Raw genomic sequence first — 57671 nt, forward strand, 5'->3', positions numbered from 1 at the left:
AGCCGTGCATCCTGATCGGCACGCAGATGCTCGCCAAAGGGCACCACTTTCCACGGGTGACGCTGGTGTCGATCCTGGATGCCGACGGCGGCCTGTTCTCCGGCGACTTCCGCGCCAGCGAGCGCATGGCGCAACTGATCGTGCAGGTCGCGGGCCGTGCGGGCCGCGCTGAAGAGCCCGGTAGAGTGATTATCCAGACCCACCTGGCCGACCACCCGCTGCTGATCCAGCTGACAGAACAAGGCTACTTTGCCTTCGCCGAGCAGGCGCTGAGCGAACGCCGCTCCGCCGGCCTGCCACCGTTTTCCCACTTGGCCCTGCTGCGCGCCGAAGCGCATAAACCGGGGCAGGCCGAAGGGTTCCTCGACGAAGCGTGCAGCGCCGCCGAACGTTTGCTTGGCGAACTGGGTCTGACCGGCATCGAATTGCTCGGCCCGGTGCCTGCGCCCATGGAGCGCCGCGCCGGGCGTTATCGCGCTCAGCTACTCTTGCAGGCAACGTCCCGCGCGCCCCTGCATCGGCTGTTAAGTAGCCTGTTGCTTGCCCTGGAGCAAATGCCCAGCGGCCGGCAGGTGCGATGGTCGATGGATGTGGACCCCGTGGATTTGTATTGATCCACTCCATAGTTTGAATTGTGAACCCCTTTAAATGTGGGAGCGGGCTTGCCCGCGATGAGGCCCGCAGGTCCGCCAACCCGTCTGAACGGTTGGCAAGCCCGCCCTCCCCACGGATAATGCCCAGTTTTTCCACCCGCGCATCGCGCGCTGTCGCTTGCGGCACAAAGAGAACACCATGAAAGACACCATTCGCCAGCTGATCCAACAAGCCCTCACCCAACTCGTCAACGAAGGTGTGTTGCCTGAAGGCCTGACGCCGGCGATCCAGGTGGAAAACACCCGCGACAAGACCCACGGCGACTTCGCCAGCAACATCGCGATGATGCTCTCCAAGCCAGCAGGCATGAAGCCCCGCGACCTCGCGGAAAAAATCATCGCCGCCCTGCCGGCCGACGAGAGCGTGACCAAGGCCGAAATCGCCGGCCCGGGCTTTATCAACTTCTTCCAGAACACCCAGGCCCTGGCCTCACGCCTGGACGCGGCCCTGGCCGACGCCAAGATCGGCGTGCGCAAGGCTGGCCCGCTGCAACGCGTGGCCATCGACCTGTCGGCACCGAACCTGGCCAAAGAGATGCACGTGGGCCACCTGCGCTCCACCATCATCGGTGACGGCGTGGCACGGGTGCTGGAGTTCCTCGGCGACACCGTGATCCGCCAGAACCACGTGGGCGACTGGGGCACCCAGTTCGGCATGCTGATGGCGTACCTGCAAGAAAACCCGATCACCAGCAACGAGCTGTCGGACCTGGAAAACTTCTACCGCGCCGCGAAGAAGCGCTTCGACGAATCCGAAGAGTTCGCCGACCGCGCCCGTGGCCTGGTGGTCAAGCTGCAAGCCGGCGACCCGGAATGCCTGGAACTGTGGGGCCGCTTCCGGGAGATTTCCCTGTCCCACTGCCAGGAAATCTACGAGCTGCTCAACGTCAAACTGACCATGGCCGACGTGATGGGCGAAAGCGCCTACAACGACGACCTGATCAACGTGGTCAACGACCTCAAGGCCAAGGGCCTGCTGGTGGAAAGCAACGGCGCGCAGTGCGTGTTCCTTGAAGAATTCAAGACCGCCGAAGGCGAGCCGCTGCCGGTGATCATCGTCAAGGCCGACGGCGGCTACCTGTACGCCACCACTGACCTGGCGGCCGTGCGCTACCGCAGCGGTGTGCTCAAGGCCGATCGCGCGCTGTACTTCGTGGACCAGCGCCAGGCCCTGCACTTCCAGCAAGTGTTCGAAGTGGCGCGTCGCGCAGGCTTCGTGACGCACCCGATGCACATGGAACACATGGGTTTTGGCACCATGAACGGCGCCGACGGCCGCCCGTTCAAGACCCGCGACGGCGGCACCGTGAAGCTGATCGACCTGCTCAACGAAGCCCAGGAACGTGCCTACAACCTGGTGAAGGAAAAGAACCCGGAGCTGGCCGAGGCCGACCTGCGCAACATCGCCCGCGTGGTGGGCATTGGCGCGGTGAAATACGCCGACCTGTCCAAGCACCGCACCAGCGACTACAGCTTCAACTTCGAGCTGATGCTCAACTTCGAAGGCAACACCGCGCCGTACCTGCTGTACGCCTACACCCGCGTTGCCGGCGTGTTCCGCAAGCTGGGCAAGGATTTCAGCGAAGTTGAAGGCCAGATCGTGCTGGATGCCCCGCACGAACAGGAGCTGGCGGCCAAGCTGGCACAATTCGGCGAAGTGCTGAACAGCGTCGGCGAGAAAGGCACGCCGCACATCCTCTGCACCTATTTGTACGAAGTCGCCGGCCTGTTCTCCAGCTTCTACGAGAACTGCCCGATCCTCAGCGCCGACGACGAAGCCCAGAAGCAAAGCCGCCTGCGCCTCGCCGCCCTGGCAGGACGCACCCTCAAGCAAGGCCTGGAGCTGTTGGGCCTGGAAACCCTGGAGCGCATGTAAGTTGGCTGCCAAGAAAAAACCTGCACCCAAGCGCGGCGCCAGCCGCTACCAGGCCCCGGCGAAGAAGCCGATTCCGGGCTGGTTGTGGATGGCCATCGGTCTTACGGTGGGCGCGTTTATCGTGTTCCTGATGAAACTGGACCCGGGCAAGGGCGATGACGTCAAACGGGTCAAGCAGGAACAGCAGAAGGCCACGAAAATGGCCGAAGCCAACAAGACTGCGCCGAGCCCTACGGCACCGGTGAAGCCGAAGTACGACTTCTACACGCTGCTGCCGGAATCGGAAGTGATCGTGCCGCCTGACGCCGTGCCGGAGAAAACCCTGCCGACACCACAAGTGCCGACCACCCCGGTGACGCCAGCGGAAGCGGCGAAGATCGACACGGCGCGTGCACAGGCCGCCTTGGCCGGGATCACCCCGCCGCCAGCGCCACCGGTTGCCGAGACCAAGGCGGCGCCGGTGACCAAGTTCTTCCTGCAAGCGGGCTCGTTCCCCAAGCAGGCGGATGCGGATCGCGTACGAGCGCAGATCATTCTGCTGGGCCAGTCGGTGACGGTGGAATCCGGCACGGTGAAAGATGCGACCTGGTATCGCGTGTTGGTGGGGCCGTTCAGCAACCGTGAACAGCTGACCGTGGCACAGAAGCAACTGGCCGGTGCGGGGTTTAGCAACCTGTTGTTACAACAACGCCAGAGCCGCTAAACCGAAGAACACAGCAGGCCCCATGTGGGAGCGGGCTTGCTCGCGAATGCGGTAGATCAGTCAGTATTTTCGGCGACTGACACACCGCTTTCGCGAGCAAGCCCGCTCCCACATTTGATCGATAGCGTTCTCAAGAGTGTGTCAGACCAATAGGCACCACTCGTCCGCACACCGCCCCCACGGTTGAAATCCCCCCCACCATCCCCATATCAGTTTTCACCAGGGCATTTTCGCCCCGCTGCGTGGAGACTCTCCCCTTGACCACCATCGTTTCAGTACGTCGCCACGGCAAAGTCGTCATGGGCGGCGACGGCCAGGTTTCCCTCGGCAATACCGTGATGAAAGGCAACGCCAAGAAAGTGCGCCGCCTGTACCACGGCCAAGTGCTCGCCGGTTTTGCCGGTGCCACCGCCGACGCCTTCACCCTGTTCGAACGTTTCGAAGGCCAACTGGAAAAACACCAGGGCCACCTCGTGCGCGCTGCGGTCGAACTCGCCAAAGAATGGCGCACCGACCGCTCCCTCAGCCGCCTGGAAGCCATGCTGGCCGTGGCCAACAAAGACGCATCGCTGATCATCACCGGCAACGGTGACGTGGTCGAGCCAGAAAACGGCTTGATCGCCATGGGCTCCGGTGGCGGCTACGCCCAGGCTGCGGCCAGCGCACTGTTGAAGAAAACCGACCTGTCGGCCCGTGAAATCGTCGAGACCGCCTTGGGCATCGCCGGCGATATCTGCGTGTTCACCAACCACAACCTGACCATTGAGGAGCAGGACCTCGCCGAATAAGCCGTAGGCTTATTTCCGCTTGAGGCCGCCAAACACTATGTCCATGACTCCCCGCGAAATCGTCCACGAACTCAACCGCCATATCATCGGCCAGGACGATGCCAAGCGCGCCGTTGCCATCGCGCTGCGTAACCGCTGGCGCCGGATGCAACTGCCCGAAGAACTGCGCGTTGAAGTGACGCCAAAGAACATCCTGATGATCGGTCCTACCGGCGTCGGTAAAACCGAGATCGCCCGGCGTCTGGCCAAGCTGGCCAACGCGCCGTTCATCAAGGTCGAAGCCACCAAGTTCACCGAAGTGGGCTACGTGGGCCGCGACGTCGAGTCGATCATTCGCGACCTGGCCGACGCCGCGCTGAAGCTGCTGCGCGAACAGGAAATGACCAAGGTCAGCCACCGCGCCGAAGACGCCGCTGAAGAGCGCATCCTCGACGCCCTGCTGCCGCCGGCACGCATGGGTTTCAACGAAGACCCGGCACCGAGCTCGGATTCCAACACCCGCCAACTGTTCCGCAAGCGCCTGCGTGAAGGCCAGTTGGACGACAAGGAAATCGAGATCGAAGTCGCCGAAGTCTCCGGCGTCGATATCTCTGCGCCGCCTGGCATGGAAGAAATGACCAGCCAGTTGCAGAACCTGTTCGCCAACATGGGCAAGGGCAAGAAGAAAAGCCGCAAGCTCAAGGTGAAAGAAGCGCTGAAACTGGTGCGCGACGAAGAAGCCGGGCGCCTGGTGAATGAGGAAGAGCTCAAGGCCAAGGCCCTGGAAGCCGTCGAGCAGCACGGTATCGTGTTTATCGATGAGATCGACAAGGTGGCCAAGCGCGGCAACTCCGGTGGCGTCGATGTCTCCCGCGAAGGCGTACAGCGCGACCTGCTGCCGCTGATCGAAGGCTGCACCGTGAACACCAAGCTGGGCATGGTCAAGACCGACCACATCCTGTTTATCGCCTCCGGTGCGTTCCACCTGAGCAAGCCAAGCGACCTGGTGCCGGAGCTGCAAGGCCGCCTGCCGATTCGCGTGGAACTCAAGGCGCTGACCCCGGGCGACTTCGAACGCATCCTCAGCGAGCCCCATGCGTCGCTTACCGAGCAATACCGTGAGCTGCTGAAAACCGAAGGCCTGGGCATCGAGTTCCAGCCGGACGGCATCAAGCGCCTGGCGGAGATCGCCTGGCAGGTCAACGAGAAGACCGAGAACATCGGTGCGCGTCGTTTGCACACCTTGCTGGAGCGTTTGCTGGAAGAAGTGTCCTTCAGCGCTGGCGACCTGGCCGGGGCGCAGAATGGCGAAGTGATCAAGATCGACGCTGATTACGTCAACAGCCACTTGGGCGAATTGGCGCAGAACGAGGACTTGTCTCGTTATATCCTGTAAGTCATCTGCCTGTGACAGCGGGCTCTTGTGGCGAGGGAGCTTGCTCCCGCTGGAGTGCGAAGCGCTCCCAAGATTTTGGGGCCGCTGCGCAGCCCAGCGGGAGCAAGCTCCCTCGCCACATATAACAGCCATACTGGACGACTTGCGCCATGACCAAATTTCCTACTGCCGTAAACCTGCACAAAACCTCCAACACCCTCGGCCTCACCTACGGCCCCGACGAGGTGTACCAACTCCCCGCCGAGCTGCTGCGCACCCACTCGCCTTCTGCCGAGGTCCAGGGCCACGGCAAACCGATCCTGCAATTCGGCAAACTCAACGTTCGGTTGATCAAGATCGAACCGGCCGGTCAGTACGCACTGAAATTGACCTTCGACGATGGCCATGACAGCGGACTGTTCACCTGGGACTACCTCTACCAACTGGCCGTGCGCCAGGACGCGCTGTGGGCTGATTATTTGGCCGAACTCAAAGCTGCCGGAAAAACCCGCGACCCGAGCCAGTCGGTTGTGCGGCTGATGCTCTAGCCCAGGGGTCTTGCTCTTTAGAGGGCATTTTCTAATTTCATCTGCTTGAATGCCCTGTCGCGTGGCCAACGAATGGCCCGCTTGCGAAAAAAATTAAACTCGGGTAACCAATGGAACTGGCAAGTTCCCTGCATTTGACGATGCGGTATCAACGGTCACCCGAGTCGCAGTACCTGGCTTGTGTCGTGTATCGAAACTTGGTGCACAGAGCGGTAGCCGGTACTCGTCTTTCGGACAATGGAGCGTCGTAGATGAGTAACAAGAACAACGATGACTTGAAACGCCAGGCCTCGGAAAACACCCTGGGGCTCAACCCGATCATCGCGTTACGGAAAAAGGATTTACTCGCCTCGGCGAAGATGGTGCTGACCCAAGCCATCAAGCAACCGTTGCACAGCGTCAAGCACGTCGCCCACTTCGGCGTCGAATTGAAGAACGTGATGTTCGGCAAATCCGAGCTGGTGCCGGAAAGCGATGACCGTCGCTTCCACGACCCGGCCTGGAGCCAGAACCCGCTCTACAAGCGCTACCTGCAAACCTACCTGGCGTGGCGCAAGGAACTGCACGACTGGATCGGCGACAGCAACCTGTCGGAACAGGACATCAGCCGCGGCCACTTCGTGATCAACCTGATGACCGAAGCCATGGCGCCCACCAACAGTGCGGCGAACCCGGCGGCGGTCAAACGCTTCTTTGAAACCGGTGGCAAGAGCCTGCTGGACGGTTTGTCCCACCTGGCCAAAGACATGGTGCACAACGGCGGCATGCCGAGCCAGGTCAACATGGGCGCCTTTGAAGTGGGCAAGAGCCTGGGCACCAGCGAAGGCGCCGTGGTGTTTCGCAACGACGTGCTGGAGCTGATCCAGTACAAGCCGATCACCGAACAGGTGCACGAGCGCCCGCTGTTGGTCGTGCCGCCGCAGATCAACAAATTCTATGTATTCGACCTGAGCCCGGATAAGAGCCTGGCGCGATTCTGCCTGCGCAACGGCCAGCAGACCTTTATCGTCAGCTGGCGCAACCCGACCAAGGCCCAGCGCGAGTGGGGCCTGTCGACCTATATCGAGGCGCTGAAGGAAGCGGTGGATGTGGTCACCGCGATCACCGGCAGCAAAGACATCAACATGCTCGGTGCCTGCTCCGGGGGCATCACCTGCACCGCCTTGCTCGGCCATTACGCGGCGCTGGGCGAGAAGAAGGTCAACGCCCTGACCCTGCTGGTCAGCGTGCTGGACACCACCCTGGACACCCAAGTGGCGCTGTTCGTCGATGAGCAGACCCTGGAAGCGGCCAAGCGCCATTCCTACCAGGCCGGCGTGCTAGAAGGCCGCGACATGGCCAAGGTGTTCGCCTGGATGCGCCCCAACGACCTGATCTGGAACTATTGGGTCAACAACTACCTGCTGGGCAACGAGCCACCGGTGTTCGACATCCTGTTCTGGAACAACGACACCACGCGCTTGCCAGCGGCCTTCCACGGCGACCTGATCGAGCTGTTCAAAAACAACCCGCTGGTACGCGCCAATGCCCTGGAAGTGTGCGGCACGCCCATCGACCTCAAGCAGGTCACCGCGGATATCTACTCTCTGGCCGGCACCAACGACCACATCACACCGTGGCAGTCCTGCTACAAATCGGCGCAGCTGTTTGGCGGCAAGGTCGAGTTCGTGCTGTCCAGCAGCGGGCATATCCAGAGCATCCTCAACCCACCGGGCAACCCCAAGGCGCGTTACCAGACCAGTGACAGCCTGACGGCGAAGCCGCTGGACTGGCAGGAAAATGCCACCAAGCACACCGATTCCTGGTGGTTGCATTGGCAGGCGTGGCAGGCGGAGCGGGCCGGGAAGCTGAAGAAGGCCCCTACGAGTTTGGGCAACAAGACTTACGCCGCAGCGGAAGCGGCGCCGGGCACCTACGTACACGAACGATAAGCAGATGTATGGCTGAAATGCAGTCAGTGTGGGAGCTGGCTTGCCTGCGATAGCGGTGGGTCAGTGAGCTGATGGGCTGGCTGGAGGAATGCCATCGCAGGCAAGCCAGCTTTCACATGGACCGAGTTCCTACAGATAAACAGCACCACTTCACAGGGCTTGAGCATGCCGCAACCGTTCATCTTCCGCACCATCGACCTGGATGGCCAGACCATCCGCACGGCGGTGCGCCCGGGCAAGCCTCACTTGACGCCGCTGCTGATCTTCAATGGCATCGGCGCCAACCTTGAGTTGGTGTTTCCGTTCGTCCAGGCCCTGGACCCTGACCTGGAAGTGATCGCCTTCGACGTTCCCGGCGTCGGCGGTTCGTCGACGCCCAAACGGCCGTACCGGTTTCCCGGCCTGGCCAAGCTCACCGCGCGCATGCTCGACTACCTCGACTACGGCCAGGTGAGCGTGGTGGGCGTGTCGTGGGGCGGCGCGCTGGCGCAGCAATTTGCCTACGACTACCCGGAGCGCTGCAAAAAGCTGATCCTCGCGGCCACGGCAGCGGGCGCGGTGATGGTGCCGGGCAAGCCGAAGGTGCTGTGGCTGATGGCCAGCCCGCGCCGTTATATCCAACCGTCCCACGTGGTGCGCATCGCGCCGATGATTTACGGCGGCTCGTTCCGTCGTGATTCGAAACTCGCCGCCGAACACGCCAGCAAAGTGCGTTCGGCCGGCAAGCTCGGTTACTACTGGCAACTGTTCGCTGGGCTGGGCTGGACCAGCATCCACTGGCTGCACAAGATCCGCCAGCCGACCCTGGTACTGGCGGGGGACGACGACCCGCTGATCCCGCTGATCAACATGCGCATGCTCGCCTGGCGTATTCCCAACGCACAGCTGCACATCATCGATGACGGCCACCTGTTCCTGATCACACGGGCCGAAGCCGTGGCGCCGATCATCATGAAATTTCTCGAAGAGGAGCGCATGCGTGCGGTGATTCATCCGCGACCGGCCGTGTAAGGACCACACCGCCGCGCAACTTGCCAGGAACCGACTATGGTTCTGAATTGGCGTGCCTGTTGATGGCTTGACGAAGGAGTGTTGGCTCATGCGAGAAAGACCCGTGACGAACCCGGCGCCCACCCCGGCCGCGTTCATCAATGCGCAAAATGCGATCACCGGCCTGCGCGGTCGGGACCTGCTCTCGACCCTGCGCAGCGTGGCCGCCCACGGCTTGCGCAACCCGGTGCACACAGCCCGCCATGCCTGGGCGTTGAGTGGTCAACTGGGCCGCATCTTGCTGGGCGAAACCGTGCACGAGCCCAACCCCAACGACAGCCGCTTCGTCGACCCCACCTGGAAGCTCAACCCGCTGTACCGGCGCAGCTTGCAGGCCTACCTGAGCTGGCAAAAACAGACGCGCCACTGGATCGACGACAGCACCCTGAGCGCCGACGACCGCGCCCGTGCGCACTTCGCCTTTTCCCTGCTCAACGATGCCGTCTCCCCTTCCAACACCCTGCTCAACCCACTGGCCATCAAGGAGTTGCTCAACTCCGGCGGCAACAGCGTGGTGCGCGGCGTGACCCACCTGGTCGAAGACCTGCTGCACAACAACGGCCTGCCACGCCAGGTCAGCAAACATGCCTTTGAAGTCGGCAAGACGGTGGCGACGACACCGGGTTCGGTGGTGTTTCGCAATGAACTGCTGGAGCTGATCCAGTACAAGCCCATGAGCGAAAAACAGTACGCCAAGCCGTTGCTGGTCGTACCGCCGCAAATCAACAAGTACTACATCTTCGACCTGAGCCCGGCCAACAGCTTTGTGCAGTACGCGCTGAAAAACGGCCTGCAGACGTTTATGGTCAGCTGGCGCAACCCGGATGTACGCCATCGCGAATGGGGCTTGTCCACCTACGTCGCGGCGCTGGAAGAAGCGCTCAACGTGTGCCGCGCAATCACCGGCGCGCGCGAGGTCAACCTGATGGGCGCCTGCGCTGGCGGCCTGACCATCGCCGCACTGCAAGGCCACCTGCAAGCCAAGCGCCAGTTGCGGCGCATCTCCAGTGCCAGCTATCTGGTGAGTCTGCTGGACAGCCAGATCGACAGCCCCGCTACCCTGTTCGTTGATGAGCAAACCCTGGAAGCCGCCAAGCGCCGCTCCTACCAACAAGGCGTGCTGGATGGTCGCGACATGGCCAAGGTGTTCGCCTGGATGCGCCCCAACGACCTGATCTGGAACTACTGGATCAACAACTACCTGCTGGGCAAGGAGCCACCGGCCTTCGACATCCTGTACTGGAACAACGACAACACGCGCCTGCCTGCTGCGCTGCACGGCGACCTGCTGGACTTCTTCAAGCACAACCCGCTGAGCCATCCCGGCGGCCTGGAGGTGTGCGGTACGCCCATCGACTTGCAGAAGGTCACGGTGGACAGCTTCAGCGTGGCCGGGATCAACGACCACATCACCCCGTGGGACGCGGTGTATCGCTCCACCCAACTGCTGGGTGGCGACAAGCGCTTCGTGCTGTCCAACAGCGGGCATATCCAGAGCATTCTCAACCCACCGGGCAACCCCAAGGCCAACTACGTCGAGAACCCCAAGCTGAGCAGCGACCCGCGCGCCTGGTATTACGACGCCAACCACGTCGAAGGCAGTTGGTGGCCGCAGTGGCTGGAGTGGATCCAGCAACGCTCGGGCGTGCAGCGCGAAACCCTCACCGCCCTGGGCAACCAGAATTACCCACCGATGGAAGCGGCGCCAGGCACATACGTGCGGGTGCGCTGAGCTCAACGATCAGATTAAGAAGACTGGATGAAGACGCGCGACCGGATCCTTGAATGTGCCCTGCAGTTGTTCAACCAGAAGGGCGAACCGAACGTATCCACCATGGAGGTGGCCAATGAAATGGGGATCAGCCCCGGCAACCTCTACTACCACTTCCATGGCAAGGAGCCGCTGGTGCTCGGGCTGTTCGAGCGCTTTCAAAACGAGCTGGCACCGCTGCTCGACCCGCCGGCGGACGCGCAACTGGAGCCTCAGGATTACTGGCTGTTCCTGCACCTGATCGTCGAGCGCATGGCCCATTACCGCTTCCTGTTCCAGGACCTGTCGAACCTGGCGGGGCGCCTGCCAAAGCTGGCCAAGGGCATTCGCAACCTGCTCACCGCACTCAAGCGCACCCTGGCCTCATTGCTCGCACGGTTAAAGGCTGCCGGGCAGTTGGTCAGTGGCACCCAGGCGCTGGGACAACTGGTGGAGCAGATCACCATGACCCTGCTGTTTTCCCTGGACTACCAACGGATTCTCGACCGTGAGGGTGAGGTACAGGTCGTGGTCTACCAGATCATGATGCTGGTGGCGCCACACCTGTTGTCGCCAGCGCGGCAAGCGACCGAACAGCTCGCCCTGCGTTACCTGGATAATCCAATCTGATGTTTTGCGGGAATCGATTACGCCCAGCGCAACGGCCTTATCCCAACTTTCCAAACTGCTGAGTAAACTTAAATAGCTCGCTGTCGGTCTTGATACCCAATTTCCGATAAGCCGATTGTTTCTGCGTACTGATGGTACTCGCGCTGCGCGAAAATTTCGCCGCAATGGAGCTCACGGACATACCATCAAGAAAACAACGCAATACTTCCTGTTCTTTGGGTGTGAGACAGGCATTCAACCGTTGGGGCGCCGAAAGCTCAATTTTCGATCTTATAGTTGCCCGATCAACAATGGCTTGCACATCTTGAAGGCCCGGCAACATACACGGCTGCAAGTAGATCCGGCCTTGGGCAACCGTTCGAATTGCCGTGATCAATTCAGTGAGATTTTGCGTCTTGCCCAACACCCCCCAACTTCCCGCCCTCAACGCCAGCGATACGGTCGCGGGTGTGTAGTGCGAAGACACAATGAGCAACCTGCACTGCTTGAATCGTCGATTCAGGGATTGGATCAAGCTGAGGCCATCGAGCTCCGAGGGCCCCAGCGTAAAGTCCATGACCACCACATCCGCTGACGTTCGGACAAGCGCGTCAAACAAATCCCTGGCGGTGCCAAAGGAGCCTATTACTTCGAGATCGGCCTCCTTATCCAAGCCTAACTCGATCCCTTGCCGAACCATCTCATGATCATCCAGCAACATGACGGTGTACATCTTGGACATTGAAGTAGGCATAGCAAACCACTCAAGTGAGTACAACTCAGTACAAACAATTCCCTTTATGCGAGCACGGTATATCTCAGCTACACGCAGGGATCAACACAGAAAAATAATAAGGCTTACTCTTTCAGACCCATCTTACAGCAGCCCCTTACAGCGCACTGTCAATACAACTTATTTGAATCGAAATCGAACATTTCGAACAATCACTACCTCAATATCGTTACTTCTCTATAGGCAAATTTAGTGTTCCCGGAGACATTACGTTGTCCGCCACTTATGCACCTGAAAGTTCCGCATTTACAAAAGCGGTGGAAGAAAACCGACAATTTACGATTGGAAATATTATGAAATTCAACGCTCTCTCCAGCATTGCCGCTGCCATTGCCTTGGCCGCTGCCGTCTCGCAAACCGCCCATGCCGCCAATGACGGCACCATCAACTTCGCCGGACTGGTCAACGACACGACCTGCACCATTGAGGGTTCGGCACCGGGTACAGGGGCTGTGGTCAAGGACGTCAACCTGGGTGGTGTCTCGGCTGCACGCCTGGCGAAACCTGGCGACCGCGCCAACCTCACTGGCTTCACCATCCGCATCGGCGCACCCGGCGAAGGCAGCTGCACCAACGGCCGCACCGCAATGGTGGCATTCGACCCCACCAGCCCGGCGATTGACGTGGCAACCGGCCGCTTGAACATCGACGGCTACGACAACCCTGACGACACCGCCAACGCCAAGAACGTACAGGTTGAAGTCACTAACCGTAACGGCTCCCCGATCAACGTCTACACCGAAAAATCCGAAGGCGTGGTGATCGCAGACAACCAGGCCGTTATCCCATTGGCCGCACAGATGTACGCCACAGCACCGGCGACCGAAGGTACGGTCAAGACGCGCGTCGGCTTTATGGTCGTGTACGCCGACTAAGGGGCGCTTTGGCCTGCATCGGCAGGCCTTGCACCTAACGGGCCTGCCGCCGTTGCGCAGGCCCCACCCCGGATTCGAAGAGACCTGCGACCTTATGAAAAAAATGGCTCGCCTTGCGCTGGCCACCCTTGCCGTCGGGGTGTTGTCGCTACACGCGATTAGCGCCCATGCAGGGGTGATTATTTATGGTACCCGGGTGATCTTCCCGGCCGAGCAACAAGAGGTAGTCGTGCGCCTGGAAAACAAAGGTGAGCGCCCGGCGCTGGTGCAAACCTGGCTGGATACGGGTGACGTGCGTTCGACACCAGCGACCGCACAAACACCGTTTACCCTGTCACCGCCGATCTTTCGCATCGAGCCTTATCAGCAGCAGGCGTTGCGCCTGCGCTACTCGGGCGACCCGTCCCCCACAGATCGCGAAAGCCTGTACTGGTTGAACGTGCTGGAAGTCCCCCCGGTGAGCGCAGGGGCCGAACAAAACAACCAGATCGAACTGGCGTTCCGTACCCGCTTGCGTGTGTTCCTGCGCCCCAAGGCATTGCCCTATCCAGTGGGCAGCGCCCCGGCGAAGCTGCAATGGAAACTGGTGGCCCAGGAGCAAGGCTATGCGCTGCAGGCAACCAACCCGACGCCCTACCATATTTCCCTCACGGCGGTTGACCTGCTGAGCGAAGGAAAACGGTTCAGCAAAGCCCCCAACAAAGAGCCCAACGATGGCCTGCTGATGCCTGCCGGCGACGTGAAATTGTTTGCACTGCCGCAATTGCGCGACCGCCCCAGTGGCATACCCAAAGTCGAATTCACCACCGTCAGCGACTACGGCGCACGTGTGCGCCACTCGGCCAGCCTTTCTCCTTCAATTGCAAGATGACCTATTGCATGAACGCCACGCTCGTTTCACACCTGACAACCAGGCTCGGCGCCTTGGCACTCGCGCTGTTCAGCACAGTTGCCGCCCATGCCAGCGTCGTCATCAACAACACGCGGATTATCTACCCGCAGAACGACAAGGAAGTCACGGTACGGCTTGAAAGCAAGAACCAGGCCCCCGTCCTGGTCCAGGCTTGGCTGGACAACGGCGACGAACACTCAACGCCAGACGCGACCGGAATCCCGTTTATCGCCACACCGCCGATCTTCCGTATGGAGCCAGGCAAGCAGCAGGTCGTGCGACTTGCCTTTACGGGCGAGGACTTGCCATCGAAACAGGAGAGCCTGTTCTGGTTCAACCTGCTGGAGATTCCCGCTCAGGCGCAGGACGCCCAGCAGAGCAATCAATTGCAATTGGCCTTCCGCTCCCGGATCAAGTTGTTTTTCCGCCCGGCAGCCTTGCCCTATGGGGTCGAAGCCGCACCGGGAAAACTGCAGTGGCGTCACGAGTCGAGCGCGCAAGGCCAGGTGTTGGAAGTCTTTAACCCCACCCCCTACCACGTGACGTTCGATCAGATCGAAGTGCTGGAGGCGCAACAGCGTCATGCACGCAAGGCTGCCACCTCAGGCGCCGAGAACATGGTTGCCCCTGGCGGCCGCAACCGTTTTGAGTTGCCAAGTCTCAAGGCGCCGCCAGGCAAAGCGGCGACTGTCGAGTTCCAGACACTCGATGACTTTGGGGTAACCATCTCCCACAGCACCAAGGTTTCGACATGACCGATGAGACCCGACTGACACCGTAGCTTGCCAACTACGTAACCCACGTCATGCACACGTTCGGCTGATGCCCATTTTTCAGGGCAGGGCCCCCTGTTGCCCAGATTTACACAGTACCTATTTTTTGGAAGTGGTAAACATGAGTTTGAACACGCTCGCCAGCTCAAGACGCTGGCCTCCGACACGTTATCGTTTCGCACTTGCCGCACGCAGCCTGTTACTGCTCAGCGGTACCTGTGCCATAGGCGCCCACGCTGTCGAGAATGTCGAGTTCAACCCGGCCTTCTTTCCTGATGGTGCAGGCGGCCAGCACGTCGATATTTCGAAGTTCAGCCAGGGCAACGTTGTCTTGCCCGGCAGTTACCGCTCCGACGTCTACCTCAACGGCCAGTGGATAGGGCGCGAGACCTTGTCCTTCGTCGCGGTCGAAGGCAAGAACTCGGCACAAATGTGCCTGGAGCGGGATGCGCTGATCAGGTTCGGCATCGACCTGGACGCCCCGCAAAACCAGCCCGTCGAACCTGGCCGCGCGCCCGTCCCGGCGTTTGCCAGCTGCGAGGAGATGTCCACCTACCTGCCAGGCAGCACCGCTCAGTTCGATTCAGGTGAGAACCGCCTGAGCCTGCAGGTTCCACAAATCTACCTGACACGCAAAGCCCGCGGTTACGTCGACCCCAAGCATTGGGACGGCGGGGTCGATGCCGCGTTCGTGCGCTACAACGCCAACACCTTTGCCACTCGCACGAACGGCCGCTCGATCAACTCCCACTACCTGGGCCTGAACACCGGCCTCAACCTGGGTGACTGGCACTGGCGCCACAACGGCAGCTTCAGCCGGACAGTCACCGGCTCGGGCTATCAAAGCAGCAGCACCTACGTACAGCGCGAACTGAGCCCGCTGCGCTCACAATTGATGCTGGGCGAAATCTACACCCCGGGCGAACTGTTCGACAGCGTGCGCCTGCGCGGCGCCAGCCTGTTCAGCGATGACCGGATGCTGCCCGATTCCCTGACCGGTTTTGCTCCCGTGGTGCGCGGCATCGCCGAGACCAATGCACGAGTCACCGTGCGCCAGCGCGGCGTACTGTTGGATGAAGTCTCTGTGGCACCCGGCCCATTCGTGCTCAACGACCTGTTTCCGACCGGCTACGGTGGCGACTTGACCGTCACGGTGACTGAAGCCGATGGCCGCCAGCGCGAATTCATCGTGCCGTTCGCCGCCAACGCCAACCTGCTGCGTGCGGGCTACAGCCGGTACTCATTGAGTGTCGGCGTGCTGGATGAAATTGGTCTGCGCCATCCCCCTACCCTGGCGCAGGCGACTTACCAGCACGGCCTGAACAACCTGCTGACCGCCTACACCGGTGCAGTCATCGGGGAAGACTATCTGTCTCAATTGCTGGGTGCGGCGTTCAACACCCCGGTGGGGGCGCTTTCGCTTGACCTGACCACCTCAAGGGCGGCCATTCCAGGGCACGGATCGCGGAACGGGCAAAGCCTGCAATTGCGTTACAGCAAGAACTTCACCGACACCGGCACCCACTTTGCCCTGGGTGCCTACCGTTATTCCACGGAAGGCTTCCTGAGCATCGCCGACGCAGCACGGGTTCGCGACCTCGCCATCGACGGACGCAACCTGGACAACCTGTCACGCCTGCGCGACCGGATGGACATCAGCCTCAACCAAAGCCTGGGCAACGGTTCGGTGTACCTGACCGGCTCATCGCAAAACTACTGGAACCGCGCAAGCGGCAACCTGACCTTCACCGCGGGTTACACCAGCAGCTGGAAAGGTGTGCACTACACCCTCAGCGCCCAGCGCACCAAGGACTTGCTGAGCGACAGGATCGACAAGCAAGTGGAGCTGACCCTGAGCTTGCCACTGGGCAGCGATGCTCGCTCGCCGACCCTGACCACCACGGCCTTTCGCGGCAATCAAAGCAACGGCGAACGCCTGAACCTCGGCGGCACGATGGGCGAGCGCAGCGAATTCACCTACGGGGTTGGGGGCAGCCGGACCCAGGGCAGTGGTAACTCGGTAAGCGCCGACGTGAAATACCAGGCGAGCCATGGCGTGCTATCCGCAGGTTATGGCCAGAGCAACACCTACCGCGCGACATCAATGGGCATGACCGGTGGCATCGTCGCCCATGCGGGGGGCGTGACCTTCGCCCCGGAACTGGGCGACACGATCGGCATCGTCCAGGCCCCTGACGCACAAGGCGCACGGATCAACGGCAACCACGGCGCCCAAGTCGGCAAGAGCGGTTACGCCGTGGTGCCCCACCTCACGCCGTACCGCCAAAACGTAGTGGAACTGGACCCCAAGGACTTGTCCGTGGATGTGGAGCTCAAAACCGCCGCACAAAACGTCGCGCCGCGCGCCGGGTCGGTGGTGAAGTTGCAGTTCGATACGGTCAGCGGCCAGGCGCTCTTGATCACTGCACAGCGTGAAGATGGCAGCCCGCTGCCGTTCGGTTCGGATGTGTTCGATGAGGATGGCGCCAGCGTGGGCATTGTTGGCCAGGGCGGCAAGGCGTTTGTGCGCGTTGCGAAGGATCAGGGGCTGCTGACCGTCAAGTGGGGCAGTAATGACGACGCATCTTGCCGCCTGCAATACGGCCTGCAGCAAGACCCGGGGGGAGATGCTGCACCGCATTTACGCCATCTGGATGCTGGAACGTGCTCTGCCACCGACGGCTCCCAACAACCTCTTTCTGACTACAGGACATGAAGATGAAGTACCCCATCCTGCTCGCGTCGACACTACTTGCACTGGGCATGCCGATCGCTGCCCAAGCGAGGTGCGACAGGTTTCAAAATGACACGTTCACGCTGAACCTGCCCGCGACCATCACGGTCCCGGACAGCCTTCCCGTCGGGAGTGTCATCACTCGCCAAGCCTTCAGTGGTACGGCTCCCGCCTACTTTGCAAATTGCACCGTTGCCACCCACAGCGGAGTGTTTGGAAGATATTCCCGCCTGGTAGACCCGGCTACGGGGGCCTACCACACCGAGGTTCCAGGCATAGGCTTGACCATTACGATGATGTGGGCCGGCGGAGGACCAGCCTCCTTCGCACTTTACAACCAAGGTTACCAACAGGTTTACGGAAAAATCCCCAGCTTCACGTCAGCAGAGGCCACCTTCTACAAAATCGGCCCTGTGACCACCGGGACAGTACCGAGCGGCATGTTCTGGGAAAAGAACTGGGTTATCGCGCCAGAGCGTTTCCGCCTACAACTCGGCAGTCCTGTACGTTTTGTCAGGCCCGCAGCCACCTGCGACCTGGCAGCCGGTGACGTCAATCGCACCATCACGCTCCCGGACATACAGGTCAACGCCTTGAAGGACCAGGTTTACGCAGGCGTACAAAACTTCGACCTGACCGCCAATTGCACCAATGCCGCCAACGTCACCTTCCGCGTTACGGGGACGCCTGCACCAGGAAACACAGTGCTCTTCGCCAATGCAGGCAGCGCTGGCGGAGTAGCACTGTGGCTCTACTCACGCATCAATGGCGTACCCCAGACCATCAGTAACAACGGCTCGCGCACCTTGGCCGTTTCGGGCAATCGCGCAGTAGTCCCGCTCAGTGCGGCTTATCACAAAAACGGTACGGTCAGCCAAGGCACGCTCGCCAGTACCGTCACCGTCAATATCACTTACAACTAAACCCCTTGAGGAGTATCAATGAACGCCCGAGTCATTACCCTGCTGGCGGCAATCACTGCAAGCTTGGCCGCCAACGCTGTACAGGCCGCAACTACCGGAACCTTGAACTTTAAAGGCCAGGTCAACGCAGGGACCTGCAACCTGGCTGCTGGAGATGTGAACCGCACAATCACTCTGCCGACTGTCAAGATTTCCGACTTTGACTCGGCTGTCTATGCGGGGGAGTACGATTTCGACATTTCCGCTGACTGCGAATCAGACATTAAAAATGTGATTTTCAAATTCGCGGGTACCGCCGACACAGGCAATGCGCTGCTGTTTAAAAATACGGGGACGTCAGGTGGCACTGCCGTATGGCTGAGATCAGGAGCAACTATCCCAGCCAACGGCAGCGATGCACAACGCAGTCGTACAGTTGCCACGACTAACAAAAAGGCGGTTGTGCCACTCAAGGCGGCCTATCACAAAACCGGGGCAGCGATCACCCAAGGCACATTGGTCAGCGCCGTTACGGTGTCCATTACCTACAACTGATCAACCACTTGGTCTGCACGCAAAAAAAACCCGACCTCTACAGGTCGGGCATTTTTTGTGTCCCGTGAAAATCAGGACTGACTGGATGGCGTCGGGGTTACCGGCGATGCAGCCGGGGCAGCAGCGGGCGTCGGCGCAGACACCGAGTTGGCGGTCGAAACGCTCGGCGCAGCGGCAGGCTTGGCTACAACAGCGGGCTTAGGCGCTGCTGGTTTTTTCGCGACTGCCGGTTTTTTCGCCGCAGGCTTGACTGCTGGCTTGGCCACTGCGGGTTTAGCGGCGGGTTTAGCCGCTGCCGGCTTGGTAGCAGGTTTGGCAGCCGCCGTTTTCGCCGCAGGTTTGGCAGCCGCTTTGACAGCAGGTTTAGCCGCTGGCTTGGCCGCCGCTTTCGCAGCTACCGGTTTAGCGGCAGGCTTGGCGACCGATTTGGCGGCCGGTTTGGCTGCGGCCGTTTTTGCCACTGGCTTGGCCGCAGGTTTAGCTGCGGCTTTTGCCGGCGCCTTGGCCGCAGGTTTTGCAGCTGGCTTGGCAGCGGCTTTCACCAAGGGCTTGGCGGCGGTTTTAGCAGCCGGTTTGGCAGCCGCCGTTTTAGCGGCAGGCTTGGCGGCGGCGGTTTTCACTGGAGCCACTTTGGCGCCGGTGAGTTTTTCGATTTGCTTGGTCAGGGTATCGACCTTGCTGTGCAGCGCCTTGACTTCAGCTTTGCTCGGCACGCCCAGGCGCGAAATGGCGCTGTTAAGACGCTTGTCCAGAGCCCCTTCGAGCTCACCCCAAGTACCCAGCACTTGTTTCTTCGCATCACTGATGCGCGAACCAGCGGTGGCTTTGGCAGCCGTGACTTTTTTACCCACTGCGCTATTGGCTACTTTCTCGGCCTTCTCGCCGTCTTTAACCAAGGTCTCGAAGAGTTTGCTGCCGTCACTGTCGATCTTCGAGTAAACGCCTAAACCAGCCAGCCAGATCTTGCGGGAATATTCTTCAACTTTCCCGACCCACGAGCTGCCTTCTTTCTGAGGTTTCTTTTGAACAGCCATCCCGATGTCTCCTTAGTGTTTACGCGCGACACGTTCGAGCAATGCCGTCAGCTCTTCGAGCTTAGCAGAGAGTGTCTCCACGTCATGTTTAGACGCAATGCCGATTCGATTCAAGGCACTTGCAACACGAGTATCAAAAGCTTTTTCAACTTTATCCAGCTGAACTTCTACCAGACCTTTGACGGAGGAGACATTGCTCTTTACTTGGTCAATCTGACTGTTGGCGGCCTCAAGTTGTTCAACTGCAACTTTTTTGCCTTTACTTTCAACATGTTGACCTGCCTTAACGAGTTCCTTGAAGTACTCGCTGCCCTCGCTTCCGACCTTGGCATAGGCACCAAGACCTGCCAGCCAGATCTTGCGGGCGTAGGTTTTAACGTCGCTCAGGGCAGTGGTCTGGGTGTCGACTTTTTTCTTCAAGATAACTTTGGCCATGGTGCACCTCACGCAGAATAGGGTGGAGGAACGGCCCGCAGGAGTTGAGGGCTTGCGCACAAAGTAGGAGGAAAAATTAGAATCGGCACCCTAGAACACGCCAATCAAGCCAGCGCTTTATCCAACGCTTTCTCGATTTCGGACTTGATAGTGCCACTCATGGCCGACATCAACAGGCCCAGCTCCACATCAATACGCAGCGAATCATCCGCCACTAGTACCGTGCCTTTAACCCCCGAGCGCTTGAGGTTCAAGGTATCGCCAGACCACGATGGCTCCAGGCCATATTGCTCCTTGAGTTTATGCGCCAACTTCTCGGCCTTTGCCCGCGCGGCTTCTTTACCCAGGGAATGTGCACGCTCAACAGTAATACGGGCCATTGCAATGACTCCTCTTTATAGCGGTTTGGATACCTTCGATGCGGCAAAAGGTCTCGGTGACCACCCATCTTACCTTCAGCCTTGCCAAGACAAAGTAGGCCTTGGGGATTATCATGTGCCGCATTCTCTTTTGGTGACAGCGATATGACTGATCAGCGCAAAGGCAGCGATGCCGAACCCACCACTCACTTCGGCTTCAAGAACGTCCCGGAAAGCCAAAAGGCGGAAAAAGTCGCTGAGGTGTTCCACTCCGTTGCGGCCAAGTACGACCTGATGAACGACGTGCTCTCCGGCGGCATGCACCGCCTGTGGAAGCGCTTCACCATCGAGCTATCGGGCGTGCGCACCGGCAACCGCGTGCTGGACATCGCCGGCGGCACGGGCGACCTGGCGGCCAAGTTCTCCAAGCTCGTCGGCCCCACCGGCCAGGTGGTACTGGCAGACATCAACGGTTCGATGCTCAAGGTCGGTCGTGACCGCCTGCTCGACAAGGGTGTGGCCGGCAATATCGAATTCGTCCAGGCCGACGCTGAAAAGCTGCCGTTCCCCGACAACCATTTCGACTGCGTGACCATCGCCTTCGGCCTGCGCAACGTGACCCATAAAGAGGACGCGATCCGCTCGATGCTGCGTGTGCTCAAGCCGGGCGGCCGCCTGTTGGTGCTGGAGTTCTCCAAGCCGACCAACGCGATCATGTCCAAGGTCTACGACACCTATTCCTTCGCCTTCATGCCGTTGATGGGCAAGCTGATCACCAATGACGCCGAAAGCTACCGCTACCTGGCCGAATCGATCCGCATGCACCCCGACCAGGAGACCCTGAAGTCGATGATGGTAGAGGCCGGTTTCGACCGCGTGACCTACCACAACATGACCTCCGGCATCGTTGCCCTGCACCGCGGCATCAAGCCCTGATGCTCTTCCAGGGCCTTCTCGCCAGCGTCGAACACGGCCTCAACCGTGTCCTGCGCCTGGACAGCACCGCCCTGGCGCGGCTTGCGCACTTGACTGGCAAGGTGATTGCCGTCGATTGCCGCAGCCCCGCCTTGCAGCTGTTTATCCTGCCCAGCGATGAAGGCCTGCTGCTCGCCAGCACCTGGGCTGCCGAGGCCGACTGCACCCTGCGTGCGCCGGCGTCGAGCCTGTTGCACCTGGCCTTGAGCCGCAACAAGACGGCGATCCTGCACAGCGCCGAAGTGGAGCTGGAAGGCGACAGTTCAGTGCTGATGGACCTGGCCGCTGTACTGCAAGACCTGGAACTGGACTGGGAATATGAGCTGTCACGCTGGATCGGCCCCGTGGCCACCCAGTTGATCAGCGGGCACCTGCGCAGCCGTTCGCGCTGGTACCAGCAAGGGTTCGCCAGCCTCAACCAGAACCTTGCCGAATACCTGAGCGAAGAATCGCGCACCCTGGTCGGAGAACGGGAAGCGCAAGCGCGCTTTCGTGAACTCGACAAGGCCAAAATCGACCTGGAACGCCTTGAGGCGCGCTTCGAGCGCCTGAGCCGTTCCCTTGATCCAAGCGATAACGCATGAAGCTGCTCGCCGTCCGCCGTTTGTTTCGTATCCAGCGCGTCGTAATCCGCTACCAACTCGATGACCTGCTGTTCGCCCTACCACTGCCGTGGTTCCTGCTGGCCGTGCGCTATGTGCTGCCGTGGCGCTGGTTCCCGCGCAAAAAGCTGGAGTTGAGCCGTGGTGCGCGCCTGCGCCTGGCGTTGCAGGACCTGGGGCCGATCTTTATCAAGTTCGGGCAGATCCTCTCGACCCGCCGCGACCTGCTGCCCGAAGACATCGCCGACGAGCTGATGCTGCTGCAAGACCGCGTGCCGCCGTTCGACTCCCAGCAGTCGATGAAGCTGATCGAAGAACAGCTGGGCCAGAAGATCAGCGAGGTGTTCAGCCGCTTCGACGTCGAGCCACTGGCGTCGGCCTCCGTGGCGCAAGTACACGCGGCGCAGCTCAAGAGCGGCGAAGAAGTGGTGGTAAAGGTCATTCGCCCGGGCCTCAAGCCGATCATCGGCCAGGACCTGGCGTGGCTGTTCATCCTCGCCCGCGCCGCAGAGCGTTTCAGCGCCGATGCACGCTTGCTGCACCCGGTGGACGTGGTCGCCGACTACGAAAAAACCATCTACGACGAACTCGACCTGCTGCGCGAAGCGGCCAACGCCAGCCAGCTCAGGCGCAACTTCGAAGGCTCAGAGCTGCTGTACGTGCCGCAAGTGTATTGGGACTGGTGCCGCCCGAAAGTGCTGGTGATGGAGCGCATCTACGGCGTACAGGTCACCGACCTCGCGACCCTGGCCGACCAACGCACCGACATGAAGATGCTCGCCGAGCGTGGCGTGGAGATCTTCTTCACCCAGGTGTTCCGCGACAGCTTCTTCCACGCCGACATGCACCCGGGCAACATCTTCGTCAGCACCGTCAACCCGTGGAGCCCGCAATACATCGCGATCGACTGCGGCATCGTCGGCAGCCTCACGCCGCAGGACCAGGACTACCTGGCGCGCAACCTGTTCGCCTTCTTCAAGCGCGACTACCGCCGCGTGGCGCAGTTGCACATCGATTCCGGCTGGGTGCCGGCCGAGACCAAGCTGAATGAATTCGAAGCGGCGATCCGCACGGTGTGCGAGCCGATCTTCGAAAAACCGTTAAAAGATATTTCCTTCGGCCAGGTGCTGATGCGCCTGTTCCAGACCGCGCGGCGCTTCAATATGGAAGTGCAGCCGCAGTTGGTGCTGCTGCAAAAGACCCTGCTGAACATCGAAGGCCTGGGCCGCCAGCTGTACCCGGACCTCGACCTGTGGAACACCGCCCAGCCGTTCCTCGAACGCTGGATGCGCGAGCGGGTCAGCCCGAAAACCCTGCTGGGCAACCTGCACAGCCAGGTCGAGCAACTGCCGCACCTGGCCAACATGACCCGCGACCTGCTGGAGCGCATGTCCCAGCCCCACGCCAAAGACCCCGCGCCGCCGTGGCACACACGCAAGGACGACTGGTTCCTGCGCCTGCTCGGCGCCGCGCACCTGACCGGCGGTATCGTGCTCGCCCTCGGTGGGCCGTTGAATGCGCTGGGCTACTGGCCGGCTGGCATCATGGTCGCCGTGGGTGTTTATCTGATCGTGCGTCGATAGCCGATCCGGTTATACACTGTCGCAAATTGCCGGAGCCGAACATGAAAGACTGGCTGGACGAGATCAAGTGGGACAGTGACGGCCTGGTGCCGGCCATTGCCCAGGACTACAAGACCGGGCGCGTGCTGATGATGGCCTGGATGAACCGCGAGGCCCTGAGCCTCACTGCCACTGAGCAGCGCGCCATTTACTGGTCACGTTCGCGTGGCAAACTGTGGCGCAAGGGCGAAGAGTCCGGGCACGTGCAGACCCTGCACGAGATGCGCATCGACTGCGACGCCGACGTGGTGATCCTCAAGGTCGAGCAGATCGGCGATATCGCCTGCCACACCGGCCGTCACAGCTGCTTCTACCGCGTGTTCGAGAACGGCGAGTGGAAGGTTGTCGAACCGGTGCTCAAAGACCCGCACGCCATCTATTCCGCAGGACACTAGACATGAGCGATACCCTGAACCGCGTGGCCCAGGTGCTGGAAGACCGCAAAGGCGCGGACGCCGACAGCTCCTATGTCGCCAGCCTGTACCACAAGGGCCTGAACAAGATTCTGGAAAAACTCGGCGAAGAGTCCATCGAGACGATCATCGCCGCCAAGGACGCGCAGCTCAGCGGCGATTACAGCGATGTCATCTACGAGACCGCCGACCTGTGGTTCCATAGCCTGGTCATGCTCGCCCAACTGGGGCAGCACCCACAGGCCGTGCTGGATGAACTGGACCGTCGCTTCGGCTTGTCCGGGCATGCCGAAAAGGCATCGCGCCCGTCCGCCTGAATAACTTTTACTGAGGATTTGCAGCATGGGTATTTTTGACTGGAAACACTGGATCGTCATTCTGGTGGTGGTGGTATTGGTATTCGGCACCAAGAAACTCAAGAACCTCGGTACTGACGTCGGCGAATCGATCAAGGGCTTTCGCAAAGCCATGAACGACGACGAAAAACCTGCCGACCCGGCCGCCAACCCAGTGCCACCGGCGCAGCCTGTACACCCGCAGGCCGCCCAGCCGATCACCGAGCGTCGTACCTTCGACGTGCAGGCTGAGAAAGTCGAAGAGCCGACCCGCAAAGACTCGTGAGCACTGACTAATGTTTGGTATCAGCTTCTCTGAACTGCTGCTCGTCGGCCTCGTGGCCCTGCTGGTACTGGGGCCGGAACGCCTGCCCGGTGCCGCACGCACGGCCGGCCTGTGGATCGGGCGCCTGAAACGCAGTTTCAACGCGATCAAACAGGAAGTTGAACGGGAAATCGGCGCCGACGAGATCCGCCGGCAACTGCACAACGAACACATCCTGTCGCTGGAGCAAGAGGCCCGCAAGATCCTCTCGCCGGTCCAGGAGCCGGCCAAGCCGGTCGAGCCTGTGGCCGAACACAGCATCGCGCCTGCACCCGCCGCACCCGCTGCCGAAGCCACGCCCGTTGCGCCCACCGAGCCAGCACCGGCGCCCGTCGCGGCGCCTGCTCCCCATGACCCTACATTGCCGCCGCGAGCCCCATGAGCGCTGATAAACCGGAAAACGACCAGCATATGCCGCTGGTCTCGCACCTCACCGAGCTGCGTACCCGCCTGCTGCGTTGCGTAGCGGCGATCTTCATCATCTTTGCCGGGTTGTTCGCCTTTACCCAGCAGATCTACACCTTCGTCTCCACGCCACTGCGCCAGTACCTGCCGGCCGGCGCGACGATGATCGCCACCGACGTGTCGTCGCCGTTCCTCACGCCGTTGAAACTGACGATGATGGTCTCGCTGTTCCTCGCGATCCCGGTGATCCTGCATCAGATCTGGGGCTTTATCGCACCGGGCCTGTACAAGCATGAGAAGCGCATCGCGGTGCCGTTGCTGGTGTCGAGCATCTGCCTGTTCTACACCGGCATGGCGTTCGCCTACTTCCTGGTGTTCCCGCTGATCTTCAAATTCTTCGCCGCCGCCACCCCGGCCGGTGTGGAAATGATGACTGACATCACCAGCTACCTCGACTTCGTGATGACGCTGTTCTTCGCCTTTGGCGTGGCCTTCGAAATCCCCGTGGCCGTGGTGCTGCTGGTGTGGATCGGCGTGGTCAACGTGGCGTACCTGAAGAAGATCCGCCCGTACGTGATCATCGGCTGCTTTGTAGTCGGCATGATCCTCACGCCGCCGGATATCTTCTCCCAGACCCTGCTGGCCGTGCCGATGTGGATGCTGTTCGAGATCGGCATCCTGTTCAGCGGCTTGATCAGCAAGCGTGGCGAACACCCGGATGACCAGCCTGCCGACGACGACCAGCCGCCAGCGACCCAGCCGTGAACCTGCTGCTGCTTGAGGAGGCCGACTTCATCGCGGCCGACCGTGTGGTGCTGCGCGACCGGCGCCTGGTGCACATGCAGGAAGTCCACCGCGCCGCTGTAGGCGACAGCCTGCGCGTCGGCCGTATCGGCGGGCTGATGGGCAATGCCCAATTGCTGCGCCTGGAGGCCAGCGAAGCAGAGTTGCAAGTCAGCTTCGACCTGCCGCCCCCGGCAAAACTACCGCTGACTTTGCTGCTGGCCCTGCCCCGCCCGAAAATGCTGCGCCGAGTCCTGCAAACCGTGGCGGCCATGGGCGTGCCCAAGGTCGTGCTGCTCAACAGTTATCGCGTGGAAAAAAGCTTCTGGCAGACGCCGTTCCTGGAGCCCGAGGCGATTCGCGAGCAACTGATCCTCGGCCTGGAACAGGCGCGGGACACGGTGCTGCCCGAGATCATTATCGAGAAGCGCTTCAAGCCGTTCGTCGAAGACCGCCTGCCGGCCATGGCTGAAGGCACCCTGGGCCTGATCGGCCATCCCGGTGATTACCCGTCGTGCCCGCGCGGGCTGGATGAGCCGGTGACCCTGGCCATTGGCCCGGAAGGTGGCTGGATTCCCTACGAGGTGGACCTGCTGGCCAAGGCTGGCCTGCAACCGGTGCAGTTGGGCGCGCGCATCCTGCGGGTTGAAACCGCCGTTACTGCCCTGCTCGCCCGCCTGTTCTAACCCAACCCCAAACAACACCGCAGTCTCCATGTGGGAACTGGCTTGTGTGGGAGCTGGCTTGCCTGCGATAGCGGTCGGTCAGCTTGCACACTTACTGCTGATACTCCGCCATCGCAGGCAAGCCAGCTCCCACATTTTTGATCTGTGCCAAGTCGGGAAACTGAGTACATCACCCCAACATTTGACCTAGATCCTACAGATCAGCCCTACGCTGCCGATAAGCTCTGAATAAGTCCAAGCCTTGTTCCAGGGGAGTTCGCAGCATGTATCGTTGGTTAGCCGAAAAGCTGGGGAATGTCAGCGTCAAATCCAAGCTGGGTGTAGGTTTTGGCCTGGTATTACTGCTCACACTCATGATCACCTTCACCGGCTGGAGCGGCCTGAGCGGCGTGATCAGCCGAGGTGACAAGCTGGGCTTTATCTCCAGCGTCAATGAGCTGACCAAGGACCTGCGCCTGGCGCGCCTGGACTACGAAATGCGCCGTGGCGAACAAGGCCCCGCAGCCGTCAACGCGCTGTTGGTGCAACTGGAAGCTGGCCTGAAAACCGCTGACAGCCTGATCGATCAGCCCGCCGACAACCTCCTGGTGGACGACCAACTGGTCGCCGTCGATCAATACCGCCGCGCCTTCGAGGCCATGGTCCAGGCCGCTGCCAACCGTGAAAACGCGCGCAGCAAGCTGGGCGACACCGCCGACAACGCGGTGGCCAAGGTCGGCGAGATCGAGAAAGCCCTGCTGCAAGGCGACAGCGTCAGCCAGTTCAACAGCGTGGTGGACCTGAGCAAGCTGATTCAACAGGCGCGCTTCCAGGTGCGCGGCTACACCTACAGCGGCAAGGTCGAAGCCGAGCAGCCTGCACTGGATGCCATCGACAACGCCCTGAAGAAAATCACCAGCCTGAACGGGCAAATCCCTGATCAATATTCGACCAACCTGCAACAGGCCAGCGTTTCGCTGCAAGCCTACCGCGCGGCTGTCAGCCAGTACCGCGACTCCCAGGTGGCCACCGCCGCGGCGATGAAAATCATGGCCGAGCAGGGCGACATCCTGCTCGACCGCAGCAAAAAACTCACTGTGTCGCAAACCGTGGTGCGTGACACCGATGCCGCACAAGCCAAGCAACTGTTGGCGCTGGCCACTGTGCTCGCGCTGGTCTTCGGCCTGATCGCCGCGTGGGCCATCACCCGCCAGATCATCATCCCGTTGAACCAGACCCTCAAAGTCGCCGAGCGCGTGGCCTCCGGCGACCTGAGTCACAACCTCGACTCCGCACGCCAGGACGAACTGGGCCAACTACAACGTGCCATGCAAAGCATGACCGTGGGCCTGCGTGAGTTGATCGGCGGCATCAGCGACGGCGTCACTCAGATCGCCAGCGCCGCCGAGCAACTGTCGGCCGTGACCGAACAAACCAGCGCCGGGGTCAACAGCCAGAAAGTCGAGACCGACCAGGTCGCCACCGCCATGAATGAAATGGCCGCCACCGTGCAGGAAGTGGCGCGCAACGCCGAGGAAGCTTCCGAAGCCGCCGTCGCTGCGGACCAGCAAGCGCGCGAAGGCGACAAGGTGGTCGGTGAAGCCATCGCCCAGATCGAACGCCTGGCCACCGAAGTCGGTAACTCCACCCTGGCCATGGGCGATCTGAAACGCGAAAGCGACAAGATCGGCAGCGTCCTCGATGTGATCAAGTCCGTGGCCCAGCAAACCAACCTGCTGGCCCTCAACGCCGCGATCGAAGCCGCCCGCGCCGGTGAGGCCGGCCGTGGCTTCGCGGTGGTGGCCGATGAAGTGCGCAGCCTGGCCCAGCGCACGCAGAAGTCCACCGAAGAAATCGAAGAACTGATCGTCGGCCTGCAAAACGGCACCCAACAAGTGGCGACCATCATGGACAACAGCCGCGGCCTCACCGACAGCAGTGTCGAGCTGACCCGCCGCGCTGGCGCCGCACTGGGCAATATCACCCGCACCGTCTCGACGATCCAGGCGATGAACTCGCAGATCGCCACCGCCGCCGAGCAACAGAGCGCCGTGGCCGAAGAGATCAACCGCAGCGTGCTGAACGTACGGGATGTGTCGGAGCAGACCTCGTCGGCCAGCGAAGAGACCGCCGCGTCCAGTGCCGAGCTGGCTCGCCTGGGTATTTACCTACAAACCTTAGTCGGACGCTTCCGCACCTAACCAACCATTTGTGAAATTTCCTACGTAGTTATCAGCCCGGCATCACTCCGAATCGAATTAGCGTTTGTCTTGTTACGAAACGCTTTTTCAGATTCGGAGGTTAATCATGTTTCCTCGGCTGACCCGTTTGCTGGACAACGTCAATGTCCGCCTGAAGCTTGCCCTGGGTTTCGGGCAAGTCCTGATACTTAGCCTCGCCATCGCTGTGACCGGCTGGCAAGCCTTGAATGCCGTGCTGTTTCGCTCAAGCAACTTGACGGCCCTGGGGCAATTGGCAACTGTCGCCGAGGGCATGCGCGCGGACCGTATCGTGTATCGCACCCTGACGGACTCTGCCAGCTTGGGCAAAGTCGCTGCCCGGGTCGACAAGGTCGAACAGCACCTCGCTTACCTCTCCAGCCACCTCAAGGACCCGGCAGACCTGCAACCCGTGCAGGACAGTCTGCGCCTGGTCGAGGGGTTCAAGAGTGCCCTTGCCGAACTGCCCCCGCTGATCCAGCAGCGCGAAGGCAGCCGTGGCCCGCTGAAGAAAATCAGCCTCCAGGCCAGCGACACGCTCGCCCAGGTCGCTAGCGAATTGCCTGACCAGAACGACCAGAACGCCTTGGACGCCATCGAGAAACTGCGCCAAGCCATGGAACAGGCCGAAGACCGCGCCCAGAGCCCTGCCTGGGCAGCGTCCTCGCTGGATGCCTATGCCGATGAGGTCAGCCAGTCACTCGCCGCCCTGGAGGCCGCACAGGCCGCAGTCACCCAACTGCCGGTAGACGCCGCACTGCTCAAGACCGACCTGGCCAATTACCGCGAACAGCTGCTCAAACTCAAGGAGATCCAGCTCACCACGGAAGCCGTGCAGAACCGCTTTGAACACCAACTCGACGAGCTGCTGGAACACAGCAATCTGCTCAGCCAGAGCCAGATGGTGAAACGCGAAACGGAAGCCGAACACACCCGCACGCTGCTCATCAGCGTGACCGCCGCCGCCCTGCTGCTGGGCGCCCTGGCGGCCTGGTGGATCGCCCGGCAGATTGCCGTGCCCCTGCGCGAAACGCTGGCGGCGGCCAATCGTATCGCCAAGGGCGACCTGAGCCACGACATCCACGTAGAGCGCCGCGACGAACTGGGCAGGCTGCAACAGAGCATCGGGCAAATGACCGGCAACCTGCGCACCCTGATCAGCGGTATCGGCGACAGCGCCCGGCAGATCGCCAGTGCAGCGACGCAGCTATCCAGCGTCACTGAGCAGACCCGCGACGGGATCAACAAGCAAAAAGACGAAACCGATCAGGTCGCCACCGCCATGAATGAAATGCTCGCCACGGCCCAGGAAGTTGCGCGGCATGCGGAACAGGCCTCCGTCGCCGCCACCGAGGCGGACCGCCAGGCCGATGCTGGCGACAAGGTAGTCGCGCGGGCAGTTGACCAGATCGGCCAGCTGGCCAACGAAATGGCGCTGTCCAGCCAGGCGATGGCGGCGTTGCAGCAAGAGAGTGAGCAGATCGGCAGCGTATTGGATGTGATCAAGTCGGTGTCCCAGCAAACCAACCTGCTGGCCCTGAACGCCGCCATCGAGGCGGCACGTGCCGGCAGGGCTGGTGAAGGCTTCGCCGTGGTGGCCGACGAGGTTCGCAGCCTGGCCCAACGCACCCAGGAATCCGCCGAGGAAATCGAAGGCCTGATCCAGCGCCTGCACAACGGCACGCGGCAGGTCGCCAGCCGCCTGGACAGCAGTCGCAACCTGACCGACAACAGCGTCAGTCTGACCCGCGATGCCGGCGACGCACTGGCCGAGATCGCCCGCACCGTGTCGATCATCCAGGAAATGAACCCGCAGATCGCCGCCGCCGCCGAGGAGCAAAGCGCGGTGGCCGAAGAGATCAATCGCAGTGTGTTGAAGGTACGCGATGTGTCCGAACAAACCGCCGCCGCCAGTGAAGAGACGGCGGCGGCGAGTGTTCAGCTGACGCGATTGAGCGTGGACTTGCAGGCGCTGGTGGGCAAGTTCAGGTTCTGACCTTGTGGCGAGCGAGCTTGCTCGCGCTGGGGTGCGAAGCAGCCCCAAGACCTGGCACCGCGCGTTATCTGAAAAATCGCGGTGGCCTTATTGGGGCCGCTGCGCGGCCCAGCGCGAGCAAGCTCGCTCGCCACAAAAAGCCCATCCATCCGACGGAGAGTTATAGAACTTGGCGCAGGAAGGCCTGGGCACGCGGGTCTTTCGGCGCGTCGAAGAACTCGGCCGGGGCCGCGTCTTCCAGCAGTTTGCCGTGATCGAAGAACAACACCCGGTCGGCCACTTCACGGGCAAAGCCCATTTCGTGGGTGACGCAGACCATGGTCATGCCTTCCAGGGCCAGGGTCTTCATCACGTCCAGCACTTCGCCGACCATTTCCGGGTCCAGCGCCGAGGTGGGCTCATCAAACAGCATCACCTTGGGTTCCATGGCCAGCGCGCGGGCAATCGCGACCCGTTGCTGTTGGCCACCGGAAAGGCGCGAGGGAAACTCATTGGCCTTCTGCGCAATGCCGACCTTTTCCAGCAACGCCAGGGCCTTGGCCTCGCGCTCTTTTTTGCCGCGCTTGCGCACGACTTTTTGCGCCAGGCAAAGGTTTTCCAGCACGGTCATGTGGGGGAACAGGTTGAAGTGCTGGAACACCATGCCGACTTCGCGACGATAGGCGTTCACGTCGGTCTTCGGGTCGGCCAGTTGCAGGCCGTCGATGCTCACCGAACCCGAGTCGAACTCTTCCAGGCCATTGAGGCAGCGCAGGAAGGTGGACTTGCCGGAGCCCGACGGGCCGATCACCACCAGCACTTCGCCCTTGGCCACCTGGGTGGTCACGTGGTCCACCGCGCGCACCACATGGCCGCGGGTGTCGAAGACTTTTACCAGATCGCGGACTTCAATCACTTTGCGCGAGCCTCCGCTCAAGCCGGCTGGCCATTTTCGACAGCGGCAGGTTGATCAACAGGTACAACCCTGCAACGCAGAACAGGATTTCAAACGGCGAGAACGAGGTGGTGATCACTTCGCGGCCGCTTTTGAGCAGTTCGGTGATGGCAATCACCGAGACCAGCGAGGTGTCTTTCACCAGGCTGATAAATTGCCCGGCCAACGGCGGCAGCACGCGCTTGAACGCCTGCGGCAACACCACATGGCGCATCGACTGGCTGGCGCTCAGGCCCAGGGAGCGGGCGGCTTCGTTCTGGCCACGGGTAATGGACTGCACGCCGGCGCGCACGATCTCTGCCACGTAGGCGCCGGTGAACAGCGACAGCGCGGCGATCCCGGCGAATTCCCGGGACAGGTTAAGCACCGTGCCGATAAAGAAATAGAAGATGAAAATCTGCACCAACAGCGGCGTTCCGCGCACCAGTTCGACGTAGATCGTCGACAGATCGCGTAAGGTCGGGTTATTGGACAGCCGGCACAAGCCGGTCGCCAAGCCGATCGCCAGCCCCAGGATGCCGGACACCACCGATAGCCACAGCGTGGTCCACAAACCCCACATCAACGGGCCCAACGCCCAATGCCGGGTCACGCCGATCACGTCGCCTTCGGCCACGTCATCGCCACGCGCCACTTGCAGGCTGTTGTCGGCCACAGTCAGCTTTTGCTCGGCACCCGCGTCGTTGCGCAGGGTCACTTCGGCGACATCGCCTTTACGCACCAGCTCGACCACGGTGGAAATATCCGCCGCGCGCTGGGACGTTTCAGCCTGGTAGGCGAAGTACTGCGGTACGCGGTTCCAGCGCCACTCGTAAGACATCAACGAGGTGGCGTAGTACAAGGCGCCGGCCAGGCCAACCAGCACGACCACGGTCAGCAGGTGCCAGGGCCATTGGGCTTTTTTCTGTTTCATTTAACTTTCCGCGATGTGTGTTGCCTGTGAGGCCGCCATCGCGGGCAAGCCCGCTCCCACATTTTGCTGTGTGAACACGGTCAAATGTGGGAGCTGGCTTGCCTGCGATACAGGCAACTCGGTCTAGAGCCTTATTCCATGTCCTTGAGCCACTCGGAGCTCTTGAACCACTTGTCATGGATGCGATCGTAGGTGCCGTCGTTACGGATCTGGTGCAGGAAGTTGTTGATGAAGTTGATGCTGTCGTAATCGCCTTTCTTCAGGCCGAACGCCAATGGCTCGAAGGTGAACGGTTCTTCGAGGAACACCAGCTTGCCGTTACCGACTTTCTTCTCGGCGACCACGTTGTACGGCGCGTCATACACAAAGGCATCAGCCTTGCCGTTGACCACGTCCAGCACGCCTTCTTGCTCATTGTCATAGCCGTGGTACTTGGCTTTGGAGATCAGCTTCTTGGCGACCATCTCACCGGTGGTGCCCAGCTTGGAGGTCAGGCGGTATTTCTCGTCATTCAGGTCTTTGTAGGACTTGATGGTGCCTTCCAGGTCCTTGCGGATCAGCAGGGTCTGGCCAACCACGATGAACGGTTCGCTGAAGTTCAGGCGCAGGTTACGCTCCTGGGTCAGGGTCATGCCGCTGCCGATCATGTCGAACTTGCCGGTCAGGAAGGCCGGGATGATGCCGTCATAACCGGTGGACACCAGCTCCAGCTTGACGCCCATGGACTTGGCCATGGCCTTGAGGATGTCGACTTCGAAGCCGATGATTTCACCGCGCTTGTCAGTCATTTCGAATGGCATGTAGGTCGGGTCCATGCCGACTTTCAGCGTGCCGCGCTTGACCGCATCGTCAATCGCACCGGCCTGGGCCGCATTGGCCGCGACCAGCGCGGTGACGCCGAGCAGCAGCATCGAAAGATACTTTTTCATCATCAAGTCCCCTGAACGATTCTTATAAGGTCGGCGCACAAAAGGGCTGCACCATAACGGGGTGCGATCCTAACCCACTCGCTGCCCGTCACAAAGGTTTCACGGGTATTTGTTGTCGGCGTATGTCAGAAAAACCCCACAGACGCCGGGGGAACCGCAGGGGTAGACGCTTCAGCGACCGTGCTTGGCAATCGGCTGATATGTAAGCAGTTATGACTTTCACTCAACGTCTGCCATCCAGGCCGTGTCCTTGAACCACTTGTCGTGCAGCCGATCATAGGTGCCGTCCTGGGCCACCTGGTTGAGGAAGTGATTGATCCAGTTGAGGCTGTCGTAATCGCCCTTTTTCAGGCCGAACGCCAGGGGCTCGTAGGTAAAGGGTTGTTCAAGGGCATACAGACTGGCGTTTTCCGGTCGGCTAATGGCGATCAGGTTATAGGGCGCATCGTGGACAAACGCATCAGCCTTGCCCTCCACCACTTGCCGCACGCCTTCTTCCGGCGTGGTGAAACTGTTGAGCCGGGCCGCCCCCAGGAACCGTTGCGCCGCCAGCTCCCCGGTGGTGCCTTCCGTGGCCGCGATCCGGTAGCCCGCCTCATCCAGGTCTTCGATGCTGGTGACCTTGCCCGCCAGGCTGGGGTGCAGCAACACGGTCTGGCCCACCACCATGAAGGCATCGCTGAAATTCAGCTTGAGGTTGCGTTGCTGGGTGACGGTCATGCCGCTGCCGATCAGGTCGAAGCGTTTCGCCAGCAGCCCCGGCAGCAGCTCCGTGTAGGGCACCGCGACCAACTCCAGCTCAACGTCCAGGGCCCGGCTCATGGCGTGGAGCAAGTCGACTTCAAAGCCGACAATACGCCCCTGCCGGTCGGTCATTTCAAAGGGTACATAGGTGGGCGTGGTACCCACCTTGAGCACGCCGCGCCGCACCGCGTCATCCAGGGCGCCGGCAAACAGCGGGCCATTACCCATCAATGCGACAGCGCCAACCAACAACGCCGAACAATACCTTTTGAACATGAATATCCCCGTGACGAATCAAATTTGCGGGGCGATGCTAACCCAGCCGCAGGCACGGCAATACGCCTCGAAAGAGGGAGTTTTGTTTCGAAATAACAAGGAGTTAGCGCTAACAGGAAGAAGCGCGAAACGCTGTAGGACCAGCGTTTCAAAAGCCCCCGGAGTGAACCCCCGGGGGCGTCTGAATCAGGCCGGCTGGGCCTGGGAGACTTGCGGTTGCAGCGGCAGCAACGGTGCGTGCGGATCAGCCTTGATCGATTCACGCCACGCCCCCAGCCACTCGGCATGCCCTTCGTTCCAGACCTGCTCGTGCAGGCGGGCCAGGGCGACCGGGTCACTGAGCAAGGCCACACGCTCGCCGTTGTTGAGGCCGGCAGGGCCGACTTTCAACGCATGGCGAACACGCTCGGCGCGCAGGTACTCGATCGGCTCCGCTTCGCGGTGACGTGAGGTCGCCAGGGCACAGGCCAGGGCGTTCTGCTGCGGGTCGACCACGGCCCGTACAAAGCCGTCGTTGAGCGCATGCCAGCGGTTTTCGTGGGTGTACTTCTCGGTGGACAGCAGCGCCTGCGGCGGATTGTATTCCTCAGGAATCAGGAACAGGCTCTCGTCGCGGGACTTGAGGCCCAGCTTGACCCGACTGGAAATCACCGAGACCGGGATCGACAGCATCAGCGAACCGACGATCGGCACCAGCCACCACAGGAAGCTCGGGTTCAGCCATACCACCAACAGTGCCCACAGGAAGCCCAGCACAGTTTGCGGACCGTGGCGCTTGACCGCCTCGCTCCACGGCGTGGAGTCGTCGTCACGCTGTGGCGAGTTCCAGGTCGCCGCCCAGCCGAGGAACGCGGCCAGGACAAAACGGGTGTGGAAGATCATCCGCACCGGCGCCAGCAGCATGGAGAACAGCATCTCCAGCAGCATCGACAGGGTCACCTTGAACTTGCCACCGAACTCTTTCGCGCCCTTGGCCCAGATCAGGATGATGCTCAGCAACTTCGGCAGGAACAGCAACACGATGGTGGTGGAGAACAGTGCCACCGCCTTGTCGGGATGCCATTGCGGCCACAGCGGGTACAACTGGCGCGGGGCCATGAAGTACTGCGGCTCCATCAGGGTGTTTACCGCCAACAACGCGGTGGACAACACCAGGAAGAAGAACCACAACGGCGCCGACAGGTATGACATCACGCCGGTCAGGAACACCGCGCGGTGTACCGGGTGCATGCCTTTGACGAGGAACAGGCGGAAGTTCATCAGGTTGCCGTGGCACCAGCGACGGTCACGCTTGAGTTCGTCCAACAGGTTCGGCGGCAGTTCTTCGTAGCTGCCCGGCAAATCGTAGGCAATCCACACGCCCCAGCCGGCACGGCGCATCAGCGCGGCTTCAACGAAGTCGTGGGAGAGGATCGCACCGGCGAACGCGCCTTTGCCCGGCAACGGCGCCAGGGCGCAGTGCTCGATGAACGGCTGCATGCGGATGATCGCGTTGTGACCCCAGTAGTGGGATTCACCCAGCTGCCAGAAGTGCAGGCCGGCGGTGAACAGCGGGCCGTACACACGGGTGGCGAACTGCTGCATGCGCGCATACAGGGTGTCCATGCCCGACGCACGCGGCGCGGTCTGGATAATCCCGGCATCCGGCGTGGCTTCCATCAGGCGCACCAGGCTGGTCAGGCACTCGCCGCTCATTACGCTGTCGGCGTCGAGAACGACCATGTACTTGTAGTCACCGCCCCAGCGACGGCAGAAGTCGTCGAGGTTGCCGCTTTTGCGTTTGACGCGACGGCGACGACGGCGATAGAAGATCTTGCCGAAACCACCGGCTTCACGGCACACGTCGAGCCAGGCTTGCTGTTCGGCGATGCAGATGTCGGCGTCATTACTGTCGCTGAGCACGAAGAAGTCGAAGCGGTCCAGGTCGCCCGTGGCGGCCACCGATTCGAAGGTGGCGCGCAGGCCGGCGAATACGCGGGGCACGTCTTCGTTGCAGATCGGCATCACCAGCGCGGTGCGGGCGTCCTTTGGAATCGGCTCGTCACCGGCACTTTTACCGGAGATGCGGTATTTATCGTGACCGGTCAGCAGTTCCAGGAAGCCCATCAACGCGGTCCAGAAACCGGCCGAGACCCAGCAGAACAAGATCCCGAACATGATCAGGATGCTGGTTTGCAGGGCGTAAGGCAGGACCTGGGTGGCGGTTTGCAGCAGGGTCTGGTTGCGGATTTCGTCGAAGTCGACGAGCGACCAGCCCTGGTACGGCATGATGCCTTTCATGTACCAGCCGGCAACGATGGTCTGGCCGAGCATCAGCACCAGCAGGATGTAGCGACGGATCGAACCCACGGTACGCCAGCGCGCAGCCGGCAGTACACGTTCGTCTTTCGGCGGTTTCGGCGGGTTGGTGCGACCGGTCATCCGGCGCCAGCCGCGTACCAGGATGTTGGTGCGCCAAGGCTCGGGCACCACTTTGGTCCGACGAATCGGCGGCGTGGCTTTCAGGCACACGCGGCCTTCGGCGTCGAGCACGAGCATTTCGGCGTCTTGCAGTTCTTCGGCACTGTTGAGCAGCAGCCGAGAACCCACCGACGCTTGGGCGGCGTCGGTCGGGGCGTCGAAGGTGGACGACGACAAGCGTTCATGCAACTCGCTGAAAGACTTGCAGCCCGCCAGCTCGGCGCGCTGCTCGGCAGTCATCGGGAGGTGCGCCAGGTACTCTTGCAGAGTCTCTGGCGTGGCTTGGGAATTACTCATCGGCAGGCAACTGATAGCTCCAGGTCTCGGTCAGGACTTGTTCGGTCTTGATCGGCTCCGGTGTGGCTGGGGCAGCTTCTGGCTGCTTGTCTTTCGCGTCTTTTGCGTCTTTCTTGGCCTGCTTCTCGTGTTGCTTGGCCAGCACTTTGTCGGCTTTGAGCACGTGGCTCGAATCCTTCTCAGGCTCAGGCTTGGCGATGTCTTGCACCAGGGCCGCACGCATTTCGGTCGGCTTGCCTGCGTCTTTGATCTTCATGCGCAGGGTCAGGCGCCAGCCTTTGGTGTGCTCGTTGTAGCGCACACTGTTTTCAACCAGTTCAGCGTTGTCGCCAACACTCACCTGGCTACGCACCGGGGCGTCCGCCGGCAGCGCCTTGAGGGACGGGCCCTCGAAGTCCACCAGGTAGGCCACGCTGCCGTCCGGCTGACGGATCAGGTTGGACTGCTTCACGTCACCGGTGGAACGCAGGGTCTGCTTGACCCAGGCGCTGTCGGCCGGGTGCAGGGATTTCTCGTCCATGGTCCAGTGCAGGCGGTAGGCGACGTCCAGCGGCTCGCCCGGTTTAGGCAGCTCGGCCGGGCTCCAGAAGGCAACGATGTTGTCGTTGGTTTCGTCGGCGGTCGGGATCTCTACCAGGTCAACGGAGCCCTTGCCCCAGTCGCCTTCAGGCTCGATCCAGGCGCTTGGGCGCTTGTCGTAGTTGTCGTCGAGGTCTTCGTAGTGGCTGAAATCGCGGCCACGTTGCAGCAGGCCGAAACCTTTCGGGTTTTCGACGGTGAAGTTGCTGACCGACAGGTGTTTAGGGTTGTTCAGTGGGCGCCAGATCCACTCGCCGTTGCCGGCATGGATCGACAGACCGCTGGAATCGTGCAGTTCACGACGGTAGTTGAGCACCTTGGACGGCTGGTTCGCACCGAACAGGAACATGCTCGTCAGCGGGGCCACGCCCAGTTTGCTGACCTTGTCGCGCAGGTACATCTGGGATTTCACATCGACAATGGTGTCGGTGCCCGGACGCAGGGTCAGGCGATACGCGCCGGTGGCACGCGGGGAATCCAGCAGGGCAAAGATCACCAGCTGTTTTTCACCTGGTTTCGGACGCTCGATCCAGAACTCGGTGAAACGCGGGAATTCTTCGCCAGACGGCAACGCGGTGTCGATCGCCATGCCACGGGCGGACAAGCCATAGGCCTGGCCCTTGCCGACGACGCGGAAGTAGCTGGCGCCGAGCATGGTCATGATTTCGTCTTGCTTGTCGGCCTTGTTGATCGGGTACAGCACACGGAAACCGGCATAACCCAGTTGTTCGGTGGCTTTTGGATCAAGCTTCATGTCGCCGAAATCGAAACGCGATGCGTCATATTTGATTTCGTTGACGCTGTCGGCCGTGACTTCGTTGATTTTCACCGGCGTATCGAAGTGCATACCCTGGTGATAGAAGGACAGCTTGAATGGGGTGTTCTGATCGGCCCACTCAGCTTTTTCGTTGCGGAAACGAATCTTCTGGTAATCAGCGAATTTCATTTCGCGGAATTCGTTCGGCAGATTGCTGCGCGGCGCTTCGTATTTCTGCCCGGCCAGCTCTTTAGCCTTGGCCGACACATCATCCAGACTGAATGCCCACAGTTGACCCGCGCCGAACAGGCAAAACAGGGCAGAGCCCGTCACCAGGGCGTTTCGTAACCGTTTGGCAGACAATTTTGGTGCATTACAGGGACTAACAATCACGAGCAACCCTCGCCGAAAACAGATCAAAAAACCAACGGCCAGCTATCTATATGCCAGGTTGGCGAGCATTGTTCCGACTCCCCTGGGGCAAAATGATTCCCCATTGGCAGTCGGACAAGTCTCTACCTAAGTCAAAAATGGACCAAACAACGCTGATCCCCGTAGCGCGCGATTATCTAGTAGCCCGCGAGACAACGCATCAGGGGCAACGAAGTATTTGTAGTGAAAACCTGCGTTTTTAGGCATTAAAAGTCGTTTTTAATACATTCATGTCTGGAGCAGGAAGGTCACAGGGCCATCATTGACCAAATGCACCTGCATATCGGCGCCAAAACGCCCCGACCCCACCTTGCCATGCAATTGTTGCGCTTGTACCAGCAAATGCTCGAAAAGCGCCGCGCCCAAGGCCGGAGGGGCCGCCGTGGAGAAGCTCGGCCGCAACCCGCTCTTGGTATCCGCCGCCAGGGTGAACTGCGATACCAGCAACAATCCGCCATCGATGTCCTTCAGCGACAGGTTCATCTTGCCCTCATCGTCGCTGAACACCCGATAGTTAAGCAGCTTGTGCAACAGTTTGTCGGCGCTCTCGGGCGTATCGCCCGGTTCGACCGCCACCAGCACCAGCAAACCCTGGTCGATGGCCCCGACAATTTCGCCCGCGACCTCGACCCGGGCGCCGCGCACCCTTTGTAACAAACCTTTCATGCTTCTTCGGGCGGCAGGTCGAGCAGGCGCCGGGCCATCTCGCCGGTCGCACGCACCAACGCATCGGTAATACCGGGCTCGGATGCCGCATGCCCAGCCTCGCGAATCACCTGCAATTCACTGTTGGGCCACGCCTGATGCAGCTCCCAGGCGTTATCCAACGGGCAGATCATATCGTAGCGGCCATGGATGATTACGCCAGGCAGATGGGCGATCTTGTGCATGTCGCGAATCAGCTGGTTGGGTTCCAGGAAGGAGTTGTTGGTGAAGTAGTGGCACTCGATCCGCGCAATCGACAGCGCGCGCTGCGGCTCGGAGAAACGCTCCACATGCTGCGGGCTCGGGCACAGGCCGAGCATGCGCCCTTCCCAGCCGGACCAGGCCTTGGCCGCGTGCATCTGGGCGATCTGGTCGTTGCCGGTGAGGCGCTTGTGGTAGGCCGCGATCATGTCGTGGCGCTCCTCCGGCGGGATCGGTGCGATGTAGTCCTGCCAGTAATCCGGGAACAGGCGGCTGGCACCGGCCTGGTAGAACCATTCGATGTCCTGCGGGCGGGCGAGGAAGATGCCGCGCACGATCAGGCCAAGCACACGCTCAGGGTGGGTTTGCGCGTAGGCCAGGGCCAGGGTCGAGCCCCAGGAGCCGCCGAACAGCACCCATTTGTCGATACCCAGGTGTTCGCGGATGCGCTCAAGGTCGGCGACCAGGTCCCAGGTGGTGTTGTTTTCCAGGCTCGCACGGGGGGTGGAACGCCCGCAGCCACGCTGGTCGAAGGTGACGATGTGATACAGGTTCGGATCGAAATAGCAGCGGCTGTTGGCATCGCAACCGGCGCCAGGGCCACCGTGGATGAAGACGACAGGCAAGCCTTCGGGGGAGCCACTTTCGTCGACGTACAGGGTGTGCGTGTCATCGACGGCCAGATCGTGCCGGGCGTAGGGTTTGATCTGTGGAAACCAAGTCTGCATTGCGCGCTCCGTAAGGGGTCGGGTTCATCCCTGGGGGGACGTCTTTTATTTTGCCGTCTGGCACTATAAACCCGAATTGTGCAATGAGCATGTCCTTGAGCGCTTAGACCTGTGTCAGCCCTTGGCTCCTCAGGTAACCCAGCAGGTAGTCGTAGAGTTGATCCACCTCCGCCACCTGCCGCCGCGCCCGCAGGCAGCCGTGCACCAGGCCTTTGCCGGGATACAGCAGCGTGTCGACGCCGGCCGCCTGCAAGCGTTCGGCGTACAGCCTGCCGTCGTCGCGCAAGGGGTCGAACTGGGCCACGGCGATGAAGGCCTTGGGTAAACCGCTGAATGTTTCAGCCAACAACGGCCTGGCGTAGGCCGAGGATGTCCCGCCGTCTGACAGATACAACGCCAGGTAATCGAAGGTATCTGCCGTACTCAGCAACGGCGCATCCGCGCAATCACGACGCGACGGTAAATCCGCCGGGCCACCCAGCCCCGGGTAGATCAGCGCTTGAGCCAAGGGCAACGGCTGCCCGTCGTCACGCAAGCCCAGGCATAACGCCGCCGCCAGATTGCCCCCCGCGCTATCGCCCGCCACCACCAGGCGCTGGCGGTTGATGGCATGCGGCCCCTGCCCCGCCTGGATCGCCTGCCACACGCGGCGGCAATCTTCATACGCCGCCGGGAACGGGTGTTCAGGGGCCAAGCGGTAGTCGATGGCGATCACCAGCACCTGTAGCGCAGTGGCCAGTTCAAAGCAGATGAAGTCGTGGGAATCCAACCCGCCGACCACCCAGCCGCCGCCGTGCAGATATAGAAGGCAAGGCCAGCCGTTGGAAGGGGTGGCTGTGGTGGGTCGATAACTGCGCACGGCTACGCCGCCCAGGGAAAAATCTTCGATGAGCAGGTCTTGCGGCGATGGCGGGGTGAAGGCCTGGCACATGCGGTTGTAGTTCTGGCGCAGGCTGGCCAGGGAGGTGTCGGTGGTGGTGAAGGATTCGGTTTTATCCACAAAGGCGCGCATTGGCGAAGATATCGGGTAGTGGGACATGCATAGACTTCCCTGACGATGGAGATCAACTGTGGGAGCTGGCTTGCCTGCGATGGCGGTGTGCCAGGCAACTTTTGATTAACTGATATACCGCTATCGCAGGCAAGCCAGCTCCCACATTGCCCCTCTTTGTTTGATTTACCGTGTTTGTTTCAGGGTTTGAGGCTGGCCTGCACAGCCGCTACGCCATCCCGGCCATCAAACGTCGTCACCCCGGCCAGCCAGCGCTGCAAATCCTCGGGATGGTCGCGCAACCACTGCCTGGCCACATCCTGCGGGGATTGGCGCTCCATGATCGGCACCATCAACTGGCTCTCCTGGGCAGCCGTGTAGGTGAGGTTTTCCAGCAGGCGGTTGGCATTGGGGCAGCGCTCGGCGAAGTCCGGCGCGGTGACGGTGGACACGGTGGCGCGGCCTTCGTCGGGGCCGAACACGTCCTCACTGCCGGTGAGGTAGGCCATTTTCATATTGATGTTCATCGGGTGCGGCGTCCAACCGACAAACACCACGAACTCCTTACGGTTCACCGCACGCTGCACCGCCGCCAGCATCCCCGCCTCACCGGAGGCCACCAGCTTGAAGCCGCCAAGGCCGAAGCGGTTGGTGTCGATCATTTTCTGGATATCGGTGTTCGCGCCGCTGCCGGGCTCGATGCCGTAGAGCTTGCCGCCCAGCTTGTCCTTGAAGCGAGCAATATCGGCAAAGGTTTTCAGGCCCGCGTCGGCCACGTATTGCGGCACGGCGAGGGTCGCCTGGGCGTCGGCGAGGCTGGGTTTATCAAAGACCTTGACCTGTTTGGCGGCGAGGAACGGCGCGATGTTGTTGTCCATCGCCGGCTTCCAGTAGCCGAGGAAAATATCCAGGCGCTTATCGCGGATGCCGGCAAAGATGATCTGCTGCACGGCGCTGGTCTGCTTGCTGTCGTAGCCCAGGCCATTGAGCAGCACGTCGGCCATGCCGGAGGTGGCGACCACGTCGGTCCAACTGACCACGCCCATGCGGATGCTTTTGCAGGAAGCGGGTTCGGCGGCCATGGCGTGTGCGCTGAACAGGGCGGCGCCGATCAGGCTCAACAGGTTTTTTTGCATGGAGGCGGTCTCACTCGGCTGTTGTTATTCCACAACCTTAACCAGTGGGGCCTGGGTGCACACGAACTGAGGCGACGGGCAGTTGCACTGGGGCGACTGTGAGGCCGTCATCGCAGGCAAGCCAGCTCCCACCCTTGACTGCACTCCAAAGTTGGAACGCGGTCAACTGTGGGAGCTGGCTTGCCTGCGATAGCGATTTCAGCCGTAACGCTTCTGCCCCCAGGCCAACAACCCTTCCAACAGCTGCTTCAATACCACCCGCGTCGGCTCAGCCAGATCCGCCCGATAGCGAAACGGCTCAATCTCCTCCATATACGTGCACTGTCCCAACTCCAGCTGCACGGCATGGATATCCTGCGCCGGGTTGCCGTAGTGACGGGTGATATGCCCGCCCTTGAAGCGCCCGTTCAACACATGGCTGTACTGCGGATGCCCGGCGCAGATGGCTTCCAGTTGGCTGGCCAACTCGGGATCACAGGCAGCGCCATTGAAAGTGCCGAGGTTGAAGTCCGGCAGCTTGCCGTCGAACAGGTGCGGGATCACCGAGCGGATCGAGTGCGCATCAAACAGCAACGCATAGCCGAACTCGGCCTTGAGCCGTGCCAGTTCCTCCTGCAGCGTGCGGTGATACGGGCCCCAAATTTTCTGCAAATAACTGGCGCGCTCGGTCTCGTTCGGCTCCAGCCCTTCGCGAAACAACGGCACACCATCGAACAACGTCGCCGGATACAGCCCGGTGGTGGCGCCGACATACAGCGGCTTGTCGTCGGACGGCCGGTTCAGGTCGATCACAAAACGCGAATACTCCGCCGCCAGGGTGCTGGCACCGAGTGATTCGGCAAAGTCATACAACGTGGGGATATGCCAGTCGGTGTCCGGCAGGCTTTGTGCCTCGGGGATCAACCCGGCCTCGACCGCAGGCGTCAGGCGCAGACCCGCGTGGGGCATGCTGATCAGCAGCGGCACCCGGCCTTGTTTGAAGTTCAGAACCTTATCCACAACCCTACTCCTCAGACGGTGACATCGACGCCGTGGCGCACAACGCGTTTATCCAGTTCGCCGCCCAGCCAATAGGCCAGATCGGCAGGACGATCAATCTGCCAGGCGACAAAGTCCGCGACCTTGCCCACTTCCAGGGAGCCGTGGGTGTCGCCCATGCCCAGCGCCGTCGCAGCATGTTGCGTGGCGCCGGCCAGGGCTTCTTCCGGGGTCATGCGGAACAAGGTGCAGGCCATGTTCAACATCAGGCGCACCGACAACGCCGGCGAGGTGCCGGGGTTGAGGTCGCTGGCGATGGCAATCTTCACGCCGTGCTTGCGCAGGGCGTCCATCGGCGGCAACTGGGTTTCCCGCAGGAAGTAGAACGCCCCCGGCAGCAACACGGCGACGGTGCCGGAGGCGGCCATGGCGATGGCGTCTGCTTCGGTCATGAACTCCAGGTGGTCCGCCGACAACGCGTGATAACGCGCCGCCAGGCTGGAGCCGTGCAGCGACGAGAGTTGCTCGGCGTGCAGCTTCACCGGCAGGCCCAAGTGCTGGGCGACCTTGAACACCCGCTCGACCTGCTCGGTGGAGAACGCCAGGTACTCGCAGAACGCGTCCACCGCGTCCACCAGCCCTTCTGCTGCCAGGGCCGGCAGCATTTCGCTGCAGATGTGTTCGATGTAGTCGTCGGCGCGGTCCTTGTACTCCGGCGGCAAGGCATGGGCCGCCAGGCACGTGGCACGCACGCTGACCGGCAGTGCTTCGCCAAGGCGACGGGCCACGCGCAGCATCTTGCGTTCGTTGGCCAGGTCCAGGCCATAGCCGGACTTGATCTCCACCGTGGTCACGCCGTCGCGCAGCAAACTGCGCAGGCGTTTGTGGGCGCTTTCGAACAGTTCATCTTCGCTCGCCGCGCGGGTAGCGCGTACGGTGCTGGCAATCCCGCCGCCCTTGGCCGCGATGTCGGCATAACTCACGCCCTCAAGGCGCTGCTCGAATTCGCCACTGCGATTGCCACCGAACACCGTGTGGGTGTGGCAATCGATCAGCCCGGGGGTAACCCACGCGCGTTGCAGGTCGTGAACCTGCGCATAGTCACCCTGGGGCAGTTCGGCCAAGGGGCCGATCCACTCGATGAGCGCACCTGCGGTGACCAGGGCAGCATCCTCGATGATCGAGTATTTGCCGCCCGCCATGGTTGCGACGTGGCAGTGTTGCCAAAGCGTTTTCATCAACGCCTCCCTAAATTAACGATGAGACAAAGCCGGGTCGTAATGGACCTTGGCCGCTTGCCCGGCAGCGGGCTTGACCCACAGCAGGTAGGCAAGCACCAGCAGCACGATCCACACGGCGCCGACCAGCAAGGCCGCCTGGGTGTCCGGGAAGTAACCCAGCACACCAAACACAAACAGCATGAACACGATGGCCGCTGCCGGCGCATAGGGCCAGAACGGTACCGGGAATTTCAGCTCGGCCACCTGCTCGCGGGTCATCGAGCGGCGCATGGCGACCTGGGTAAACAGGATCATCAGCCACACCCACACGGTGGCGAAGGTGGCAATCGAGGCGATCAGCAGGAAGACGTTTTCCGGGATCAGGTAGTTGAGCACCACGCCGCCCAGCAGCGCGGCGGCCATCACCACCACGGTCATCCACGGCACGCCCTGCTTGGACAGTTGCGCAAAGCCTTTGGGCGCCTGCCCTTGCTGGGCCAGGCCGTACATCATGCGACCGGCGCCGAAGATGTCGCTGTTGATCGCCGAGACGGCCGCCGAGATCACCACGATATTGAGGATGGTCGCCGCCGAGCCGATGCCGAGGTTGCTGAAGATCTGCACGAACGGGCTGCCCTGGCTGCCGATCTGCGGCCACGGGTAGATGGCCATCAGCACAAACAGGGTGAGCACGTAGAACAGCAGGATGCGCAGCGGCACGGCGTTGATCGCCTTGGGGATCACGCGTTGCGGGTCCTTGGCTTCACCGGCGGTGATGCCGATGATCTCGATACCGCCGAAAGCAAACATCACCACGGCAAACGAGGCGATCAGGCCACCGATGCCGTTGGGCATGAAGCCTCCGTGGGCCCACAGGTTGCTGAGGCCGCTGGTCTGGGTTTCACCGGCCGTGTGGATACCAAACAGCATGATGCCGAAGCCGCCGAGGATCATCGCGACGATGGCGCCGACCTTGAGCAGCGACAGCCAGAACTCCATCTCGCCAAACACTTTGACGTTGCACAGGTTCAGGCCGCCAATCAAAAACACAATGCCCAGCACCCAGACCCAACGCGCGACGTCGGGAAACCAGAAGCCCATGTAGATGCCAAACGCGGTGACGTCGGCGAGGCAGACGATGATCATTTCAAACGCGTAGGTCCAGCCGAGGATAAAGCCGGCCATGGGGCCCAGGTAGGTGCTGGCGTACTGGCCGAACGAGCCGGACACCGGGTTGTGCACGGCCATCTCGCCAAGGGCGCGCATCACCATGAACACTGCGGCGCCGCCGATCAGGTACGCCAGCAGCACGGCCGGGCCGGCCATCTGGATGGCCGAGGCGGAGCCGTAGAAAAGCCCGGTGCCGATCGCCGACCCCAGTGCCATGAAGCGAATATGTCGGGCGCTTAGCCCGCGTTTCAAACCTTGTTCCTGATGCATTTCTCGTCCCTAATTATTTTTATCCTGAGAAAATTCAAAGCCAGGCAATGGACCTCTGTGGCGAGGGAGCTTGCTCCCGCTGGAGTGCGCAGCGCTCCCAAGATTTTTAGGGCCGCTACGCAGCCCAGCGGGAGCAAGCTCCCTCGCCACAGAAAGTACCCAGTGCCCTTTGGGTTACAGGCTTGGCAGCAACTTCGCCGGCACCAGTTCATTCAGGCAACGGCTGGCAAGCAGTTCGCTGGCGGCGTTGATGTCCGGGGCGAAGAAACGGTCCTTCTCATAGAACGCCACTTTGTCGCGCAGGATGCCGCGGGCCTTTTCAAGCTTGGTCGAGGTTTTCAGGCCTTCACGCAGGTCCAGGCCCTGGCAGGCCGCAAGCCACTCGACCGCCAGGACGCCACGGGTGTTCTCGGCCATTTCCCACAGGCGCTTGCCCGCCGCCGGGGCCATCGACACATGGTCTTCCTGGTTGGCGGAGGTTGGCAGGCTGTCCACGCTATGGGGGTGGGCCAGCGCCTTGTTTTCGCTGGCGAGCGCGGCAGCGGTCACCTGGGCGATCATGAAACCGGAGTTGACCCCGCCATTGCCCACCAGGAACGGCGGCAGTTGGGACATGTGCTTGTCCATCATCAACGAGATACGGCGCTCGCTGAGGGAGCCGATTTCGGCGATGGCCAGGGCCATGTTGTCAGCGGCCATGGCCACCGGTTCGGCGTGGAAGTTACCGCCGGAGATCACGTCGCCTTCGGCGGCAAATACCAGCGGGTTATCCGACACGGCGTTGGCTTCGACCACCAGCACTTCGGCGGCCTGGCGGAACTGGGTCAGGCAGGCGCCCATGACTTGCGGCTGGCAACGCAGGGAGTACGGGTCTTGGACCTTGTCGCAGTTCTGGTGCGACTGCGACACCTGGCTGCTTTCACCGAGCAGGTCGCGATAGGCCGTGGCCGCGTCGATCTGCCCACGCTGGCCGCGCGCGGCGTGAATGCGCGCGTCGAATGGCGAGCGCGAACCGAGCACCGCTTCCACGGTGAGCGCGCCGCACGCCAGGGCACCGGCGAACAAATCTTCACCTTCAAACAGACCACGCAAGGCATAGGCGGTGGAGACCTGGGTGCCGTTGAGCAGCGCCAGGCCTTCTTTGGCGGCGAGGGTCAGCGGCGTGAGGCCGGCGACTTTCAGCGCGTCAGTCGCTTCCAGCCACTCACCCTTGTAGCGCGCCTTGCCTTCGCCCAGCAACACCAGGGACATGTGCGCCAACGGCGCCAAGTCACCGGAGGCACCCACCGAACCTTTCAGCGGAATGTGCGGGTACACCTCGGCATTGATCAGCGCGATCAACGCGTCGATCACCTGCCGACGAATCCCGGAGAAACCACGGCTGAGGCTGTTGACCTTGAGCACCATGACCAGCCGCACCAGCGCATCGCTGATGGGCTCGCCGACGCCGGCGGCGTGGGACAGCACCAGGGAACGCTGGAGGTTTTCCAGGTCTTCGCTGGCGATGCGGGTCGAGGCCAGCAGGCCGAAACCGGTGTTGATGCCGTAGGCGGTGCGGTTCTCGGCGAGAATTTGCTCCACGCAGGCCACACTGGCTTCGATCTGCGCCGTGGCGCTGTCATCCAGACTGAGTGTCACCGGCTGCTGGTAGATAGCCCGCAGTTGGGCAAGGCTCAGTTGGCCTGGAATCAGATTTAGCGCAGTCACATTCCTACTCCTTTTGAATTGTTCTTTTGACGATCAGTGCAAATTGGGTAACGCGGTGTCTTTGAGCAACTGGGCGGCGGCGGCAATGTCCGGCGCCAGCCAGCGGTCTTGTTCGTAGGCGGGGACCACTTCGCGCAACAAGCGCCAGGCGCGGTCGGTGCCGGCGCCGAAACGCTGGTCCTTCAGGAATTCGAACGCCTGGGCCGCCAGCAAATACTCGATGGCGAGGATCTGCGTGACGTTGGCCAACACCTGGTGCAGCTTGAGCGCGGCGTTGGTGCCCATGCTCAGGTGGTCTTCCTGCAGGCCCGAGGTGACGAAGTTGTCGAGCACCGCCGGTTGCGCCAGTTGGCGGTTTTGCCCACACAGGGACGCGGCGACGTACTGCACGATCATCATCCCGGAGTTGACCCCGGGGTTGCTCACCAGGAACGCCGGCAGGCCGCTGACGTGCGGGTTGATCAGGCGATCCAGGCGGCGTTCGGCCACCGAGCCGATCTCGGCCATGGCGATGGCGAGCATGTCCGCCGCCAGGGCAACCGATTGCCCATGCGGGTTGGCCTGGGACACCACGCGGTAGCTGTCCGGCGTGCCGAGCAGCAGCGGGTTGTCGGTGGCGCTGTTGAGTTCGGTCTCGATCTGGCGCGTGGCGTGTTCCACCTGGTCGCGGGCCGCACCGTGGATCTGCGGGATCGAGCGGATGCTCAACGCGTCCTGGGTGCGGATGCCTTTGCTGCTGGCGATCACTTCACTGCCGTCCAGCAGCGCGCGCAGGTTGATACCAACGTGCTGCATGCCCGGGTGTGGTTTGAGGGCGATGATTTCTTCGTCAAACGCATCGATCTGGCCGCGCTGGGCCTCGAAACTCATGGCGCCGATCACATCGGCCCATTGCAGCAAATGGTGCGCATCGGCCAGGGCCAGGCAGCTCAGGCCGGTCATGCACGGCGTGCCGTTGACCAGGCACAGGCCGTCCTTGGCGCCGAGTACCACCGGCTGCAAACCTTCGGCGTTCAACGCTTGTTGCGCCGGGACGATCCGGCCGCGATAGCTCACATTGCCCACACCCAACAAGGCCACGCCGACATGGGCCATGTGGGTCAGGTAACCCACCGAGCCCTGGGACGGTACTTGCGGCGTGATGCCGTGGTTGAGCAGCGCCAGCAACGCGTGCACCACCTGCGGGTGCAGGCCGGATTTGCCGTGGCTGTAGTTGATGACAGCGGCGCAGATGATGGCGCGGGTCTGTTCGTCGCTGAGCACCGGGCCGACGCCACAGGCGTGGCTCAGCAGGGTGTTGCGCGACAGCTGGCTGAGTTGTTCGCCCTTGAGCGAGACATTGCACAACGCGCCCAGGCCGGTGTTCACGCCGTAGGCACGTTCGCCGCTGGTGACGATGCGTTGCACGATGGCCTGGGCATTGTCGATGCGGGCCCAGGCTTGGCCCGAGAGCTCGAGGACCGCGCCGTGGCGGGCGACGGCGACCACGTCCTGCCAACGTAATGGGGTGTTGGCGATGATGATTTTGGTTGGCTGGGACATCTTCATACCTTCTGATCGTTCCCACGCTCCGCGTGGGAATGCCGCCTTGGACGCTCTGCGTCCGCTCTTGGGACGCGGAGCATCCCGGGATGCGCTCCCACGCAGAGCGTGGGAGCGATCAGTTACACCACCGCCGCCCGCCGCTGAACAAACCGGTCCACATACTCATCCGCCGGCGAATGCAGGATCTCGCGGGGCGTGCCGACCTGGATCAGCTTGCCGTCCTTGAGGATCGCAATGCGGTTGCCGATGCGCACCGCTTCATCAAGGTCGTGGGTGATGAACACGATGGTCTTGTGCAGGGTCTTTTGCAGCTCCAGCAACTGGTCCTGCATCTCGGCGCGGATCAGTGGGTCGAGGGCGCTGAACGCTTCGTCCATGAGGATGATGTCGGTGTCGGCCGCCAATGCCCGGGCCAGGCCAACGCGCTGGCGCATGCCGCCGGAGAGCTGATGCGGGTATTTGTTTTCGTAGCCTTTGAGGCCCACGGTTTCGATCCAGTGCAGCGCACGCTCGGCGCACACCTGCTTGCTTTCGCCGCGCACTTTCAGGCCGTAGGCGACGTTGTCGAGCACGCTCTTGTGGGGCAGCAGGCCGAAGCTCTGGAACACCATGCTGATCTTGTGCCGACGGAATTGGCGTAGGGCTTCCATGTCCAGTTGCAGGATATCTTCGCCGTCCACCAGGATCGCGCCGCTGGTGGGGTCGATCAGGCGGTTGAAGTGGCGCACCAGGGTGGATTTGCCGGAACCCGACAGACCCATGATCACAAAGATCTCACCGGTGCCGATGCTCAGGGACAGGTCGTTCACGCCGACCACACAACCGGTCTCGGCCAGCACCTGGTCCTTGGTCTTGCCCTGGCCGATCAGCGCCAGCGCTTCCTTGGAACGGGCGCCGAAGATCTTGAAGACGTTTTTAACTTCGATTTTGCTGACAGTAGTCATTTGCTCGCCTCATGCCGTGGACGACCGTAGGCCTGGGTAATGCGGTCGATGACCACAGCGAGAATCACGATCGCCAAGCCGGCTTCAAGGCCGCGCCCGACGTTGAGGGTCTGGATGCCGACCAACACGTCTTCACCCAAGCCACGGGCACCGATCATCGAGGCGATCACCACCATCGACAGCGCCATCATGGTGGTCTGGTTGATGCCGGCCATGATGCTCGGCAGCGCCAGCGGCAGTTGCACGCCGAACAGTTGCTGCCAGCGGTTGGCACCAAAGGCGTTGATGGCTTCCATGACTTCGCCGTCCACCTGGCGAATCCCCAGGTCGGTCAGGCGAATCAGCGGCGGCGCGGCGTAGATCACCGTGGCGAAAATCGCCGGGACCTTGCCCAGGCCAAACAGCATCAGCACCGGGATCAGGTACACGAAGCTCGGCATGGTTTGCATGATGTCCAGCAGCGGCATCAGCACCGAACGCAGGCGATTGCTGCGCGCCGAGAGGATGCCCAGCGGGATGCCGATCAGCACCGAGATCACCGTGGCGACCATCATCAGTGCCAGCGTCTGCATCAGCTTGTCCCACAGGCCAACCGCGCCCACCAGGAACAGCAAACCGACGATCACCGCTGTGGTCAGCACCTTGCGGGTCGCATGCCAGGCGACGCCGCCGACGATGGCCAGCATCAGCCACCAGGGCGCCGCACGCAGCAACCCTTCCAGGTTGACGATGGCCCACAACAGGGTGTCGGAGATGTGCCGGAACACATCGCCGTAGTTGGTGACCAGTGAGTCCACCCAACCGTTGACCCAGTCGGCGATGGAAAACGTAAAACTCTCAGGAAACATATCGTGCTCTCGATCCAATGGGTTGTGGCCAGGCGCCCGGCCGCCCCCTCAGGGTAGCCGGGCACACTTGACCTACAAGGCCGCGTCGATTTTCTTGGCTGCGTCGTCGCTCACCCAGGCGTGCCAGACCTCAGGATGTTCCTTGAGGAAAATTTTCGCCAGTTTCGGCGATTCAATGCGCTCCTTGGCCATGCGCCCCAGGTTCTGGTTCAGCAGGTCGATCGGCAGGTTGACCTTTTCCAGCACGGCCACCAGTTCCGGGGCTTGCTCGTGGAAGGTCTTGGACAGGCCGACCTTGATGGTCACGCTCTTATCCACACCGGCTTTTTCTTCCAGCTTGACCAGATCGACCTGGCCCATCAGCGGCGTCGGCGACCAGTAGTAGAACAGGATCGGCTCGCCACGCTTGTAGCTCGACAGCACCGCTGCATCCAGCGCCGGGCCGGTGCCTGGGCGGAAGTTGGTGTAGGAACTTTCCAGGCCGTAGCTCTTGAGCATTTCGCTGTTGTCCAGCTCACAGGTCCAGCCGGCCGGGCAGTTGTAGAAACGGCCTTTGGACGGTTCTTCCTGGTCCTTGAACACCGCGGAATACTTGGCCAGGTCGGCGATGGTTTTCAGGTCCGGCGCCTTGGCTTCCAGCTTGCGCTTGGCATCGCCCTCGATCACATAGCGCGGCACATACCAGCCTTCGATGGCACCGACGACAGGCGCACCAACGCCGACGACTTTGCCGGCCTTCTCGGCCTTGTTCCAGACTTCGCTGCGGCCTACCCATTCTTCGGCGAAGACTTGGATGTCATTGCTGCTCAGGGCGTTTTCCATGGTGATGGAATTACCCGGCAGGCTGTCGGTTTTACAGTCGTAGCCTTTTTCCAGCACGGTTTGCAGGATGTCGGTAAGCAACATGCCGCTTTCCCAGTTCAGGCCGGCGAATTTCACCGGTTTGCCGGACTCGCACCAGCCGGCTGCCTGGGCGCCAACACTGGCCAGCACGCCCGCAGAGAACAGGGTGGCCATCAGGGTTTTATGCATTTTCATTGTTGTGACGCTCCCAATCTTGAAATGGATTACGGCAGTCAGTAGGCATCCTGCCCTGTCCACGTCCCATCAGGCTTGTGCCGCCAGCCCGGTTGTTGTTGGTACAGCGCCCTGCTCTGTTGGCAGGATCAGTTGAGCGGGCACGCTGCCGTGCCATTTTTTTGCACACACGTAGTACAGGGCGGCGGGCAATACCAGGCCGATGATCCAGGAAATATCCACATCGCCCAGGGCGGCCACCAAAGGGCCGGTGTAGAACTTGGTGGAGATGAACGGCAACTGCACCAACACACCGAACACATAGACGCTGATACCCAGCAGGTTCCAGCGGCCATAACGACCGTTCGGATCGGCCAGCGCAGGCACGTCATAGCGGTCGCGGGTGATGCAGTAGTAGTCCACCAGGTTGATCGCGCTCCAGGGTGTGAAGAACGCCAGCAGGAACAAGATGAACGACTTGAACGCACCGAGGAACGAGTGCTGGCCGAGCAACGCGATCAGGGTCGCCGTACCGACAATCGCCAGCACGAACACCAGACGCTGCAGGCGCGTGACTTCCATGCGCCCGCGAAAACCGCTGACGATGGTGGCGATGCACATGAAGCTGCCGTAGGAGTTCAGCGTAGAGATGGTCACCTTGCCAAACGCGATGCTGAAGTACAGCAGCGCAGCCGTGGCACCCGTGCCGCTCAAGCCGACGATGTAGGCCACTTCGTGACCGGCGAATTGCCCGTTGGACATGGCCGCGGCAAACACGCCGAGGACCATCGCCACCTGGGCGCCGATCACCGAACCCGCACCCGCCGCGAGGAAGGTTTTTACCGACGACGTGTTGCTCGGCAAGTAGCGCGAATAGTCCGCCACGTAAGGGCCAAAGGCGATCTGCCAGGACGCCGCCAGCGACACCGCCAGCAGGAAACTGCTCCAGCTGAAGTGGCGGATTTGCAGGAGCGCACCCACGTCGGTCTGGCTCATCAGGCGGCTGAACAGGTATACAAAGGCAATCACCCCAATGACGCTGGCGACGCGGCCGATGAAGTGGATCACCCGGTAACCGAGCACCGTGACCAGCACGATGACACTGGCAAAAATCAGGATGCCGACGCTGTCGCTGACACCAAACAACTGGCCCAGCGCCTGGCCGGACAACACCGTGCCCGTCGCGGTGAACCCGAGGTACATCAGGCACACCAGCACGATCGGAATCGCCGCGCCATACACACCAAACTGCACCCGGCTGGAGATCATCTGCGGCAGGCCCAGCTTGGGCCCTTGCGCCGCATGCAACGCCATGACCCCACCGCCCAGCAGTTGGCCGATGAACAGACCGATCAACGACCAGAACACATCACCGCCCAACACCACGGCCAGGGCCCCGGTGACAATCGCGGTGATTTGCAGGTTGGCGCCCATCCACAGGGTGAACTGGCTAAATAGACGACCGTGTCTTTCCGCTTCCGGGATGTAGTCGATCGAACGTTTCTCGATCAACGGGGTGGTGTCATTTGCAGCCATGTCGGTTCAACCTCTGGTGGATTGTTATCTGGTTCAACGCAGATCAAATGTGGGAGCGGGCTTGCTGTGGCGAGGGAGCTTGCTCCCGTTCGACAGCGCAGCTGGAGCCGGCTTTTTGGGGGCGCTTCGCACCCCGGCGGGAGCAAGCTCTCTCGCCACAAAAGCCCGCTCCCACATCGGCTTACTTGATCATCGGGAGGTTGAGACCCTGCTCTTTGGCGCAGTCGATGGCGATCTGGTACCCGGCATCGGCGTGACGCATCACCCCGGTGGCCGGGTCGTTGTGCAGTACGCGGGCAATCCGCTCGGCCGCTTCGTCGGTACCGTCGCAGACGATCACCATGCCGGAGTGCTGGGAGAAGCCCATGCCGACGCCGCCACCGTGGTGCAACGAAACCCAGGTCGCGCCGCTCGCGGTGTTGAGCAAGGCGTTGAGCAGTGGCCAGTCGGACACGGCGTCGGAACCGTCCTGCATGGCTTCGGTTTCACGGTTCGGGCTGGATACCGAGCCGGAGTCGAGGTGGTCACGACCGATAACGACCGGTGCCGACAGCTCGCCGCTGCGGACCATTTCGTTGAACGCCAGGCCGAGCTTGGCGCGCTGGCCCAGGCCGACCCAGCAGATACGCGCCGGCAGGCCCTGGAAGCTGATGCGCTCGCGCGCCATGTCCAGCCAGTTGTGCAGGTGGGCGTCGTCGGGGATCAGTTCTTTGACTTTGGCGTCGGTCTTGTAGATGTCCTGCGGGTCGCCGGACAGCGCCGCCCAGCGGAACGGGCCGATGCCACGGCAGAACAGTGGGCGGATGTAGGCCGGAACGAAACCCGGGAAGTCGAAGGCGTTTTCCACGCCTTCTTCCTGGGCCATCTGACGGATGTTGTTGCCGTAGTCGAAGGTTGGGATGCCCTGCTTCTGGAAATCCAGCATGGCTTTGACGTGCACGGCCATCGACTGCTTGGCGGCCTTGATTACAGCGGCGGGCTCGGTCTTGGCACGGGCGCGGTATTCGTCCCAGGTCCAGCCGGCGGGCAGGTAGCCGTTGAGCGGGTCGTGGGCGCTGGTCTGGTCGGTGACCATGTCCGGACGCACGCCGCGCTTGACCAGTTCCGGCAGGATTTCTGCGGCGTTACCCAGCAGGGCGATGGAGATGGCCTTGCCTTCCTTGGTGTACTTGGCGATGCGCGCCAGGGCGTCGTCGAGGTCGGTGGCTTGCTCATCGACATAGCGGCTGGCCAGGCGGAAATCGATGCTGACTTGCTGGCACTCGATGTTCAGCGAGCATGCGCCGGCCAGGGTGGCGGCCAATGGCTGCGCGCCGCCCATGCCGCCGAGACCGGCGGTGAGCACCCAGCGCCCGGTCAGGTCGCTGTTGTAATGTTGGCGACCGGCTTCGACGAAGGTTTCGTAGGTGCCCTGGACGATGCCCTGGCTGCCGATGTAGATCCAGCTGCCGGCAGTCATCTGGCCGTACATGGCCAGGCCCTTGGCATCCAGTTCGTTGAAGTGTTCCCAACTGGCCCAGTGCGGCACCAGGTTGGAGTTGGCGATCAGTACGCGCGGGGCATTGCTGTGGGTCTTGAACACGCCGACCGGCTTGCCGGATTGCACCAGCAGGGTTTCGTCGTCGTTCAGGTTGGTGAGGCTTTCGACGATCTGGTCGTAGCACTCCCAGTTGCGCGCCGCACGACCGATACCGCCGTACACCACCAGCTCTTTCGGGTTTTCGGCCACTTGTGGGTCGAGGTTGTTCATCAGCATGCGCAGCGGCGCTTCAGTCAGCCAGCTTTTGGCGGTGAGCTTGTTACCGTGGGCGGCGCGGATTTCTACGTCACGGTATTTAGTAGGCTTGGTCACAACTCAGACTCCTCAGCGATCGATGCGCATACTTGATTGGTGCGATGTGGACTCTTACGCACACATCTTTACTTGTACATACAAGCATATGCAATCAAGCGGCCAACTTGCTGAGGGGGCTGTTGAGATTTTTGGGGAAAGGGCGTGCAGGGCTTGGAAATTAAGGCTTCCAGGCTTGATGAAATTTCTTACGGGAGAGTTTTGTCGCGGGGGATGTTTGTTGCTTCGGCATGGCTTTGCGCCATGCTGGGGCGTTCGGTAACAAGTTGGTGCGCGATCTGGAAACAGATTTTACGAACACCACAAAACAAATGCGGGAGCTGGCTTGCCTGCGATAGCGGTGTGTCAGTCAGTACATCTGCTACTGAAACACCGCCATCGCAGGCAAGCCAGCTCCCACAGGTTTTAACCGAGTTGGGTCAGTTCGATGATGCAGCTACGACCGGCTACAGAGATATCCAACAGGCCAGTGTTACCGTCCACTTGCAGGCAATCGTGATGGCCGAGCTTCTCGCCCAACACCTTCACCTCATCCGCCACGCTGAACACCAACACCGTCTGCGCCGTAGTGAAAATCCGCTGCACACCATCCACCCATTGCAACCGCGCGTGATAACGCGCTGGCGAATAGATCAGGTTGAAATCGCGAATCGGCCCGGTGATCAAGCGACACGCCACCTGGCTGTCACCCTTGAACGCGAACGGTTGCAGCGGTAACAACCCGCGCTGCTCTTCGCCATCCACGGTCAACACCATGCCCGCACCCTGGATCACGGTGATCACACGCTGGTAGCCGGCAAAGGTGGAGAACCCGCCCGACTCAGCGATATCGGCAATCGACAGGCGCCAGCCAAAACCATCCAGACCGGTGCCGGCGTCACGGGTGATTTCTTCGGTGCTGCCACCGCCGTTTTTCCACGGCATGCGCACGTAGTCAGTGGCGCGCCAGACTGTTACTGCACTCATTTACTGAAACGTCCTTCCAGGCTGTGACGGGAACCGGGGTGGATCAACCGCGCGGCAGTCACCGGTTGGCGACCAGACCAGGTGCGGCGGCGGATCAACAGGCACGGCTCAGTGGGTTCGATCTGCAGCAGCTTGCACTCGGTGGCGTCGGCGAGGATGGCTTCAACCACGTGCTCGCCTTCGGTCAGCGGCGCAACCTGGTTCAAGTAGGCGTAAGGGGTCTGCTGGGTGAAATCCTGTTGCAGGTATTCCGGCGCGACCAGGGCGTTGACGAAGCGGTCTTCGATTTGCACGGGAATATCGTTTTCAAAGTGCACGATCAGCGAATGGAACACCCGCCCGCCTTCACGCATTTCCAGGGCAACGGCACGCTCGGAACCGGCGGCCTCTTCGCCCAGGTGGATAACCTGGCACGTATGCCGATGACCGCGGGAGGCGATCTCATCGGCAATGTTGTGCACTTCGAACAGCGCCGACTGGCTCTTGGGTTCGGCGACAAAGGTGCCGACGCCTTGCATGCGCACCAACAACCCTTCGGCGGTGAGCTCGCGCAGGGCGCGGTTGATGGTCATGCGGCTGAAG

At 61.5% G+C, this 57671-nt stretch carries 52 protein-coding genes and 2 pseudogenes (2 of these 54 cut by a window edge); 28 read left to right on the forward strand and 26 right to left on the reverse strand.

All coding sequences use genetic code 11. The features are described 5' to 3' along the window. From ACZRMO_RS12260 to ACZRMO_RS12305, 10 genes are all read left to right on the forward strand, one after another. Positions 1–614, forward strand: partial view of a primosomal protein N' gene (locus ACZRMO_RS12260; protein ID WP_124525449.1) — the final stretch only. The gene continues 1606 nt to the left of window position 1, outside the view; the window shows 614 of its 2220 coding nt (coding positions 1607–2220); the start codon falls outside the window, past its left edge; its stop codon occupies positions 612–614. A 178-nt stretch (positions 615–792) separates the two neighbouring features. Further along, entirely contained in the window at positions 793–2529 is a 1737-nt protein-coding gene (gene argS / locus ACZRMO_RS12265; protein ID WP_124525448.1) for an arginine--tRNA ligase, read from the forward strand. 1 nt (position 2530) lies between these two features. Then, positions 2531–3232 (forward strand): SPOR domain-containing protein, encoded by a 702-nt coding sequence (locus ACZRMO_RS12270; RefSeq protein ID WP_025858692.1) that lies wholly within the window; start codon positions 2531–2533, stop codon positions 3230–3232. A 257-nt stretch (positions 3233–3489) separates the two neighbouring features. After that, positions 3490–4020 (forward strand): ATP-dependent protease subunit HslV, encoded by a 531-nt coding sequence (hslV, locus tag ACZRMO_RS12275; protein ID WP_017738857.1) that lies wholly within the window; start codon positions 3490–3492, stop codon positions 4018–4020. A gap of 37 nt (positions 4021–4057) precedes the next feature. Then, positions 4058–5395, forward strand: coding sequence for an ATP-dependent protease ATPase subunit HslU (gene hslU / locus ACZRMO_RS12280; RefSeq protein ID WP_017738856.1), 1338 nt, complete (start codon positions 4058–4060; stop codon positions 5393–5395). Positions 5396–5544: 149 nt separating this feature from the next. Next, entirely contained in the window at positions 5545–5922 is a 378-nt protein-coding gene (locus tag ACZRMO_RS12285) for a gamma-butyrobetaine hydroxylase family protein (RefSeq protein WP_463973029.1), read from the forward strand. A 251-nt stretch (positions 5923–6173) separates the two neighbouring features. Next, positions 6174–7853 (forward strand): class II poly(R)-hydroxyalkanoic acid synthase, encoded by a 1680-nt coding sequence (gene phaC / locus ACZRMO_RS12290; RefSeq protein ID WP_463973030.1) that lies wholly within the window; start codon positions 6174–6176, stop codon positions 7851–7853. A 165-nt stretch (positions 7854–8018) separates the two neighbouring features. Further along, positions 8019–8864: a poly(3-hydroxyalkanoate) depolymerase gene (gene phaZ, locus ACZRMO_RS12295; RefSeq protein WP_017738853.1), complete on the forward strand. Its 846-nt coding sequence runs from the start codon at positions 8019–8021 to the stop codon at positions 8862–8864. A gap of 88 nt (positions 8865–8952) precedes the next feature. Further along, positions 8953–10635, forward strand: a complete 1683-nt coding sequence (phaC, locus tag ACZRMO_RS12300) for a class II poly(R)-hydroxyalkanoic acid synthase (RefSeq protein ID WP_463973031.1) — start codon at positions 8953–8955, stop codon at positions 10633–10635. 27 nt (positions 10636–10662) lie between these two features. Next, positions 10663–11283: a TetR/AcrR family transcriptional regulator gene (locus tag ACZRMO_RS12305; RefSeq protein WP_124525444.1), complete on the forward strand. Its 621-nt coding sequence runs from the start codon at positions 10663–10665 to the stop codon at positions 11281–11283. Positions 11284–11320: 37 nt separating this feature from the next. Here ACZRMO_RS12305 and ACZRMO_RS12310 read toward each other — a convergent pair whose 3' ends face one another. Continuing rightward, positions 11321–11983 carry a response regulator transcription factor gene (locus ACZRMO_RS12310; protein WP_463973032.1) on the reverse strand — a complete coding sequence of 221 codons (663 nt, stop codon included), beginning with the start codon at positions 11981–11983 and terminating at the stop codon, positions 11321–11323. Between the two features lie 365 nt (positions 11984–12348). On the opposite strand from ACZRMO_RS12310, the gene ACZRMO_RS12315 reads away from it, so the two are divergent. The 6 genes from ACZRMO_RS12315 to ACZRMO_RS12340 all read left to right on the forward strand — a co-directional run bounded on the left by ACZRMO_RS12315 (position 12349) and on the right by ACZRMO_RS12340 (position 18786). Continuing rightward, a complete protein-coding gene (locus ACZRMO_RS12315; RefSeq protein WP_463973033.1) occupies positions 12349–12930 on the forward strand; it encodes a fimbrial protein in 582 nt (193 codons plus the stop codon). Positions 12931–13024: 94 nt separating this feature from the next. Beyond that, positions 13025–13801 carry a fimbrial biogenesis chaperone gene (locus ACZRMO_RS12320; protein ID WP_463973034.1) on the forward strand — a complete coding sequence of 259 codons (777 nt, stop codon included), beginning with the start codon at positions 13025–13027 and terminating at the stop codon, positions 13799–13801. Between the two features lie 8 nt (positions 13802–13809). Continuing rightward, on the forward strand, positions 13810–14577 hold the full coding sequence (locus ACZRMO_RS12325) for a fimbrial biogenesis chaperone (protein WP_463973035.1): 768 nt from the start codon (positions 13810–13812) through the stop codon (positions 14575–14577). A gap of 139 nt (positions 14578–14716) precedes the next feature. Beyond that, positions 14717–17311, forward strand: coding sequence for a fimbria/pilus outer membrane usher protein (locus ACZRMO_RS12330; protein ID WP_463973036.1), 2595 nt, complete (start codon positions 14717–14719; stop codon positions 17309–17311). A 2-nt stretch (positions 17312–17313) separates the two neighbouring features. Beyond that, a complete protein-coding gene (locus ACZRMO_RS12335; RefSeq protein ID WP_463973037.1) occupies positions 17314–18252 on the forward strand; it encodes a fimbrial protein in 939 nt (312 codons plus the stop codon). An 18-nt stretch (positions 18253–18270) separates the two neighbouring features. Beyond that, complete coding sequence (locus ACZRMO_RS12340) at positions 18271–18786, forward strand: fimbrial protein (protein ID WP_463973038.1); 516 nt, start codon at positions 18271–18273, stop codon at positions 18784–18786. A 71-nt stretch (positions 18787–18857) separates the two neighbouring features. On the opposite strand, the gene ACZRMO_RS12345 is transcribed toward ACZRMO_RS12340, so the two are convergent. The 3 genes from ACZRMO_RS12345 to ACZRMO_RS12355 all read right to left on the reverse strand — a co-directional run bounded on the left by ACZRMO_RS12345 (position 18858) and on the right by ACZRMO_RS12355 (position 20635). Beyond that, entirely contained in the window at positions 18858–19820 is a 963-nt protein-coding gene (locus tag ACZRMO_RS12345; protein ID WP_463973039.1) for a phasin family protein, read from the reverse strand. 12 nt (positions 19821–19832) lie between these two features. Beyond that, positions 19833–20255 (reverse strand): phasin family protein, encoded by a 423-nt coding sequence (locus ACZRMO_RS12350; protein ID WP_124525436.1) that lies wholly within the window; start codon positions 20253–20255, stop codon positions 19833–19835. 104 nt (positions 20256–20359) lie between these two features. Beyond that, on the reverse strand, positions 20360–20635 hold the full coding sequence (locus tag ACZRMO_RS12355) for a polyhydroxyalkanoic acid system family protein (protein ID WP_124525435.1): 276 nt from the start codon (positions 20633–20635) through the stop codon (positions 20360–20362). Positions 20636–20779: 144 nt separating this feature from the next. On the opposite strand from ACZRMO_RS12355, the gene ubiE reads away from it, so the two are divergent. The 12 genes and pseudogenes from ubiE (at position 20780) to ACZRMO_RS12415 (ending at position 30954) form a co-directional block, all read left to right on the forward strand. Then, positions 20780–21550: a bifunctional demethylmenaquinone methyltransferase/2-methoxy-6-polyprenyl-1,4-benzoquinol methylase UbiE gene (gene ubiE / locus ACZRMO_RS12360; protein ID WP_017738839.1), complete on the forward strand. Its 771-nt coding sequence runs from the start codon at positions 20780–20782 to the stop codon at positions 21548–21550. Next, the gene (locus ACZRMO_RS12365; protein WP_017738838.1) at positions 21550–22173 is read left to right on the forward strand and encodes a ubiquinone biosynthesis accessory factor UbiJ; all 624 of its coding nucleotides are present in this window, start codon (positions 21550–21552) and stop codon (positions 22171–22173) included. Before ubiE ends, ACZRMO_RS12365 begins: the two co-directional genes overlap by 1 nt. After that, positions 22170–23774 carry a ubiquinone biosynthesis regulatory protein kinase UbiB gene (gene ubiB, locus ACZRMO_RS12370; RefSeq protein ID WP_463973040.1) on the forward strand — a complete coding sequence of 535 codons (1605 nt, stop codon included), beginning with the start codon at positions 22170–22172 and terminating at the stop codon, positions 23772–23774. The genes ACZRMO_RS12365 and ubiB overlap by 4 nt, the downstream gene beginning before the upstream one ends. Before the next feature lie 41 nt (positions 23775–23815). Further along, entirely contained in the window at positions 23816–24208 is a 393-nt protein-coding gene (hisI, locus tag ACZRMO_RS12375) for a phosphoribosyl-AMP cyclohydrolase (protein ID WP_012721796.1), read from the forward strand. 2 nt (positions 24209–24210) lie between these two features. Then, positions 24211–24543: a phosphoribosyl-ATP diphosphatase gene (locus ACZRMO_RS12380; protein ID WP_058423691.1), complete on the forward strand. Its 333-nt coding sequence runs from the start codon at positions 24211–24213 to the stop codon at positions 24541–24543. 25 nt (positions 24544–24568) lie between these two features. After that, positions 24569–24847, forward strand: a complete 279-nt coding sequence (locus tag ACZRMO_RS12385) for a twin-arginine translocase TatA/TatE family subunit (protein WP_017738835.1) — start codon at positions 24569–24571, stop codon at positions 24845–24847. Positions 24848–24857: 10 nt separating this feature from the next. Next, positions 24858–25268 carry a Sec-independent protein translocase protein TatB gene (gene tatB / locus ACZRMO_RS12390; RefSeq protein WP_124525433.1) on the forward strand — a complete coding sequence of 137 codons (411 nt, stop codon included), beginning with the start codon at positions 24858–24860 and terminating at the stop codon, positions 25266–25268. Next, the gene (tatC, locus tag ACZRMO_RS12395) at positions 25265–26056 is read left to right on the forward strand and encodes a twin-arginine translocase subunit TatC (protein WP_124525432.1); all 792 of its coding nucleotides are present in this window, start codon (positions 25265–25267) and stop codon (positions 26054–26056) included. The genes tatB and tatC overlap by 4 nt, the downstream gene beginning before the upstream one ends. Next, a complete protein-coding gene (locus tag ACZRMO_RS12400) occupies positions 26053–26760 on the forward strand; it encodes a 16S rRNA (uracil(1498)-N(3))-methyltransferase (protein ID WP_463973041.1) in 708 nt (235 codons plus the stop codon). Before tatC ends, ACZRMO_RS12400 begins: the two co-directional genes overlap by 4 nt. Before the next feature lie 353 nt (positions 26761–27113). Beyond that, positions 27114–28034 (forward strand): annotated as a pseudogene (locus tag ACZRMO_RS12405) (methyl-accepting chemotaxis protein); the annotation flags it as partial. A 201-nt stretch (positions 28035–28235) separates the two neighbouring features. Further along, entirely contained in the window at positions 28236–28940 is a 705-nt protein-coding gene (locus tag ACZRMO_RS12410; RefSeq protein ID WP_463973084.1) for a methyl-accepting chemotaxis protein, read from the forward strand. A 106-nt stretch (positions 28941–29046) separates the two neighbouring features. After that, complete coding sequence (locus ACZRMO_RS12415) at positions 29047–30954, forward strand: methyl-accepting chemotaxis protein (protein ID WP_463973042.1); 1908 nt, start codon at positions 29047–29049, stop codon at positions 30952–30954. A 160-nt stretch (positions 30955–31114) separates the two neighbouring features. On the opposite strand, the gene ACZRMO_RS12420 is transcribed toward ACZRMO_RS12415, so the two are convergent. The 22 genes and pseudogenes from ACZRMO_RS12420 to hutC form a co-directional block, all read right to left on the reverse strand. Then, entirely contained in the window at positions 31115–31849 is a 735-nt protein-coding gene (locus ACZRMO_RS12420) for an amino acid ABC transporter ATP-binding protein (protein ID WP_017738829.1), read from the reverse strand. Continuing rightward, entirely contained in the window at positions 31842–32801 is a 960-nt protein-coding gene (locus tag ACZRMO_RS12425) for an amino acid ABC transporter permease (RefSeq protein WP_017738828.1), read from the reverse strand. The genes ACZRMO_RS12420 and ACZRMO_RS12425 overlap by 8 nt, the downstream gene beginning before the upstream one ends. A gap of 131 nt (positions 32802–32932) precedes the next feature. Further along, complete coding sequence (locus ACZRMO_RS12430; protein ID WP_026137058.1) at positions 32933–33730, reverse strand: transporter substrate-binding domain-containing protein; 798 nt, start codon at positions 33728–33730, stop codon at positions 32933–32935. Positions 33731–33949: 219 nt separating this feature from the next. Next, complete coding sequence (locus ACZRMO_RS12435) at positions 33950–34750, reverse strand: transporter substrate-binding domain-containing protein (RefSeq protein WP_463973043.1); 801 nt, start codon at positions 34748–34750, stop codon at positions 33950–33952. A 148-nt stretch (positions 34751–34898) separates the two neighbouring features. After that, a pseudogene (mdoH, locus tag ACZRMO_RS12440) lies at positions 34899–37507 on the reverse strand (glucans biosynthesis glucosyltransferase MdoH). Further along, positions 37500–39236: a glucan biosynthesis protein G gene (locus ACZRMO_RS12445; protein ID WP_463973044.1), complete on the reverse strand. Its 1737-nt coding sequence runs from the start codon at positions 39234–39236 to the stop codon at positions 37500–37502. The pseudogene mdoH and the gene ACZRMO_RS12445 overlap by 8 nt, the downstream one beginning before the upstream one ends. 267 nt (positions 39237–39503) lie before the next feature. Beyond that, the gene (dtd, locus tag ACZRMO_RS12450) at positions 39504–39941 is read right to left on the reverse strand and encodes a D-aminoacyl-tRNA deacylase (RefSeq protein ID WP_017738823.1); all 438 of its coding nucleotides are present in this window, start codon (positions 39939–39941) and stop codon (positions 39504–39506) included. Continuing rightward, positions 39938–40909 (reverse strand): prolyl aminopeptidase, encoded by a 972-nt coding sequence (pip, locus tag ACZRMO_RS12455; RefSeq protein ID WP_463973045.1) that lies wholly within the window; start codon positions 40907–40909, stop codon positions 39938–39940. The genes dtd and pip overlap by 4 nt, the downstream gene beginning before the upstream one ends. A 103-nt stretch (positions 40910–41012) precedes the next feature. Continuing rightward, on the reverse strand, positions 41013–41948 hold the full coding sequence (locus tag ACZRMO_RS12460; protein ID WP_463973046.1) for an alpha/beta hydrolase: 936 nt from the start codon (positions 41946–41948) through the stop codon (positions 41013–41015). Between the two features lie 152 nt (positions 41949–42100). After that, positions 42101–43036, reverse strand: coding sequence for a choline ABC transporter substrate-binding protein (locus tag ACZRMO_RS12465; protein ID WP_463973047.1), 936 nt, complete (start codon positions 43034–43036; stop codon positions 42101–42103). Between the two features lie 198 nt (positions 43037–43234). Next, a complete protein-coding gene (gene hutG / locus ACZRMO_RS12470) occupies positions 43235–44035 on the reverse strand; it encodes an N-formylglutamate deformylase (protein WP_463973048.1) in 801 nt (266 codons plus the stop codon). Between the two features lie 11 nt (positions 44036–44046). Then, entirely contained in the window at positions 44047–45252 is a 1206-nt protein-coding gene (gene hutI / locus ACZRMO_RS12475) for an imidazolonepropionase (protein ID WP_463973049.1), read from the reverse strand. A 15-nt stretch (positions 45253–45267) separates the two neighbouring features. Next, positions 45268–46674: an amino acid permease gene (locus ACZRMO_RS12480; RefSeq protein ID WP_463973050.1), complete on the reverse strand. Its 1407-nt coding sequence runs from the start codon at positions 46672–46674 to the stop codon at positions 45268–45270. Positions 46675–46848: 174 nt separating this feature from the next. Next, the gene (hutH, locus tag ACZRMO_RS12485; protein ID WP_463973051.1) at positions 46849–48381 is read right to left on the reverse strand and encodes a histidine ammonia-lyase; all 1533 of its coding nucleotides are present in this window, start codon (positions 48379–48381) and stop codon (positions 46849–46851) included. Positions 48382–48414: 33 nt separating this feature from the next. Then, positions 48415–49923 carry a histidine ammonia-lyase gene (gene hutH / locus ACZRMO_RS12490; RefSeq protein WP_463973052.1) on the reverse strand — a complete coding sequence of 503 codons (1509 nt, stop codon included), beginning with the start codon at positions 49921–49923 and terminating at the stop codon, positions 48415–48417. 122 nt (positions 49924–50045) lie between these two features. Further along, positions 50046–50870: a quaternary amine ABC transporter ATP-binding protein gene (locus tag ACZRMO_RS12495; protein WP_207041323.1), complete on the reverse strand. Its 825-nt coding sequence runs from the start codon at positions 50868–50870 to the stop codon at positions 50046–50048. Continuing rightward, positions 50867–51718: an ABC transporter permease gene (locus ACZRMO_RS12500; RefSeq protein WP_017738813.1), complete on the reverse strand. Its 852-nt coding sequence runs from the start codon at positions 51716–51718 to the stop codon at positions 50867–50869. Before ACZRMO_RS12500 ends, ACZRMO_RS12495 begins: the two co-directional genes overlap by 4 nt. A gap of 72 nt (positions 51719–51790) precedes the next feature. Further along, entirely contained in the window at positions 51791–52756 is a 966-nt protein-coding gene (locus tag ACZRMO_RS12505; RefSeq protein WP_463973053.1) for an ABC transporter substrate-binding protein, read from the reverse strand. A 69-nt stretch (positions 52757–52825) separates the two neighbouring features. Further along, entirely contained in the window at positions 52826–54271 is a 1446-nt protein-coding gene (locus tag ACZRMO_RS12510; protein WP_463973054.1) for a purine-cytosine permease family protein, read from the reverse strand. 181 nt (positions 54272–54452) lie between these two features. Beyond that, complete coding sequence (hutU, locus tag ACZRMO_RS12515; protein ID WP_124525413.1) at positions 54453–56123, reverse strand: urocanate hydratase; 1671 nt, start codon at positions 56121–56123, stop codon at positions 54453–54455. A gap of 405 nt (positions 56124–56528) precedes the next feature. Further along, positions 56529–57089, reverse strand: a complete 561-nt coding sequence (locus tag ACZRMO_RS12520) for a HutD/Ves family protein (protein WP_463973055.1) — start codon at positions 57087–57089, stop codon at positions 56529–56531. After that, positions 57086–57671, reverse strand: the 3' portion of a protein-coding gene (hutC, locus tag ACZRMO_RS12525; RefSeq protein ID WP_463973085.1) for a histidine utilization repressor. The gene runs 125 nt beyond the window's last position; 586 of the gene's 711 nt are visible here — the last part of the coding sequence; its start codon lies off the right edge, out of view; its stop codon occupies positions 57086–57088. The genes ACZRMO_RS12520 and hutC overlap by 4 nt, the downstream gene beginning before the upstream one ends.

The sequence above is a fragment of the Pseudomonas sp. B611 genome (genome assembly GCF_055407965.1).

What these genes read in the sequence shown, in the direction of transcription:
- ACZRMO_RS12495 (WP_207041323.1), bottom strand. Translation starts at nt 50,870, where the DNA reads ATGACTACTGTCAGCAAAATCGAAGTTAAAAACGTCTTCAAGATCTTC.
- hutH (WP_463973052.1), bottom strand. Translation starts at nt 49,923, where the DNA reads ATGTCCCAGCCAACCAAAATCATCATCGCCAACACCCCATTACGTTGG.
- ACZRMO_RS12460 (WP_463973046.1), bottom strand. Translation starts at nt 41,948, where the DNA reads ATGTCCCACTACCCGATATCTTCGCCAATGCGCGCCTTTGTGGATAAA.
- ACZRMO_RS12310 (WP_463973032.1), bottom strand. Translation starts at nt 11,983, where the DNA reads ATGTTGCTGGATGATCATGAGATGGTTCGGCAAGGGATCGAGTTAGGC.
- ACZRMO_RS12350 (WP_124525436.1), bottom strand. Translation starts at nt 20,255, where the DNA reads ATGGCCAAAGTTATCTTGAAGAAAAAAGTCGACACCCAGACCACTGCC.
- ACZRMO_RS12305 (WP_124525444.1), top strand. Translation starts at nt 10,663, where the DNA reads ATGAAGACGCGCGACCGGATCCTTGAATGTGCCCTGCAGTTGTTCAAC.
- ACZRMO_RS12505 (WP_463973053.1), bottom strand. Translation starts at nt 52,756, where the DNA reads ATGAAAATGCATAAAACCCTGATGGCCACCCTGTTCTCTGCGGGCGTG.
- ACZRMO_RS12365 (WP_017738838.1), top strand. Translation starts at nt 21,550, where the DNA reads ATGCTCTTCCAGGGCCTTCTCGCCAGCGTCGAACACGGCCTCAACCGT.
- ACZRMO_RS12510 (WP_463973054.1), bottom strand. Translation starts at nt 54,271, where the DNA reads ATGGCTGCAAATGACACCACCCCGTTGATCGAGAAACGTTCGATCGAC.
- dtd (WP_017738823.1), bottom strand. Translation starts at nt 39,941, where the DNA reads ATGAAAGGTTTGTTACAAAGGGTGCGCGGCGCCCGGGTCGAGGTCGCG.
- tatC (WP_124525432.1), top strand. Translation starts at nt 25,265, where the DNA reads ATGAGCGCTGATAAACCGGAAAACGACCAGCATATGCCGCTGGTCTCG.
- ACZRMO_RS12385 (WP_017738835.1), top strand. Translation starts at nt 24,569, where the DNA reads ATGGGTATTTTTGACTGGAAACACTGGATCGTCATTCTGGTGGTGGTG.
- phaC (WP_463973031.1), top strand. Translation starts at nt 8,953, where the DNA reads ATGCGAGAAAGACCCGTGACGAACCCGGCGCCCACCCCGGCCGCGTTC.
- ACZRMO_RS12345 (WP_463973039.1), bottom strand. Translation starts at nt 19,820, where the DNA reads ATGGCTGTTCAAAAGAAACCTCAGAAAGAAGGCAGCTCGTGGGTCGGG.
- hutI (WP_463973049.1), bottom strand. Translation starts at nt 45,252, where the DNA reads ATGAAAACGCTTTGGCAACACTGCCACGTCGCAACCATGGCGGGCGGC.
- ACZRMO_RS12380 (WP_058423691.1), top strand. Translation starts at nt 24,211, where the DNA reads ATGAGCGATACCCTGAACCGCGTGGCCCAGGTGCTGGAAGACCGCAAA.
- ACZRMO_RS12330 (WP_463973036.1), top strand. Translation starts at nt 14,717, where the DNA reads ATGAGTTTGAACACGCTCGCCAGCTCAAGACGCTGGCCTCCGACACGT.
- ACZRMO_RS12285 (WP_463973029.1), top strand. Translation starts at nt 5,545, where the DNA reads ATGACCAAATTTCCTACTGCCGTAAACCTGCACAAAACCTCCAACACC.
- ubiB (WP_463973040.1), top strand. Translation starts at nt 22,170, where the DNA reads ATGAAGCTGCTCGCCGTCCGCCGTTTGTTTCGTATCCAGCGCGTCGTA.
- ACZRMO_RS12465 (WP_463973047.1), bottom strand. Translation starts at nt 43,036, where the DNA reads ATGCAAAAAAACCTGTTGAGCCTGATCGGCGCCGCCCTGTTCAGCGCA.
- ACZRMO_RS12355 (WP_124525435.1), bottom strand. Translation starts at nt 20,635, where the DNA reads ATGGCCCGTATTACTGTTGAGCGTGCACATTCCCTGGGTAAAGAAGCC.
- ACZRMO_RS12325 (WP_463973035.1), top strand. Translation starts at nt 13,810, where the DNA reads ATGAACGCCACGCTCGTTTCACACCTGACAACCAGGCTCGGCGCCTTG.
- ACZRMO_RS12415 (WP_463973042.1), top strand. Translation starts at nt 29,047, where the DNA reads ATGTTTCCTCGGCTGACCCGTTTGCTGGACAACGTCAATGTCCGCCTG.
- ACZRMO_RS12435 (WP_463973043.1), bottom strand. Translation starts at nt 34,750, where the DNA reads ATGTTCAAAAGGTATTGTTCGGCGTTGTTGGTTGGCGCTGTCGCATTG.
- hisI (WP_012721796.1), top strand. Translation starts at nt 23,816, where the DNA reads ATGAAAGACTGGCTGGACGAGATCAAGTGGGACAGTGACGGCCTGGTG.
- ACZRMO_RS12520 (WP_463973055.1), bottom strand. Translation starts at nt 57,089, where the DNA reads ATGAGTGCAGTAACAGTCTGGCGCGCCACTGACTACGTGCGCATGCCG.
- ACZRMO_RS12500 (WP_017738813.1), bottom strand. Translation starts at nt 51,718, where the DNA reads ATGTTTCCTGAGAGTTTTACGTTTTCCATCGCCGACTGGGTCAACGGT.
- ACZRMO_RS12425 (WP_017738828.1), bottom strand. Translation starts at nt 32,801, where the DNA reads ATGAAACAGAAAAAAGCCCAATGGCCCTGGCACCTGCTGACCGTGGTC.
- phaZ (WP_017738853.1), top strand. Translation starts at nt 8,019, where the DNA reads ATGCCGCAACCGTTCATCTTCCGCACCATCGACCTGGATGGCCAGACC.
- ACZRMO_RS12320 (WP_463973034.1), top strand. Translation starts at nt 13,025, where the DNA reads ATGAAAAAAATGGCTCGCCTTGCGCTGGCCACCCTTGCCGTCGGGGTG.
- ACZRMO_RS12480 (WP_463973050.1), bottom strand. Translation starts at nt 46,674, where the DNA reads ATGCATCAGGAACAAGGTTTGAAACGCGGGCTAAGCGCCCGACATATT.
- ACZRMO_RS12335 (WP_463973037.1), top strand. Translation starts at nt 17,314, where the DNA reads ATGAAGTACCCCATCCTGCTCGCGTCGACACTACTTGCACTGGGCATG.
- phaC (WP_463973030.1), top strand. Translation starts at nt 6,174, where the DNA reads ATGAGTAACAAGAACAACGATGACTTGAAACGCCAGGCCTCGGAAAAC.
- pip (WP_463973045.1), bottom strand. Translation starts at nt 40,909, where the DNA reads ATGCAGACTTGGTTTCCACAGATCAAACCCTACGCCCGGCACGATCTG.
- argS (WP_124525448.1), top strand. Translation starts at nt 793, where the DNA reads ATGAAAGACACCATTCGCCAGCTGATCCAACAAGCCCTCACCCAACTC.
- tatB (WP_124525433.1), top strand. Translation starts at nt 24,858, where the DNA reads ATGTTTGGTATCAGCTTCTCTGAACTGCTGCTCGTCGGCCTCGTGGCC.
- ubiE (WP_017738839.1), top strand. Translation starts at nt 20,780, where the DNA reads ATGACTGATCAGCGCAAAGGCAGCGATGCCGAACCCACCACTCACTTC.
- ACZRMO_RS12315 (WP_463973033.1), top strand. Translation starts at nt 12,349, where the DNA reads ATGAAATTCAACGCTCTCTCCAGCATTGCCGCTGCCATTGCCTTGGCC.
- ACZRMO_RS12430 (WP_026137058.1), bottom strand. Translation starts at nt 33,730, where the DNA reads ATGAAAAAGTATCTTTCGATGCTGCTGCTCGGCGTCACCGCGCTGGTC.
- hslU (WP_017738856.1), top strand. Translation starts at nt 4,058, where the DNA reads ATGTCCATGACTCCCCGCGAAATCGTCCACGAACTCAACCGCCATATC.
- ACZRMO_RS12340 (WP_463973038.1), top strand. Translation starts at nt 18,271, where the DNA reads ATGAACGCCCGAGTCATTACCCTGCTGGCGGCAATCACTGCAAGCTTG.
- ACZRMO_RS12410 (WP_463973084.1), top strand. Translation starts at nt 28,236, where the DNA reads ATGGCCGCCACCGTGCAGGAAGTGGCGCGCAACGCCGAGGAAGCTTCC.